42 protein-coding genes and 1 pseudogene (1 of these 43 only partly in view) are annotated in these 46,976 nt (G+C 66.7%); 14 read left to right on the top strand and 29 right to left on the bottom strand.

Features of this window, described 5'->3' with window-relative positions:
• On the top strand, positions 1-4,104 hold the 3' portion of the coding sequence (locus V7S63_RS06555; RefSeq protein ID WP_336529618.1) for an apolipoprotein A-IV repeat region-like domain-containing protein. Its footprint begins 2,346 nt before the window's first position; the window shows 4,104 of its 6,450 coding nt (coding positions 2,347-6,450); its start codon lies off the left edge, out of view; it ends in the stop codon at positions 4,102-4,104.
• Between the two features lie 389 nt (positions 4,105-4,493).
• Here the strand turns inward: V7S63_RS06555 and V7S63_RS06560 are convergent, their stop codons facing one another.
• The 5 genes from V7S63_RS06560 to V7S63_RS06580 form a co-directional block, all read right to left on the bottom strand.
• Positions 4,494-5,087, bottom strand: a complete 594-nt coding sequence (locus tag V7S63_RS06560) for an ABC-type transport auxiliary lipoprotein family protein (RefSeq protein WP_336529619.1) — start codon at positions 5,085-5,087, stop codon at positions 4,494-4,496.
• Positions 5,088-5,098: 11 nt separating this feature from the next.
• Positions 5,099-6,232, bottom strand: coding sequence for an MlaD family protein (locus V7S63_RS06565; RefSeq protein WP_336529620.1), 1,134 nt, complete (start codon positions 6,230-6,232; stop codon positions 5,099-5,101).
• A 9-nt stretch (positions 6,233-6,241) separates the two neighbouring features.
• Complete coding sequence (locus V7S63_RS06570) at positions 6,242-6,958, bottom strand: ABC transporter ATP-binding protein (protein WP_091832346.1); 717 nt, start codon at positions 6,956-6,958, stop codon at positions 6,242-6,244.
• A 129-nt stretch (positions 6,959-7,087) separates the two neighbouring features.
• On the bottom strand, positions 7,088-8,233 hold the full coding sequence (locus V7S63_RS06575) for an MlaE family lipid ABC transporter permease subunit (protein ID WP_336529621.1): 1,146 nt from the start codon (positions 8,231-8,233) through the stop codon (positions 7,088-7,090).
• A 22-nt stretch (positions 8,234-8,255) separates the two neighbouring features.
• Positions 8,256-9,410: an MFS transporter gene (locus V7S63_RS06580; protein WP_336529622.1), complete on the bottom strand. Its 1,155-nt coding sequence runs from the start codon at positions 9,408-9,410 to the stop codon at positions 8,256-8,258.
• Between the two features lie 135 nt (positions 9,411-9,545).
• Between V7S63_RS06580 and V7S63_RS06585 the strand changes: the two genes are divergently transcribed.
• Entirely contained in the window at positions 9,546-10,409 is an 864-nt protein-coding gene (locus V7S63_RS06585; protein ID WP_158673255.1) for a hypothetical protein, read from the top strand.
• A 12-nt stretch (positions 10,410-10,421) separates the two neighbouring features.
• Here the strand turns inward: V7S63_RS06585 and V7S63_RS06590 are convergent, their stop codons facing one another.
• From V7S63_RS06590 to V7S63_RS06600, 3 genes are all read right to left on the bottom strand, one after another.
• The gene (locus tag V7S63_RS06590) at positions 10,422-11,303 is read right to left on the bottom strand and encodes an ABC transporter permease (protein ID WP_100959396.1); all 882 of its coding nucleotides are present in this window, start codon (positions 11,301-11,303) and stop codon (positions 10,422-10,424) included.
• The gene (locus tag V7S63_RS06595) at positions 11,300-12,106 is read right to left on the bottom strand and encodes an ABC transporter ATP-binding protein (RefSeq protein WP_336529623.1); all 807 of its coding nucleotides are present in this window, start codon (positions 12,104-12,106) and stop codon (positions 11,300-11,302) included. The genes V7S63_RS06590 and V7S63_RS06595 overlap by 4 nt, the downstream gene beginning before the upstream one ends.
• A gap of 109 nt (positions 12,107-12,215) precedes the next feature.
• Positions 12,216-13,244: an ABC transporter substrate-binding protein gene (locus tag V7S63_RS06600; protein WP_336529624.1), complete on the bottom strand. Its 1,029-nt coding sequence runs from the start codon at positions 13,242-13,244 to the stop codon at positions 12,216-12,218.
• A 284-nt stretch (positions 13,245-13,528) separates the two neighbouring features.
• Between V7S63_RS06600 and V7S63_RS06605 the strand changes: the two genes are divergently transcribed.
• Positions 13,529-14,329, top strand: a complete 801-nt coding sequence (locus V7S63_RS06605) for a creatininase family protein (RefSeq protein WP_336529625.1) — start codon at positions 13,529-13,531, stop codon at positions 14,327-14,329.
• Between the two features lie 5 nt (positions 14,330-14,334).
• Here the strand turns inward: V7S63_RS06605 and soxR are convergent, their stop codons facing one another.
• A complete protein-coding gene (gene soxR / locus V7S63_RS06610) occupies positions 14,335-14,796 on the bottom strand; it encodes a redox-sensitive transcriptional activator SoxR (protein WP_091831181.1) in 462 nt (153 codons plus the stop codon).
• Positions 14,797-14,871: 75 nt separating this feature from the next.
• Here soxR and V7S63_RS06615 point away from each other — a divergent pair, with 75 nt between their 5' ends.
• Entirely contained in the window at positions 14,872-15,426 is a 555-nt protein-coding gene (locus V7S63_RS06615; protein WP_336529626.1) for an NADPH-dependent FMN reductase, read from the top strand.
• A gap of 228 nt (positions 15,427-15,654) precedes the next feature.
• On the top strand, positions 15,655-16,419 hold the full coding sequence (locus V7S63_RS06620) for an MBL fold metallo-hydrolase (RefSeq protein ID WP_336529627.1): 765 nt from the start codon (positions 15,655-15,657) through the stop codon (positions 16,417-16,419).
• A gap of 7 nt (positions 16,420-16,426) precedes the next feature.
• Here V7S63_RS06620 and V7S63_RS06625 read toward each other — a convergent pair whose 3' ends face one another.
• From V7S63_RS06625 to otnK, 5 genes are all read right to left on the bottom strand, one after another.
• Entirely contained in the window at positions 16,427-16,822 is a 396-nt protein-coding gene (locus tag V7S63_RS06625; protein ID WP_100959391.1) for a hypothetical protein, read from the bottom strand.
• An 88-nt stretch (positions 16,823-16,910) separates the two neighbouring features.
• On the bottom strand, positions 16,911-18,440 hold the full coding sequence (locus V7S63_RS06630) for a malonate--CoA ligase (RefSeq protein WP_336529628.1): 1,530 nt from the start codon (positions 18,438-18,440) through the stop codon (positions 16,911-16,913).
• Between the two features lie 37 nt (positions 18,441-18,477).
• The gene (locus V7S63_RS06635; RefSeq protein WP_336529629.1) at positions 18,478-19,806 is read right to left on the bottom strand and encodes a malonyl-CoA decarboxylase; all 1,329 of its coding nucleotides are present in this window, start codon (positions 19,804-19,806) and stop codon (positions 18,478-18,480) included.
• Between the two features lie 81 nt (positions 19,807-19,887).
• Positions 19,888-20,328 carry a DUF6196 family protein gene (locus V7S63_RS06640; RefSeq protein ID WP_336529630.1) on the bottom strand — a complete coding sequence of 147 codons (441 nt, stop codon included), beginning with the start codon at positions 20,326-20,328 and terminating at the stop codon, positions 19,888-19,890.
• Positions 20,329-20,359: 31 nt separating this feature from the next.
• A complete protein-coding gene (otnK, locus tag V7S63_RS06645; protein ID WP_336529631.1) occupies positions 20,360-21,625 on the bottom strand; it encodes a 3-oxo-tetronate kinase in 1,266 nt (421 codons plus the stop codon).
• 351 nt (positions 21,626-21,976) lie between these two features.
• Here otnK and V7S63_RS06650 point away from each other — a divergent pair, with 351 nt between their 5' ends.
• The 5 genes from V7S63_RS06650 (at position 21,977) to V7S63_RS06670 (ending at position 27,928) form a co-directional block, all read left to right on the top strand.
• Entirely contained in the window at positions 21,977-23,482 is a 1,506-nt protein-coding gene (locus V7S63_RS06650) for an ABC transporter substrate-binding protein (protein WP_091831197.1), read from the top strand.
• Positions 23,483-23,549: 67 nt separating this feature from the next.
• Positions 23,550-24,494: an ABC transporter permease gene (locus V7S63_RS06655; RefSeq protein WP_091831199.1), complete on the top strand. Its 945-nt coding sequence runs from the start codon at positions 23,550-23,552 to the stop codon at positions 24,492-24,494.
• Positions 24,494-25,363: an ABC transporter permease gene (locus tag V7S63_RS06660; RefSeq protein WP_091831201.1), complete on the top strand. Its 870-nt coding sequence runs from the start codon at positions 24,494-24,496 to the stop codon at positions 25,361-25,363. Before V7S63_RS06655 ends, V7S63_RS06660 begins: the two co-directional genes overlap by 1 nt.
• Positions 25,364-25,386: 23 nt before the next feature.
• On the top strand, positions 25,387-27,189 hold the full coding sequence (locus V7S63_RS06665; RefSeq protein WP_336529632.1) for a gamma-glutamyltransferase family protein: 1,803 nt from the start codon (positions 25,387-25,389) through the stop codon (positions 27,187-27,189).
• 13 nt (positions 27,190-27,202) lie between these two features.
• A complete protein-coding gene (locus tag V7S63_RS06670; protein WP_100959384.1) occupies positions 27,203-27,928 on the top strand; it encodes a DUF1028 domain-containing protein in 726 nt (241 codons plus the stop codon).
• A 118-nt stretch (positions 27,929-28,046) separates the two neighbouring features.
• On the opposite strand, the gene V7S63_RS06675 is transcribed toward V7S63_RS06670, so the two are convergent.
• The 4 genes from V7S63_RS06675 to V7S63_RS06690 all read right to left on the bottom strand — a co-directional run bounded on the left by V7S63_RS06675 (position 28,047) and on the right by V7S63_RS06690 (position 31,997).
• On the bottom strand, positions 28,047-29,003 hold the full coding sequence (locus V7S63_RS06675; protein ID WP_100959383.1) for a dihydrodipicolinate synthase family protein: 957 nt from the start codon (positions 29,001-29,003) through the stop codon (positions 28,047-28,049).
• Positions 29,004-29,076: 73 nt separating this feature from the next.
• Entirely contained in the window at positions 29,077-30,066 is a 990-nt protein-coding gene (locus V7S63_RS06680; protein ID WP_091831209.1) for a TRAP transporter substrate-binding protein, read from the bottom strand.
• Positions 30,067-30,099: 33 nt separating this feature from the next.
• Positions 30,100-31,368 carry a TRAP transporter large permease gene (locus tag V7S63_RS06685; RefSeq protein ID WP_100959381.1) on the bottom strand — a complete coding sequence of 423 codons (1,269 nt, stop codon included), beginning with the start codon at positions 31,366-31,368 and terminating at the stop codon, positions 30,100-30,102.
• Entirely contained in the window at positions 31,368-31,997 is a 630-nt protein-coding gene (locus tag V7S63_RS06690; protein ID WP_336529633.1) for a TRAP transporter small permease, read from the bottom strand. Before V7S63_RS06690 ends, V7S63_RS06685 begins: the two co-directional genes overlap by 1 nt.
• Before the next feature lie 86 nt (positions 31,998-32,083).
• Between V7S63_RS06690 and V7S63_RS06695 the strand changes: the two genes are divergently transcribed.
• Positions 32,084-32,749, top strand: a complete 666-nt coding sequence (locus V7S63_RS06695) for a GntR family transcriptional regulator (protein ID WP_336529634.1) — start codon at positions 32,084-32,086, stop codon at positions 32,747-32,749.
• Positions 32,750-32,950: 201 nt separating this feature from the next.
• Here V7S63_RS06695 and V7S63_RS06700 read toward each other — a convergent pair whose 3' ends face one another.
• The 5 genes from V7S63_RS06700 to V7S63_RS06720 form a co-directional block, all read right to left on the bottom strand.
• Positions 32,951-34,027 (bottom strand): alanine racemase, encoded by a 1,077-nt coding sequence (locus V7S63_RS06700; RefSeq protein ID WP_336529635.1) that lies wholly within the window; start codon positions 34,025-34,027, stop codon positions 32,951-32,953.
• Positions 34,024-34,482, bottom strand: coding sequence for a RidA family protein (locus V7S63_RS06705; RefSeq protein ID WP_091831219.1), 459 nt, complete (start codon positions 34,480-34,482; stop codon positions 34,024-34,026). Before V7S63_RS06705 ends, V7S63_RS06700 begins: the two co-directional genes overlap by 4 nt.
• Positions 34,479-35,006, bottom strand: coding sequence for a GNAT family N-acetyltransferase (locus V7S63_RS06710; protein WP_336529636.1), 528 nt, complete (start codon positions 35,004-35,006; stop codon positions 34,479-34,481). Before V7S63_RS06710 ends, V7S63_RS06705 begins: the two co-directional genes overlap by 4 nt.
• Positions 35,007-35,171: 165 nt before the next feature.
• Entirely contained in the window at positions 35,172-36,338 is a 1,167-nt protein-coding gene (locus V7S63_RS06715; RefSeq protein WP_091831223.1) for an amidohydrolase/deacetylase family metallohydrolase, read from the bottom strand.
• Between the two features lie 84 nt (positions 36,339-36,422).
• Complete coding sequence (locus V7S63_RS06720; protein ID WP_336529637.1) at positions 36,423-37,355, bottom strand: N-carbamoyl-D-amino-acid hydrolase; 933 nt, start codon at positions 37,353-37,355, stop codon at positions 36,423-36,425.
• Between the two features lie 179 nt (positions 37,356-37,534).
• Here V7S63_RS06720 and V7S63_RS06725 point away from each other — a divergent pair, with 179 nt between their 5' ends.
• A complete protein-coding gene (locus tag V7S63_RS06725; RefSeq protein WP_091831227.1) occupies positions 37,535-37,834 on the top strand; it encodes an antibiotic biosynthesis monooxygenase in 300 nt (99 codons plus the stop codon).
• A 138-nt stretch (positions 37,835-37,972) separates the two neighbouring features.
• On the opposite strand, the gene V7S63_RS06730 is transcribed toward V7S63_RS06725, so the two are convergent.
• The 5 genes from V7S63_RS06730 to V7S63_RS06750 form a co-directional block, all read right to left on the bottom strand.
• Positions 37,973-38,860, bottom strand: a complete 888-nt coding sequence (locus tag V7S63_RS06730) for an ABC transporter permease (RefSeq protein ID WP_100959377.1) — start codon at positions 38,858-38,860, stop codon at positions 37,973-37,975.
• Positions 38,857-39,798: an ABC transporter permease gene (locus tag V7S63_RS06735; RefSeq protein ID WP_091831231.1), complete on the bottom strand. Its 942-nt coding sequence runs from the start codon at positions 39,796-39,798 to the stop codon at positions 38,857-38,859. The genes V7S63_RS06730 and V7S63_RS06735 overlap by 4 nt, the downstream gene beginning before the upstream one ends.
• 118 nt (positions 39,799-39,916) lie before the next feature.
• Complete coding sequence (locus V7S63_RS06740) at positions 39,917-41,515, bottom strand: ABC transporter substrate-binding protein (protein ID WP_336529638.1); 1,599 nt, start codon at positions 41,513-41,515, stop codon at positions 39,917-39,919.
• A gap of 223 nt (positions 41,516-41,738) precedes the next feature.
• Positions 41,739-43,151, bottom strand: a complete 1,413-nt coding sequence (locus V7S63_RS06745) for an amidase (protein ID WP_336529639.1) — start codon at positions 43,149-43,151, stop codon at positions 41,739-41,741.
• A 13-nt stretch (positions 43,152-43,164) separates the two neighbouring features.
• Positions 43,165-44,394: a M20 family metallo-hydrolase gene (locus tag V7S63_RS06750; RefSeq protein ID WP_336529640.1), complete on the bottom strand. Its 1,230-nt coding sequence runs from the start codon at positions 44,392-44,394 to the stop codon at positions 43,165-43,167.
• Positions 44,395-44,574: 180 nt separating this feature from the next.
• Here V7S63_RS06750 and V7S63_RS06755 point away from each other — a divergent pair, with 180 nt between their 5' ends.
• Together V7S63_RS06755 and V7S63_RS06760 are read left to right on the top strand one after the other, a co-directional pair.
• A complete protein-coding gene (locus V7S63_RS06755; RefSeq protein WP_336529641.1) occupies positions 44,575-45,984 on the top strand; it encodes an MATE family efflux transporter in 1,410 nt (469 codons plus the stop codon).
• Between the two features lie 114 nt (positions 45,985-46,098).
• Positions 46,099-46,521: a globin domain-containing protein gene (locus V7S63_RS06760; protein ID WP_336529642.1), complete on the top strand. Its 423-nt coding sequence runs from the start codon at positions 46,099-46,101 to the stop codon at positions 46,519-46,521.
• 5 nt (positions 46,522-46,526) lie between these two features.
• Here the strand turns inward: V7S63_RS06760 and V7S63_RS06765 are convergent.
• A pseudogene (locus V7S63_RS06765) lies at positions 46,527-46,976 on the bottom strand (hypothetical protein); the annotation flags it as partial.

The raw sequence follows: 46,976 nt of genomic DNA on the forward strand, positions 1-46,976 counted from the left end.
GAGCGCGGCGACAGCCTCGTCGCCCGCCTGTCGGATGTCGGCACCGAGGTCCACACCGCGATCGGCAGCCAGCGCGAGACACTGGTGACCCAGCTCACCGATGCCGGCGCCAGCGTGCGCAACATTCTGATCGCCGAGGGCGAAGCGCTCAGCGGCCGCGTCATCGCGACCGGCCAGGACATGCAGGAGCTGCTCTCCGGCCAGAGCCAGGCCCTCGTCACCCGCGTCGCCGATGTCGGCCGCTCGGTGCATGGCCTGCTGGCGGAGCGCGGCAACGCCCTGATCGACCGGCTGGCCGAAGCGAGCGGGACCGCGCATCGCCAGCTCGACGAGACCGGCGAAGCGCTCGCCGCCAAGATCCTCGCCGCCAGCGAGACGGCGAAATCGGTCATCGACGACCAGCACAGCGGCTTCATTGCCCGCCTCGGCCAGGCCGGGGACGAGGTCGGCGCCCTGCTCGGCACGCAGCGCGATGCGATCATCGCCGGCCTCACCGCCACCGGCCGCGAGGTCCATAGCCTCATCGGCGAGCAGAGCCAGAGCCTGGCCAGCCGTCTCGACGAAGCGACCAAATCCCTCGCCGACGCGATCAATGTCGACGGGCGCGAGATCGCCGACCGCGTCACCGACGCGGCGACAGCCCTGCGCGGTACCTTCACGACCGAGGCCGAGCGTGCCAGCAGCCTGCTCGCCGCGACCGGCAAGGACGTGGTCATCGCCCTCACCCAGCAGGGCGGCCGGGTCAACCAGGCGCTCGCCGCCAATGCCGAATCGCTGCTGCGCTCGGTCGATGCCCGCTCGCAGGCGCTCAACGAGTCGCTCGCCACCAAGCATGACGCGCTGAACCGCCTCTTCGACGTCCAGGGTCGCGAGATCGAGGCGACGATCGGCGCTCGCCTCGGCGCCTTCGAGGAAATCATCGTCACCCGCGGCGGCACGCTGGCCGCCAAGCTCGGCCACGACGCCCGCTCCTTCACCGACCAGGTGACGCTGCGCCTCGGCCAGGTCGAGAAGCTGCTCGGCGAGGAAGGCCAGGCGCTGGCCGAGCGGATCGGCGAGCGCTCGCAGCACGCCGCCGAGACCATGATGGCGCGCACGCAGGAAGCGGCCGCCGCCATGGAGACGCAGATCAAGATCTTCGAGGAGCGTTCCAGCGCCAAGAGCGCCGAGATCGCGACTTCGCTCGACGGGCTCATCGCCCGCATCGACGGCAATCTCGGTTCGCGCGCCAGCGCGCTCAACGAGGCGTTGGTCGAGCGCACGGTCGACATCGCCAGGGTCATGGCCGAGGGTGGGCGCGAGGTCACCCGTGCCCTCACCGCCAAGGCCGACGAGATCGGCGAGATCGTCACCACGAAGAGCGAGGCGCTCACGCAGACGCTCGCCGAGAAGGCCGACAGCATCAACGCCACGCTGGGCGGGCGCGCTTTGCAGATCGCCGATACGCTCGACCAGAGCGTGGCGCGGTTCGAGGAGCGCGTCGTCAACCGGCTCGACACGGTCTCCGGCACGCTCGACGCGCGCGGCAGCCAGATCGCGCAGACCCTGCAGGGCACCGCAGATTCGATCGCCGGCTCGCTCGGCGACCGCACCGAGGAACTGCGCGCCCTGTTCGACGGCAAGGGCACCGGCCTGATCACCCTGCTCGACGAGCGCGGCAACCAGATCGTCCAGACGCTGCAAGGCACCGCGGATGCGGTCACCGGCTCGCTCAGTGCCCGCACCGACGAGCTGCGTGCCCTGTTCGAGGGCAAGGGCACCGGCCTGATCACCCTGCTCGATCAGCAGGGCAACAAGATCGTCCAGACCCTGGACGGCGCCGCGGCCTCGGTCGCGGACTCGTTCAGTGCGCGCACCGACGAGCTTCGTGCCCTGTTCGACGACAAGGGCACCGGCCTGGTCACCCTGCTCGACCAGCACGGCAACCAGATCGCGCAGACGCTGCAGGAGAAGTCGGACGGCATCGCGGCCGCGCTCTCCGACCGTTCGAACGAGCTGCGCGCCGTGTTCGACGAGCGCGGCGGCGGTATCCTCAATGCGCTCGGCCATCGCGGCAGCCAGATCGCCCAGATCCTGCAGGAGCGCTCGGAGGGCATCGCCACCGCCCTCTCCGGCCGCACCGAGGAATTGCGCGCCGTGTTCGACGAGCGTGGCGGCGACATGCTGAACACGCTCGACCAGCACAGCCGCAACCTGACCCGGACCCTGGCGGAGCAGTCGGACGGGATGAGCTCGGCGCTCATCACGCGCACCGAGGAACTCCGCGCCCTGTTCGACGAGCGCGGCAACGGTGTGGTCGATGCGATCGGCCGCAAGGGCGTGACGCTCGCCAACCAGTTCGCCAACCTCGGCGAGGCCCTGGTCAACAATATCGAGACGCGCGGCAACAGCATGGTCGCCGGCCTGCAGGAGCGCAGCGCCGAGATCAGCCAGGCGCTCGAGCTTGCTTCGGGCGCGCTGCGCGAGACGATCGAGAGCGGCACCAACCACTCCGTCGAAGCGCTGCTCAAGACCAACGAGCAGCTGCGCAGCGAGCTCGGCAGCATGCTGGGCCGCCTCGGCGAGGCCAACAAGCTGATGCAGCAGATCGTCACCGGCGCGAACAAGAATCTCGCGGCGGTCGAAGGCAGCCTGTCGGGCCGGGTCGAGGAGTTGCAGAACGTGCTCTCGACGGTGGTGCAGGAGACCAACCGGACCTCCGAGCAGGTCGCGAGCCAGATCGCGACGCTGAAGGGCTATTCGGAAGGAACGCTGCGCGACACCGCAGCACTGATCTCCCGGATCGACGCGCAGGGCTCGTCGATGACCGAGACGACGCAGGCCAACGCCGCGGCGCTCAACGCCGTCGCGCAGCGGCTGGAGCAGGTCGAGGCCCGCGTCGGCAACGTCCTGGCCGACCGCAAGGAGGCGCTGGAGCACCTGCACGAGCTGATCTCGACGCGCACCGACGATATCGAGCAGATCACTCGCTCCTTCTCGTCGGCGCTCGACGATTCGCTCAGCAACGCCGAGACGCGCACCCGCCAGCTCAGCACCGTGCTCGGCGACGCAGCCGAGTCCACCAGCAGCGCCATCGCCCAGCAATTCGACTCGATCCGCGCCGCCAGCGGCCGCGAGCGCGAAGCGACGGCGCTGGCCCTGCGCGCCGCCTATGAGGAGGTGGTCAACGAGATCTCCGGCGAGTTCGCCAAGGTCACCGAGCGCTTCCAGAGCGCCGCCGAGGACATGCGGGCCATGTCTGCGGAGATCCATCGCGAGCTCGAGTCCACCCGGACCGAGCTCAAGAAGGGCGTGCTCGAGCTGCCGCGCGAGACGCAGGAATCGACCGCCGCCATGCGCCGCGTCGTCGCCGACCAGATCAAGGCGCTCAACGAGCTGACCGAGATCGTCTCGCGCTCGGGCCGCAGCAGCGATGTCGCGCGCCCACAGGGCGAGCGGCGGCCGACGACGAGCTATCAGCAGCCGGTCCCGGTCGTCAGCGCCGCGTCCTCGATCGCGGTGCAGAGCGCGCCGGTGCTGACCGAGCCGCTGCGCGCCTCGATCGATCCGACGCCGGAGCCGGCCCGGGCCGAGACGCAGGCGGCGCCGGTGCGCCCGGCCCCTGCCCCCGAGCCGGTACGGCCTGAGGTTCAGCGTGCCGAGCCGGCTCGCCGCGCCGCCGTCGAGCAGCCTGCCCCCGCCAAGTCGGGTTGGCTCTCGGACCTGCTCAGCCGCGCCTCGCGCGACGACCGGGCGCCGGAAGCGGCCAAGCCGACGGCGCATAGCATCGAGAAGCTCGATTCGCTCTCGGTCGACATCGCCCGGATGATCGACCATGACGCGGCCGTCGAGCTCTGGGAGCGCTACAAGCGCGGCGAGCGCAACGTCTTCACCCGCCGGCTCTATACGCTGCAGGGCCAGCAGACCTTCGACGAGATCCGGCGCAAGTATCGCCGCGACACCGAGTTCAAGGAGACGGTCGACCGCTATATCGAGGAGTTCGAGCGCCTGCTCGGCGAAGCGGCCAAGGACGACCGCGACTCGATGGTGGCGAAGACCTACCTGACCTCGGAAACCGGCAAGGTCTACACCATGCTGGCCCATGCCAGCGGTCGCTTCGAGTAAGAACAGCCCTTGCGCGCAAACCAGAAGAGGCCGCCCGGGAGGCGGCCTCGTTTGCTTCTGCGTGCCCCCGCTCCGATGCGAGGTAATGTCTGATCGTGTGAGCGCTCATCCTGAGGAGCCATTTCGCCGGACATGGCGTCTCGAAGAATGCTTCACAGCAGGTCCCGGAGCCTCATGGGCCATCCTTCGGGACGCCGCCGACGCGGCTCCTCTGGATGGGGGCTTCCGGGCGAGATGCCATCGAGGAGACAGCAGCGCCCCATCGCGCCATCGCGCCATCGCGCCATCGCGCCATCGTCAGTTGCTGAGCCTGAAGATTGATGTCCAGCAGGGATCGGGTGGGCGAGGTCTGCGGACGCGCTGCGCCACGATGCCGTAGGCGCAGGCCTTCAGCGCGCCCAGCGGGCGATCTGGATCAGCACCTGCGACAGCGCCTGGTCGAGGGCCTGTGCCGCCCCTGCCCCCTCGGCGCCAGCCGGCACGCGGGCCGAGAACAGCCTGGCGCGCTGGACCTTGCCGGTGCGGTCGCCGATCAGCTTGGCGGTGATCTCGACCACGGCCTGGCCGCTGGCGGCGTCGATGTTAAAGGCGCGGATATCAGTGTTGAGCTGGAAATCGGGCACGATGCGTTCGCCCGGCCGTCCAACGGCAGCAATGCGGCTGCCGTTCTCGAAGGTCTGAATCAGGCGGGTCTGCACCAGATTGGGCACCCGGTCGGCCCATTGCGCCCCACCGAGGAAAGAGAGCGCGCCGCTCGAATCCTTGACGATCAGCCGGTCGGAATCGAGCGCCTGCACAGCCGTCGGCTGGGCGACGATCAACACGCCGCCACCGCCGCCGATGCGGCCGAAATCGCGTGGTGCCGAGAGGTCATAGGTCGTCGGCGCCGATCCGCCGCCGCAGCCGGCCAGCAGCAAAGAGCCTGCCGCCGCCAGAGACAGGGCGCGCAGACGACGACGAAGCAGCGAGGGCAGACTCGGCATAATCATATCGGCTAGCGCGATCCGCTGTATTGGGGAAGCGGCGGACGGCCGCCGAAGATGAACTGCTGGGGATTGCGCTCGACATTGCGCAGAACACGGTTGAGATCCCCGAGCGTACGCTTGCCGTCGGACGCCAGCGTTTCGAGATCGCGCAGGCCGGGGCCGGTGAAGCGGTTGATGCCGACGGTGATCTCCGCAGTGCGCTTGTCGAGATTATCGGCCAGCACCCGAATCGATTTCGCGGCATTGGCGACCTCGGCAAAGGCACCCTGCCCGTCCTGCGTGTTCAGGAAGGCCTGCGCCGCCTTGAGCACGCCCTCGACCTGATCGGCGGCGCGGTTGAGTTTGTCGGTGATCGAAGCGACGTCGCTGACCGCCTTCGACACATCCGCGCTCGATCCGCCGAGCGCAGCGGTGAATTTGTCGACGTTCTCGATGATACCGGTGATCTTCGCGCGATCGATCGAGCGGACCACCGAGGTCAGTTCCTCGCTCAACGTTCCCAGCTTCTGCGATAGCGGTGCGATCGTATCGGCGATCTGGCCGAAGCTCGACATCAGCCTGTCGATGTTGCCGGAATTGTCGCCGAGCGCCTGCGAGAATTTCTCGACATTGCGGACGGTGTTGGTGATCGAGCCGGCGTTTGTCTTGATCAGCCCGTCGAGATTGCCGAGCACCTCGTCGGCCTTTTTGGAAACATTGCGGACCGATTCGATGATGTCCTGCAGCTCGGAGCGCTCCGCGACGATAGTCGGCAGCGTCTCGCCGGGCTTGGCCTGCAGCACCGGGGCATCCGGCTCGCCGCCGATCAGCTGCAGCGCGACCACGCCGGCAAGCCCCTGCGCCTCGATGCGGGCGCGCGTGTCGACACGCAGCGGCGTGGTGTTGTCGACCTCGATCACACCGAAAATGCGGCGCGGATCGTCGGGCTGCAGGCCGATCTGCTTGACCTCGCCGACCCGCAGGCCGTTGAAGAGCACGCTGGAGCCGCGTCCCAGGCCTGTGACCGTCCCGGTGAAGATCACGCGAACGTCCTGCTTGCGGCCGCCGCCGCCGCTGCCGAACCAGTAGACGAAGCCGAACATCGCCGCGATCACCGCAAGGGTGAAGAGGCCGACTAGGGCGTAGTTGGCACGGGATTCCATCGCGAGCGGTCAGGTCCTCGTTTGATCCGCGGGCAACCGGGCGCGTGCCCGCTCGCCGCCGAAATACGCCTTGAGCCAGGGATGATCGGAAGCCAGCATGGTGGCGAGCGGACCGACCGCGATGACACGCTTGTCCGCCAAGGCGGCTATCCTGTCGCAAGCTACGTAAAGACTATCGAGATCATGGGTTACCATGAACACTGTCAGGCCCAAAGTCTGCTTGAGCGTCATAATCAGCTCATCGAACTCGGCGGCACCGATCGGATCGAGGCCGGAGGTCGGCTCGTCCAGGAAGACGATCTCGGGATCGAGCGCCAGCGCCCGGGCGAGCGCCGCACGCTTGATCATACCACCTGACAATTCGGAGGGCGTCTTGTCGGCCGCATCGGGCTTCAAGCCGACCATCTCGATCTTGAGCATGGCGAGCTCTTCCAGCAGGCCCGGCGAGAGTTGGAGATATTCGCGCATCGGCACCTGGATGTTCTGCTTGACGGTCAGCGCCGAGAACAGCGCGCCCTGCTGGAACATCACGCCGAAGCGACGCTCGAGCCGCCGCCTGCCGCGCGGATCGAGCTTGTCGACGTTCTCGCCGAAGACCTCGATCGAGCCACGCTGCTTGCGCACGAGACCGAGGATGGTGCGGGTCAGCACCGACTTGCCCTGGCCGGATCCTCCGACGAAGCCGAGAATTTCACCACGCATCACATCGAGATCGAGCCCGTCCATGATCACCTTGTCGCCGAAGGCGACCTTCAGATCACGAACGCGAATCACCGCCTCGGGTTCCTCACCGCCCGACGCTTGTGGTTCGCGCGGGCCGGCCTGAGAGGGTCTGTCGAGCACGTTCAGCTCCCCTCACATCCTGATCGAGGCGAAGAACATCGCGAACAGCCCGTCGACCACGATCACCATGAAGATCGCCTTCACCACCGAGGCCGTCACCTGATGGCCGAGCGATTCGGCCGAGCCCTTGACCGCCAATCCCTCGATCGAGGCGATCAATCCGATCACGAATGCCATGAACGGGGCTTTGATGAGGCCGACAGCGAAATGCTGCCAGGTGATCACGGATTTCAGGCGTTCGAGATAGGTGTCGAGGCCGATGCCGCCATAGAGCCAGCTCACCAGGCCAGCGCCGATAAGCCCGGACATCGCCGAGATGAAGGTCAGGATCGGCAGCGAGATGATCAGCGCCAGGATGCGCGGCACCACCAGCACCTCGATCGGGTCGAGCCCCATCACCCTCAGCGCGTCGATCTCCTCGCGCATCTTCATCGAGCCGATCTCGGCCGTGAAGGCGGAGCCGGAGCGGCCGGCGACCATGATCGAGGTCAGCAGCACCGAGAGCTCGCGCAAGACGAGGATACCGGTCAGGTTGACGACGAAGGCTGTGGCGCCGAAGCGCTGGAGCTGGAAGATGCCCTGCTGCGCGACGATGCAGCCGACGAGAAACGAGATCAGGATGATGATCGGCGCGCCGTTGAAGGCGATCAGCTCGACCTGGTTGACCAGCGAAGGCCCGCGGAAGCGCCGCGGTCCGAAGAGCGCGCTGACGCAGCCCGCCATCACCTCGCCGAGGAAGACGGCGCCACCGGCAAGGTCACGGCCGAAGCGGATGACGGCCTGGCCGATGTCGACGAGGATCGTGACGAGCCCGATCGGTCGGATCGGCGGCTCGTAGTCGGTGACATTGCGCTCGACCTCGCGCAGGAGCACCGCATGCTCCGGACGGCGGCTCACCAGCTCGATGGCTACGCCCTTCGCCTCGCCTGCCTGCTTCACCTGGTCGAGCAGATAGGCGCCGAGCGTGTCGAGGCGCTCGATCGCCGACAGGTCAAGGCGCGCCTGGCGGACGCCGCCGACGCGCTCGGACAATTCGCTGGTCAGGGCTTCCAGGCGCGGCGCACGCCCAACGCTCCAGCGACCGGCCAGAGATACGACGAGGACGCCGCCATCGTCGCGATAGACCGCCTGCGGCTCAACGTCGTCGACGACAGCCATGCCGGCTCGCCTGCTCCCGCGCTTAGATTCGGCCCCCGAGACCTGTATTGCCGCGGGAGTTGAGGAAGGCAAGGGCCGCCAAGACCAGCCCTAGCAGCGCGACCGGCACCATGGCGAGGAACACGCCCGGCCCGAACAGGCGATAGAGATAGCCGGACAGCACGGTGGCAAGCCCCATCACCAGCGCACTCACCGCAACGAGGCGCCCCTGCGCTGCCGCGCGGCGCGCCTCTGGGGACAGCGCCGACAGCGCCGCAAGCGTGCCCAGATGCATGCAGCCGAAGGTGATGCCGTGCAGCAGCTGCAGGACGGCGGTGACGGCAAGGCCGGGATCGGCGCTCATCGCCGCGAAGCGCAGCACGGCGGCGACCGCCGCGATCGCGATCCAGCGCAGGCCGATGAGACCGCTCGCGGCAATGCTGCCCCCGACGAGGAAGACGGCGATCTCGGCAAGGACTGCAACCGCCCAGAGCCAGCCAACCGCCTCGCCGCTGAAGCCGATGCTGCGCCAGTGCAGGGAGCTGAAGGCATAGACCGCTGCATGCGTGGCGTTGACGCAAGCAGCCGCCCCGACTGCGAGCCAGAACGACACCCCGAAGCCAGCCGCTGACGCTCCTCGCGGAGCGGCCGGCGAAATCCCCCCTGGCGGCGACGGGGCCTGCAGCGCGGCAAGCGCAGCGAGCGCACTGCTGCCGGCGAGGACGAAGGGGATCAGCCAGGCGCCGTGCTGCGCGATCAGGTAGCCGCCCGCGAGATTGGAGAGCACGAAGGTCACCGAGCCCCAGAGTCTGACCCGGCCATAATCCTTCAGTGCCCCGGCCTTGACCTGCGCGGTGGTCAGGACATCGGCAAGCGGCACCACACCCGACAGGGCGATGGCGCTGAGCGCCGTCAGGACGGCGATCGGCAGGAGGTCCGCCTGCTGCGCCAGGGCGAAATAAGCAAGTGCTGCCAACGCATTGAGCAGCGCCAGCAGGATATTCGGGCGCAGGCGGTCACCGAGCCCCGTCACCGACGATGCCACGAAGACGCGCACCAGGATCGGTATCGCCAGCACATAGCCGATGTCGACATCGCCCAGTCCCGTGGAGGCGAGCCAGACTGGAAAGAATGGCAGATAGAAGCCCACGCCGAGGAAGTTCAGCGCGTGCATGAGCGAGAGGCGCAGAGCCAACACGCGCGAGAATCCGGTCCGGAGCGGCGGTGACATGCCTTTGGCAGCGATTTCTTAAAGAATCAGCAGCAATTTTGCCGATGGGCATCTTCGGTCGGCGAAACACGATTCGACCAGCCCATGGAGTGCAGCCTGGCCATGAGCGACGCGCGTTCGCTATCTCCGCTGAGCGCGGCCGACTATGACGCGATTGCCGCCGCCGTGATGGAAACGGCGCGCGGCCGCTGGTTCCTGTCTGAATATGCCAGGCGCAACCGGCAGACCGACACCGAGATGGTGCTGTCGGCGATCGCGCGCCTCGAACGGCTCTGCACGGTGCCGGTTGCGCTGCCGGAGCTGGGGCCGGAATTCTCGGAAACCGCCCGCACCATCGCCGAACTGCGCGACGATCTCGACCGGGGCGGCGCCTCGGCCCGCCTGTCGGCCCGCATCCAGGAGACCACCGCCGGCATCATCGAGGCGGCAGAATCCATCCAGGAGATCGCCTGGACCCTGCGCGAGAGCGGCGTGGAGCCCGAGCTATGCGATCGGCTCGACCGGCGCGCGAGCGAGATCTATGGCGCGACCACCGTGATCGAGGCCGGCGCCAACCAGATCGAGAAGGTCTCGGACACAGTCGCCATGCTCGATGCGAGCTTGCGGGCCGCAGCCGAGGTCGCGGCCGAGGAATCCCAGCCGGCCGTGCCTCCCGCGCCAGCGCAACCGGCCATCATCGACCCGATGACCGATCTCGGTGACATCGATGTGGTCGATGCCGGAACGAAGCAGCGCGTGCCGCTGAACGAGACCGGGCTGCACCAGCAGACGCAGCCCTATCGCCGGCGCAGCAGCACCCAGGTGGCCGAGGACGATATCGCCTTCGCCGATGTCGGTGCACCGCCAGAATCGATCCTGCTGCCGGACACGGCCAGTTCGGCGCGGCTCGAGCTCAGCTATTCCGAGGCCGACCTGCGGGCGATCGCCTCGCTGCCGGTCGAGGACCGACTGCATTTCTTCGGCTGAATTCGTCCCGCCTCAGTTCTCGCGCCTCAGCGCGCTCTCATGCCAGCGCCGCAGCAGGAGATGCGAGATCAGGCTGGTCGCGAGGAAGATGGCGATGCCCGAGAGCGAGATCATCAGCAGCGCCGCAAAGACGCGCGGGATCTTGAGCTGATAGCCGGCCTCGAGGATGCGGTATGCCAGCCCCGATTCCGAACCGCCCGTCCCCGCCACGAACTCGGCGACGACGGCGCCGATCAGCGCGAGCCCGCCCGAGATCTTGAGACCTGCGAGGAAATAGGGCAGCGCCGCCGGCAGCTTGAGATAGCGCAGCGTCTGCCAGCGCGTCGCGCCATGCAGCTGAAAGAAATTGATCAGGTTGTGATCGGCCGAGTTCAGCCCGAGGATGGTGTTTGACAGGATCGGGAAGAAGGCGACGATCCAGGCGCAGATCAAGAGCGACAGGTTGATGTCGCCGGCCCAGATGATGATCAGCGGCGCGATCGCGACGATCGGCGTCACCTGCAGGATCACCGCATAGGGCAGCAGCGCCATCTCAAGCCATTTCGACTGAGTGAAGAGCACAGCGAGCGCGACGCCGACGATCACCGCCGCCGCCAGCGCCATGAAGGTGATGCGCAAGGTGATCCAGAGCGAGGCCGAGAGCGTGCCCCAATCGGCGATCAGGGTCTGGCCGACCAGAAGCGGCCCGGGCAGCACATAGGACGGCACCTCGTTCCAGCGCACGGCGAACTCCCAGAGCCCGAGCACCAGGATGCCGACGAAGATCGGGGCGAGGATGCGCGGCCAGAAGCTGACCGGCAGGCCGAGGATGCTGGGCTCGGCAAGCGCGAGCGGACGGGCTTCGGCATCGGTGCCGTCATGCGGCACGGCAGCCGCGGAGGACGGAGAGCTCATGCGCCGATCGCCTCCTTGAGCTTGCCGGAGGCCAGTCGGCAGAGATGGGCGTATTCGGCCGAGGTCCGGAACAGCTCGTCGCGCGGATAGGGCGCGGAGACGTCGAGATCGGCCATGACGCGGCCGGGGCGGGCTGCCATCACCACGATGCGCTGCGAGAGATAGACCGACTCGAACACAGAATGGGTGACGAAGACTGCGGTGAAGCGCTCGCGCCACCACAGGTTCAGGAGGTCGTCGTTGAGGCGATGGCGGGTGATCTCGTCGAGCGCGGCGAAAGGCTCGTCCATCAGGAGGATCTTCGGCCGCATCACCAGCGCGCGGGCAATCGAGACCCGCATCTTCATGCCGCCGGAGAGCTCGCGCGGATACGACTTTTCGAAACCCTTGAGACCAACCAGCGCCAGCATCTCGGCGGCGCGCGATTCGGCTTCGCGCTTCGGCACATGCTTCAGCGTCAGAGGCAGCATGACGTTGGACAGCGCATTGGCCCAGGGCATCAGCGTCGGGTCCTGGAAGACGAAGCCGAGGTCGCGCCCTGCCTTGTCCTCACTCGAGCCGGGCCAGTCGATCGTGCCGGTGGAGGGGCTGCCCAGCCCGGCGATCATGCGCAGCAGGGTCGACTTGCCGCAGCCGGAGGGGCCGAGCAGGCTGACGAACTCGCCGGTGCCGAGATCGAGATCGACATCGCGCACGGCGATGGTGCCATTGGCGAACTGCTTGGAGACCCGCCGGATCGAGACGAGCGGAGCCCCGCTCGCCTGCCCCCCCGCCGGATGTGTGCTCAGATAGGCTGTGTCCAAAGGCCTGACGATCCGTTGTGTGAAAGGCCGTCATTCTCGGGCGGAGCGGAGCGCTGACCCGAGAATCTCCGGCAAGAGATGCTCGGGACAAGCCCGAGCATGACGCATTTCAGGGCTTGCCGACGCCCTTGTTGATGAACTCCAGGCTGTAGGCCTTCTTCACGTCGACGCCCGCGGGGATGACGCCGGCCTCGGTCATGGTCTTGGCGAAGCTTTCCCAGCGCGCGTCGGTCATGGCGCCGATGCCGAGCGTCTTCGCATCCCCCGAGGCGACGATGCCGTTGTCGTTCATCACCTTGAGGGCGTAGTCGATCTTCTCCTGATCCATGTCGGGATTGTCCTTCAGGATCCGGGCATTGGCGGCGGCGATGTTCGGGCCACCCTTCATGTATTCGGCCCAGCCCTCGGCCGTCGCGTCGACGAAGCGCTGCACGATCTCCTTCTTCTCCTGCACCATCTTGCGGGAGATCGTGATCGTCGTGTTGTAGTTCTCGAAGCCGGCATCGGCGAGGAGGTGGACGACGGGCTCGACGCCAGCCTTGCGGATGACGAAGGGCTCGGAGGAGAGGAAGCCCTGCTGGGTCAGCTTCTTGTCGGCCAGGAACGGCGCCATGTTGAAGGTGTAGGGCCGGATCTGCTCGTCGCGATAACCGAATTTCAGCTTCAGAAACGGCCAGAAGCCGACGCGGGCCTGCGCGGCGATCAGGATCGGCTTGTCCTTGAGGGCGGCAAGCGTGTCGTTGCCCTGGCCGGGATGCGAGATCAGGACCTGCGGGTCCTTCTGGAAGATCGAGGCGATGACGAGGAAGGGCAGGTTCTCCTGCGCGAAGCTGAGCGCCTCCAGCGAATTGCCCATGATCATGTCGACGCGGCCGCCGAGCAGAAGCTGGGTCGGGTTCTGCTGCGGGCCACCGGGGCGGATGTCGACGTCGAGCCCGTACTTCTTGTAGATGCCGTTGGCGGCGGCGAGATAGAAGCCGCCATGCTCGGTCTGGGCGCGCCAGTTGGTCTGGTAGCTGACCTTGTCGAGGGTCTGCGCATTGACACGCGCGCCCGGCACCGGGATCAGCACCGAGGCGGCCGAGCCGCCGAGCAAGCCAAGCGCAGCGCGCCGGTCGAGGCGATATTTCATCGTCATGGCCTAACCCCCTCCATCATGTCGCGAACCTGTCGCCGGACCGCACAACCCTTGCATCCAGCAGATAGCCTGTATGCCACGGCCTGTGGGCCGCTGGAAATGCGCCGTCGCCGGCTTTCGCACAGACAGGCTTTGCCGGCGAGGCTCCGGCCCGCATGGCATGCGCATGCCACCAGCCCTTCCCTCGTCATTCGCGGCCACTATGCTGGGCAGTCCTGTCGCCCTGAGGCAGCAGGCGCGAATCGCGGGGCCTGCCCGCAGCTTGATCGACGAGACATCGAGACATGACCGCACGCTTCTGGGGCGACCTGAAGACCACCGACTTCGCCGGCCTCTCGCCCGAGGCGACCATCGCGGTGCTGCCGCTCGCCGCGATCGAGCAGCACGGCCCGCACCTGCCTTTGTCGGTCGACACCACCGTGATGAACGCGATGCTGGCGCTCGCCATGCCGCAGGTTCCTGCCGGGCTCGACGCGTTGGTGCTGCCGACGCAGGCGATCTGCAAGTCGAACGAGCACCTGCATTCGCCGGGCACATTGACGATCTCGTGGGAGAGCGCGATCCGCAGCTGGATCGAGATCGGCGAGAGCGTGAAGCGCGCCGGCCTGCGCAAGCTCGTGCTCGTCACCTCCCATGGCGGCAATGTCGACCCGATGAAGGTGGTGGCGCGCGAATTGCGCGTCAGCCAGGGCATGTTCGCGGTCTCGACCTCCTGGAGCAATTTCGGCCTGCCGCCGGAGCTCTATGGCGAGATGGACGCCAGGCACGGCATCCATGCCGGCGATATCGAGACCTCGCTGATGCTGCATTTCCGGCCCGACCTCGTCGACATGAGCCAGGCCGGCCGCTTCGTGCCGCGCACGGTCGAGATGGCGGATGAGAGCTATAGGTGGCTGCGGCCGACCGGCGCGCATCCCTTTGCCTGGATGGCGCAGGACGTTCACCCCTCCGGCGCGGCGGGCGATGCCAGCCTCGCCACCGCAGAGAAGGGCAAGGCGACGGCCGAGCTTCAGGCCAGAGGCTTCATCGAACTGCTGGCGGATGTGGCGCGGTTTCCGCTGGCGAAGCTGCACAAGGCGGGGTGAGCGCATCAATCCGGATCGAGCAGCCTCGGCCCCGCCCCCTGCTTGCCGAGCTCGTCCCAGGGATTGTGCAGCGGGCAGCTCTTCACCGAGAGGCAGCCGCAGCCGATGCAGTCGTTGAGGTGGTCGCGCAGGCGCGTCAGCCGGTCGATGCGGTGCTCCAGTTCCTCCTTCCAGGCGGCCGAGAGCCGGCTCCAGTCCTCCGCCGTCGGCGTGCGCTCCTGCGGCAGCGCCTTGAAGGCCTCGCGGATGGTCTTGAGCGGGATGCCGGTGCGCTGCGCCACCTTGATGATGGCGACACGGCGCAGCACCTCGCGCGGATAGCGGCGCTGGTTGCCGGCATTGCGGCGGCTGCGGATCAGCCCTTCGGCCTCGTAGAAGTGCAGCGCCGAGACCGCGATGCCGCTGCGGCTCGCGACCTGGCCGACGCTGAGATCGTCGGCAAAGGGATTGCGGGCTGGGTGCTTCATGGCGCTTGACCTTAACCTTACTTGAGGTCTTATAGAGATCGCTCCGCTGCACCGCCAGCCCTCCGGAGCCCTCCCATGCATCGCCCGCTCATCCCCCAGATCAAGGTCGCCGTGATCTATGGCAGCACGCGCCAGGGGCGCCTGTGCACCAAGGTCGCCGGCTGGACGATCGCGCAGATCGAGGGCGACGGCCCGTTCTGCGTCGAGAGCGTCGACCCCGGCGCGCACGACCTCGCCGAGCAGACAGAGCGGCTCGGCCGCGCCGACGCCTTCATCGTGGTCACGCCCGAATACAATCGCAGCTTCCCGGCCCCGCTGAAGGCGCTGATCGACGAGACCGGCGCACAATGGCGCGGCAAGCCGGTCGGCTTCGTCTCCTATGGCGGGGTCTCCGGCGGCTTGCGCGCCGTCGAGCAACTGCGGCTTGTTTTTGCCGAACTGCATGCCGCGACGATCCGCGACGGCGTCTGCTTCGCCAATGCCTGGGACCAGTTCGACGAGACTGGTCGCCTGCGGGACGCCGACCGTGCCGAGCGGGCGATGGCGACCATGCTCGGACAGCTCCATTGGTGGGCGAGCGCGCTCAGGACGGCCCGCAACACCGTGCCTTACGGCCAGTTCGCAGCCTGAGCAGCATCCGGCGGAACACAATATCGGTAGCTCGCTCGCAGAGATCTTCTCGCGCCGGCGGGTCGTAGGAGGCAAATTCCACGTCCCGATGACCGCGCGTGGAAAATCTCCCTGACAATGCAGGCATCCAACGCCGCGATGCAGTTTGCTTCACAAATTGGAACTGGTCGTGGCCGCGGCATCCGGCGAAGGATCGGGCAAACCGATCCCTCGCACTGCGGAGCCGCCATGCAGCTCAAACTCCTGCGCAACGCCCTGCTCAAGCTGAGCTATGCCGGCAAGACCCTGCTGATCGATCCCGATTTCGGCGAGAAGCTCAGCCGCCGCTCGATCGCCGGCAAGTCGCAGAACCCGATGGTCGACCTGCCCGAACCGATCGAGGAGATCCTCGCCGGTGTCGATCACGTCATCGTCTCTCATCTGCACGCCGACCATTTCGACGAGGTCGCCAAGGCGCGGATCCCCAAGGATATTCCGCTGATCTGCCAGCCCGGCAATGAAGAGGCGATCCGCGCGGCCGGCTTCAGCAATGTCGAACCGCTCGCATGCTTCGTCAGGATAGGGCCGATCGTGGTCAAGTCGCAGCCGGCCCAGCATGGCACCGGGCCGGTCGTCGAGGTGATGGGAAAGGTGATGGGCCTCACCCTGGAAGCGCCGGGCGAACCTTCAGTCTACTGGTGCGGCGACAGCGTGCTCTATCCGCCGCTGCAGGAGGCCGTCACCAAGGCCGAGCCCGACGTGATCATCACCCATTCCTGCGGCGCCCTCTGGGACGGCACGCTGATCGTCATGGATGCGCAGCAGACGCTCGACCTTGCCGAGCAGGCGCCGCAGGCGGTGATCGTCGCCGTCCACATGGAAGCGCTCGATCACGCAACGGTCAGCCGGCAGGCGTTGCGCGATGCGGCCGAAGCCCGCGGTATCGGCCGCGAGCGTCTGCTGATCCCCGCGGATGGCGAGACGATCGACTTGAAGGCGCCGATGGGCGCCTGAGCGGTGCTTACCTGACGCGCTTGGCGTCGACACCAAAGGAGCGGAATGTATTGCGGTCGACGACGGTTACGGTCGTCGACGAGCTGGAATTGCCGAACTCGCTCTTGCTGGACATCTCCAGCACGCACTCTCCGGCACCCGCGCCGGGTTTGGTGGTCCATTGGCCGGAGGTGACCTGCTCCTCCCACTTCCCTTCCTGATTGACGAAGCGGCGGACGGCCCTGAACGAGCCGTCGGCGTTGTAGGCGTCGAGATTGTCGACCTTGACCTTCATCGGCCCCATGGCGACGTCGCCCTTGGTGGCCCAGCGCCCGGTCAGCGCACTGCGGCAATCAGTAGCGGCCGAGGCGATCCCTGCCGAACAGAAGAGGGCTGCAAGGAGCGGCAGGAGGATGCGTCGCATGATAATCTCCGAAGGACGGTGCGGATATCGCTGCACCGATCCTTGCTCCGGAAACGCCTGATCGCGTCCTCCATTCGAAGGATAGCTCCTACTCCCCCGCCTTGAGCTGCTTGGCATAGATGTCCTTGTACTGCTCGCGCAGCAGGTTCTTCTGGACCTTGCCCATGGTGTTGCGCGGCAAGTCGGCAACGACGAAGACCTGCTTAGGCTGCTTGAACTTGGCGAGGCGCTGCTCCAGGGCCTTGGCGATGCCGGCGGCGCTGATATCGGCCCCGGGCTTGGCTACCACCACCGCGGTGACTCCCTCGCCGAAATCCGGATGCGGGCAGCCGATCACGGCGCTCTCGATCACGCCCGGCATCTCGTCGATCTCGGCCTCGACCTCCTTGGGGTAAACGTTGTAGCCGCCGGTGATGATCAGGTCCTTGCCGCGCCCGACGATGTGGACATAGCCGGCCGGATCGATCTTGCCGAGATCGCCGGTGATGAAGAAGCCATCGGCCCGGAACTCGGCCTTGGTCTTCTCGGGATTGCGCCAATAGCCCTTGAATACGTTGGGGCCCTTGACCTCGATCATGCCGATCTCGTCACGGGCGAGCTCCTTGCCGCTTTCCGGATCGGTGACGCGCGCGAGTACGCCGGGCAGCGGGAAGCCGACCGTGCCGGCCACCCTTTCCCCGTCATAGGGATTCGAGGTGTTCATGTTGGTCTCGGTCATGCCGTAGCGCTCGAGGATGGCGTGGCCGGTGCGCTCGCGCCATTCGCGATGCGTCTCGGCCAGCAGCGGCGCCGAGCCGGAGACGAAGAGGCGCATGTGCTTCGTCGTCTCCTTGCTTAGCCTCTGATCCTGCAGGAGCCGGACGTAGAAGGTCGGCACGCCCATCATGCTGGTGGCCTTGGGCAGGTATTTGAAGACCTGCTCCGGATCGAACTTCGGCAGCAGGATCATTGCGGCACCGGCGAACAGGATCACGTTGGTCGCGACGAAGAGGCCGTGAGTGTGGAAGATCGGCAAGGCGTGCAGCAGCACGTCGGCCTTGGTGAAGCGCCAGTAGTCGACCAGCGCCAGCGCATTCGAGGCAAGGTTGTCATGGCTGAGCATGGCGCCCTTGGAGCGCCCGGTCGTGCCGGAGGTGTAGAGGATGGCGGCAAGATCATCGGCGCCACGCGCGACATCGGCGAACTCGGCCGAGGCGGCATTGGCCTTTTCGAGCAGGCTGCCCGTGCCGACGCCGAGCGTCTCCAGCTTGGCCCCGGCCGTGTCGGCGAAGGGCTTCAGCGCCTCCGCCTTGGCGGGATCGCAAACGAAGACGGCCGGCTCGGCATCGCCGAGGAAGTATTCGATCTCGGCCGGGGTATAGGCGGTGTTAAGCGGCAGGAAGATCGCGCCGGCACGAACCGTGCCGAGATAGAGCATCAGTGCCTCGATGCTCTTCTCGACCTGGACGGCGACCCGGTCGCCCGGCTTCACGCCGAGCGCCATCAGCGCGTTGGCGAAGCGGGCGGAGACCGCGACCATGTCGGCGTAGGAATAAGTCCGGCCGTCATCCAGAAACGCGAAGGGCGCGGTCGGCGCCGGCATGCGGGCCTTGATCAGGTCGAACAGATGATTGCCCATGATTTCGGGTCCTTTCAGGCGTTTCCGTTGTCTATGTTCACTTGGTCGCGGGCCGAAGCTGCTTCTTCACCGAGGAGGAGGCGACCACGGTGTTACGGCTGGCGAAGGCCTCGTGATTGGCCTCAATGTCGTCGAGCTCATAGCGGTAGTTGACCATCACGCCATGCGACTCGCGCAGGCCCCGGTCGGAGAGATTGCCGCCGACATTGATGCGCTCCAGCCGCGCGCCATTGCCGAGATGGAAACGGGCGACCGGATCGATCACGCGCCCTGACGATGTCCTCGCCCGCAGCATGTACTGCGCCATCATCTGGCCGAGCAGCTTGTCGCGACGGGCGCGGGTGACCTCGTCCTGCGCCGCGATCTCGGCCGGCGCCTGCATCAGCAGCGCCGCCTCCTCATTGGTCAGGCCAAGTTCTGCCGGCTCGGCCAGCGCCTGACCCAGCCAGCGGGCGAAGCCCGGCACCGGCGAGAGCGTGACGAAGACGTCTAGCCCCGGTAGTTCCCGCTTCAGGTCCTCGGCGACCTGCTTGATCAGGAAGTTGCCGAAGGAGATGCCGCGCAGGCCCTCCTGGCAGTTCGAGATCGAGTAGAACACCGCTGTGGTGGCCGAGGAGGCCGACAGGACCTCGCGATCCTCGCTCAGAACGTCGACGATGCGGCTTGGGCTCTCGCGGGTCAGCGCCACCTCGACGAAGATCAGCGGCTCGTCGATCAGCTGCGGATGGAAGAAGGCGAAGCAGCGCCGGTCGGCCGGCTCGAGCCGGCGGCGCAGATCGTCCCAGTCCTTAATGGCGTGGACCGCTTCGTAGCGGATGATCTTCTCCAGCACATTGGCCGGCGTGGTCCAGTCGATCCGGCGCAGCACCAGGAAGCCGCGGTTGAACCAGGAGCCGAACAGATGCCGGAAATCGGCATCGACCGCCTTGAGCTCCGGCTCCTGCTTCATCGCCTCGAACAGGCTCTCGCGCATGCGCACCAGCACATGCGTACCGCCGGGAGCGAGGTTGAGCCGGCGGAACAGCTCCTGCCGACGGGGTTCGGAGGCGAGATGGAGCTGCCCGATCGCCTCGGCGTCGGGATTGTCGCGATAATGCTGCAGCGCGGTGTCAAGCCGTTCGCGATCGGGGCCGAAGCGCTCCTGAAGCAGGCGGAAGAAGGCGAGCCGGCCAGCCTCGTCGAGCTGCTGCCAATCCTCCAGCACGGCCTGGGCCAGCGCCATGCCCGTGGCCTCGCCGCGGCCCGAGAGCAGGTCCTCGCAGAGCTTGTCGAGCGGCCGGCGGCGGTTCGAGGCGAAGCGCTCGAAATTGATCAGCGCCCGGCCGCGATCGGCGACGCTGGTCAGGAGATCGCCAAGAAACGCCATTTGCACCTCCGAATGCCTCGCTTGCTCCGCCTATCCTATATGAGTTCGCTGCAGCGCAAACGTACGGCCCTGCGGCGAATATCAGCCGGCGGTTCCTTCCACCAATGCGTTGACCTCGGCGATGACCGTGGCAGCGAGGGCGACTGGCACACCCCAATAGTCGAAAATGCCCCCGTCAAGGCGATTCTGTCCGCAGGTGACAAAGACCCCTGTGCCGAAGCGCTGCTTGAAGCGGCTGGCCAGCCAGCCGACAAAGCCGCTGTTGTCGGCGCCGGCCGGGAAGTGAAACCGAAACAGGCCGAACAATTCCTCGTTCGCATCGTCGCAGGGGACGAGTTGGCTCCAGACTTGATCATCGCGGACCAGAGCCAGCGCGTCGGGCCGCACCGCGCCCGGAAAGGCCGACAGCGGAAACTCCAGGAATGCGTACGTGTCGCTATAGACCTGAAGCCGTGCCTGCGTCGTTACCTGCAGCAGTCGGCGCTCGGTCGCCTCGGGTGTCTCATGCGATATGTTGACCATCGGATCTGCCTCCCGGCCTCGGCAAATGGTCCTATCGGAGCAAGTCCCACGCCTTGAGGAAAAAATCAGGCGCACCGAAATTCCCCGACTTCAGTGCGACCACCATCTCCGGCCCGTCGACGACGCGGGCCCAGGGCACGCCCGGATCGATCTCCGGGCCGATCTCCAGGGTGCGGATGGCAAGCCCCTGCACGACCGCGCCGGAAGTCTCGCCGCCGGCGACGAGCAGGCGGGTCACACCACCAGCGTTCAGCAGCCGCGCGACCTCGGCGAAAGCATGCTCGACGATCTCGCCGGCCCTGTCGCGGCCGAGCTTGTCCTGCACCGACGCGACCTCGGCCGGATCGTCGCTGGAATAGACGAGGAAGGGCCTGTCGACGGGCTGAGCCAGAGCCCAGTCCGCCAGTTCCTTCGCCGTCTGCTTGCCGCTGGCCAACGCCAGCGGATCGACCTTCAGCGCGGGAATGCCAGCCGCGAGCGCCGCCTTGATCTGGCCACGCGTCGCGGTCGAGCAGCTGCCGGAAATGATGCCGGCGCGGCCAGCCGGCGCGGCGAGATGCGTCGCGGTCTCGCGCCAGGGCAAGTGGCCCGCCTTGCGAAAATTCTCGGGCAGGCCCATCGCGATGCCGGAGCCGCCAGTAAGCAGGACATGATCGGAAATGGCCTCGCCGAGCACCATCAGATGGCCATTGTCGAGCGCATCGGTGACGACATAGCGCACGCCATCGGCCGCCAGCTCGGCCAGGCGCTTGCGCACGGCGGCGGCGCCCTGGTTGACCGCGGCATAGGAGGCGAGCCCGACCTTGTGCGCGGTCTGCGCGCCCATCAGCCGCATCAGGTTCGAGTCCCGCATCGGCGTCAGCGGATGATCCTTCATCGAGCTCTCGTGCAGCGGCACCTCGCCGACGAAGAGGTAGCCCTGGAAGATCGAGCGGCCATTAGCCGGGAAGGCCGGGCAGACGATCGCCTGATGGGCATTGAGACGCTGCATCAGCGCGTCGGCGACCGGGCCGATATTCCCTTGCGCGGTCGAGTCGAAGGTCGAGCAGTATTTGAACAGGATCTGCCGTGCGCCGGCCGCGAGCAGCGCCTCGCAGGCAGCGAGCGAATCCGCGACGGCCTCGGCGACGGGATTGGTGCGCGACTTCATCGCGACGACGACGGCATCCGCTTCAGGCAGCTTGGCGCCGGCTGCGGGAGCACCGATGACCTGGACCGTACGCATCCCGGCGCGGTTCAGCATCAGGGCGACGTCGGTCGCGCCCGTCATGTCGTCGGCAATCACACCCAGCAGCATCACTAGACCTTTCCTGTGCCCCGCGCCTCGAATTCGCGCATCATTGGCGGAATCTTGCATACCAGAATTCGTGCGAGCGGCGACAGACCTTGGTCGCCCTGCCGTCATGCGGGCACCGGCGGTAGCCGATCGTCACACTGTATCCATTGCACCAATCGCGGTGGCGTGGAATGTTCGCGGCAACGCCCGGCCGGAGCAAGCCGAGCCTATCGACGATCACCGAAAAATGCGCCAGCTTGGTACCGAATGGGACCAACTCAGAATGACCCGTGGAACTCCCGCAAGCGCCGAAGAGCGAGGGAGCGCCATTCAGCGGGCCAGGATCAACACAAAACAATCAGGGGAACAGCCATGAAGCGTATCGTTCTGCTGGCGTCGGCGGCCTTGCTGGGCCTCGCCGCATGTCCAGCCCAAGCCCAATCGCCATCGACCTTGCGGATCGGGCTCCAGGAGGACCCCGACATGCTCGACCCGCACAAGGCCCGCACCTTCGTCGGCCGCATCGTCTTCATGGGGCTGTGCGACAGGCTCGTCGATATCGATCCCGAGCTGAAGATCATCCCGCGGCTGGCGACCGAATGGTCTTTCTCAGGCGATGGCCTGACACTGACGATGAAGCTGCGCACCGACGCCAAGTTCCATGACGGCGAAACGTTCAACGCAGAGGCGGCCAAGGCCAATCTCGAACGGGCGATGACGCTGCCGGATTCGCTGCGCAAGTCCGAGCTCGCCTCGGTCGAGAGCGTCAGCGCGCCCGATCCGGCGACGCTGGTCCTCAAGCTGAAGCGCCCCGATGCGACACTGCTCGCCCAGCTCACCGACCGCGCCGGGATGATGCTGTCGCCGAAGAGCCTCGGCCCCGACATCACCGCCAAGCCGATCTGCTCCGGCCCCTACCAGTTCGTCGAGCGCGTCCAGAACGACCGGATCGTGCTGGAGAAGTTCAAGGGGCACTGGGAGGCCGACAAGTACCAGTTCGACCGGATCGTCTACCGCGCCATCCCCGATACCACCGTCCGCCTCGCTAACCTGCGCGCCGGCGAACTCGACATGCTTGAACGGCTGGCCCCGACCGATGTGAAATCGGCCCAGGGCGACAAAAGCCTGAAGGTCCAGAGCACGGCGAACCTCGGCTATCAGGGCATCACCATCAACACCAATCATGGCGACGCTGCCAACCAGCCGATGGGCAAGGACAAGCGCGTCCGGCAGGCGCTGTCGCTGTCGATCGACCGGAAGGTGCTGAGCCAGGTGGTGTTCGAGGGGCTCTATGCGCCGATGAACCAGCCCTTCAATCCGGGCAACCAATACCTTTCCGCCGCCCTGCCCGTGCCGGAGCGCGATGTCGCCAAGGCCAAGGCGCTGCTGAAGGAAGCCGGCCAGAGCAAGGTATCGGTCGAACTCTTCGTCACCAACAACCCCGTCGACGCCCAGCTCGGCCAGGTGATCCAGGCGATGGCGCAGGAGGCCGGCATCGACATCCAGATCCGCTCCAGCGAGTTCGCCAGCCAATTGCGCGACCAGCAGCAGGGCAAGTTCCAGATGAGCCGCATCGGCTGGTCCGGCCGCATCGACCCGGATGGCAACATCCACCAGTTCGTCACCACCAAGGGCAACCAGAACGACGGCAAGTATTCCAACGCCGAGGTCGACAGGCTGCTCGACGAAGCCCGCACCATCTACGACGTCGCCGAGCGCAAGAAGCGCTACGACGCGGCACAGAAGATCCTGCAGGACGAACTGCCGATCGTCTATCTCTACAACCAGACCGTCTTCTTCGCGCTGCGTTCGAACATCCAGGGCTTCGTCATCAATCCCGACGGGATGATCCGGCTTTCGGGGCTGAAGCGGTCGTGACACGTTCATCCGAGACGAGGGAGCGCAGCCGCGCTCCCTCCCCGGCCTGCAACGGCGACCGGCAGCCATGCTCGCCCTGATCGGCCGGCGCCTCCTGATCGCGATCCCGACGCTGTTCCTGGTGTCGCTGTTCGTCTTCGCCCTGCAACGGGCGCTGCCGGGCGACCCGTTCCTGGTCATCGCCGGCGAGGAGCGCGACCCCGAGGTGATCGCGCGCCTGCGCCAGATCTACCGGATGGACGATCCGATCGTGGTGCAGTTCTTCGCCTGGCTCGGCCAGGTGATCCAGGGCGATTTCGGCCGCTCGCTGCGGACCGGCGAGCCTGTGCTGGGGCTCATCATCCAGAAGCTCGGCGTCACCTTCCAGCTCGCCGTCGCCTCGATGCTGGTCGCGGTGGGCATCGGCATCCCCGCCGGCATCATCGCTGCCAGGCGCAAGGATACCATCGCCGACTATTCCGCCAGCGCGGTGGCGCTGTTCGGCCTCTCGGTCCCGCATTTCTGGCTCGGGATCATGCTGATCCTTTTGGTCTCGGTCGAATTGCGCTGGCTGCCGGCCTCGGGCTTCGAATCGATCTTCAGCGATCCGCGCGCCGCGATCGAGCGGTTGATCATGCCGGCCTTCGTGCTCGGCGGCGGGCTCGCCGCATCGCTGATGCGTCATACCCGCTCGGCCATGCTCGAAGTGCTGCAATCGGACTACGTCCGGACTGCGCGCGCGAAGGGATTGGCCGAGGACGCCGTGATCAACCGGCACGCGCTGCGCAACGCGCTGGTGCCGATCATCACCCTGTCGACGATCCTGTTCGGCGAACTGCTCGCCGGCGCAGTGCTGACCGAGCAGGTCTTCACCATCCCCGGCTTCGGCAAGCTGATCGTCGATGCCGTCTTCAACCGCGATTACGGCGTCGTCCAGGGTGTCGTGCTCTGTACCGCGATCGGCTTCATCATCATGAACCTCCTCGCCGATGTCCTCTACATCCTCGTCAATCCGCGCCTGAGGGACGGCTGATGGGCGCCATGACCGTCCGTGCCACCGGCGCGACCTTTCAGGGCCGCGGCTCCCTCCGCAAGCTGATGCGCAGCCGCTCGGCCCGGATCGGCGGCCTGATCGTGCTCATCTTCGTCGCGATGGCGCTGCTGGCGCCGCTGCTGCCGCTCGCCGACCCGCTGAAATCGAATTTCCTCGCCATCCGCAAGCCGCCCTCCGAGCTCTACTGGTTCGGTACCGACGAGCTCGGCCGCGACCAGGTCTCGCGGCTGATCTTCGGAGCGCAGGCCTCGCTGCTCGCCGGCATCGTCTCGGTCGCGATCGCGCTCGCGGTCGGCGTCCCGATCGGCCTTATCGCCGGCTGGTATGGCGGCTGGATCGATGCGGTTATTTCGCGGGTCACCGAGGCCCTACTCGCCTGCCCGTTCCTGATCCTGGCGATCGCGCTCGCGGCCGTGCTCGGCCCGTCGCTGACCAATGCGATGATCGCGATCGGTCTCTCCTTCGCGCCGATCCTGATCCGGCTGGTGCGCGGCCAGGTGCTGGCGATCAAGAACGAGGAGTTCGTCGACGGCGCCCGCGCCATCGGCGGCGGCAAGCTCTACATCCTGTTCCGCCATGTCGCGCCGAACACACTTTCGCCGATCATCGTGCAGTCCACGCTGTTCATGGCGCAGGCGATCGTGCTGGAGGCCGCTCTCTCCTTCCTCGGCCTCGGCCAGCAGCCGCCCTCCCCGTCCTGGGGTCAGATGCTCAACGTCGCCAAGAATTTCATGGAGCAGGCGCCGTGGATGTCGGTGGCGCCCGGCGTCGCCATCTTCCTGGCGGTCCTGGGCTTCAATCTGCTCGGCGACGGCCTGCGCGACGCGCTCGATCCCAAAGAATCCTGACCTCACCGCCTAAGGAACCGACCATGTTCACCACCCGCCCCGAGATCCTCGGCACCTTCGGCGTCGTCACCTCGACGCATTGGCTCGCGACCGCTTCGGGCATGGCGATGCTGGAGAAGGGCGGCAACGCCTTCGATGCCTGCGCCGCCGCCGCCTTCGTGCTGCAGGTGGTCGAGCCGCACCTCGTCGGCCCGGCGGGAGACATGCCGGCGGTGTTCTATTCGGCTGAGACGAAAAAGGTCGAAGTGCTCTGCGCCCAGGGGCCCGCGCCGGCAGCGGCGACGATCAAGGCCTACAAGGACCTCGGCATCGACATCATCCCCGGCGACGGCCTGCTCTCGACCGTGATCCCCGGGGCCTTCGGCGGCTGGATGACGATGCTGCGCGACCATGGCCGCCTGCCGCTGCGCGAGGTGCTGGAGCCGGCGATCGGCTATTTCGAGAACGGCCATCCGATGCTGCCGCGCGTCTCCGACACGATCGCGGGCCTGAGCGACCTCTTCACCAAGGAATGGCCGACCTCGGGCGCAGTCTACCTGCCCGGCGGCAATGTCCCGAAGGGCCGCGAGCTCTTCCGCAATCCGGCCGCCGCCAACACCTACAAGCGCATTCTCGCCGAGGCGGAGGCCGTCGGCGGCGACCGGCAGAAGCAGATCCAGGCCGCCTACGATGGCTGGTACAAGGGCTTCGTCGCCGAAGCGATGGACGCCTTCTGCCGCACGGAAGCGCCGATGGATTCGACCGGCCGCCGGCACAAGGGCCTGCTCACCGCGCAGGACCTGGCCGGCTGGACGCCGCACTACGAGGCGCCGGCGAGCGTGACCTACCATGATTGGGAGGTCTTCAAGATCGGCCCCTGGGGCCAGGGTCCGGTGTTCCTGCAGACGCTGAAGATCCTCGAAGGCTTCGATCTTTCCGCCATGGGTCCGGCGAGCCCGGAGTTCATCCATCACGTCGCGGAAGCGATGAAGCTCGCCTTCGCCGATCGCGAGGCCTATTACGGCGATCCCGGTTTCGTGAAGGTGCCGCTGGCGACGCTGCTGTCGGACGACTATGCCCGCGGCCGGCGCGAGCTGATCGGCAACGAGGCCTCGCTCGAAATCCGTCCAGGCGCAGTCGCCGGCTTCGAGGCGCAGGTCGCGCAGGCTCTCGCCAATATCCGGATCGCCGGCCAGCATGGTGCCAAGGGCGGCGCGACCGTCGGCGAGCCGACATTGGCCTCGATGGTCGCCTCGTCGCGGCGCGGCGACACCGTGCATATCGACGTCATCGACCGCTGGGGCAACATGGTCGCGGCGACGCCCTCGGGCGGCTGGCTGCAATCCTCGCCGGTGATCCCGGAGCTCGGCTTCCCGCTGAACTCGCGTGCCCAGGCCTTCTTCCTCGAAGAGGGCCTGCCGTCCTCGCTGGCGCCCGGCAAGCGCCCGCGCACGACGCTGACCCCGACCATCGCCTTCGAGAACGGACAGCCGCGCCTCGCCTTCGGCACGCCGGGCGGCGACCAGCAGGAGCAGTGGCAGCTCGGCATGTTCCTGCGCCGGGTGCATCACGGCCTCAATCTGCAGGAGGCGATCGACCTGCCGCTGTTCCACACCCAGCACTTCCCTTCGACCTTCTATCCGCGCGAGGCGCGGCCGGGCCATCTCACTGTCGAGGAGAGCGTCGGCGAGGCGACATTGGCCGAGCTCACCCGGCGCGGCCACAGGCTGGAGAAGGCGCCGGCCTGGACGGTGGGGCGGCTGACCGCAGCCGAGAAGAGCGCCGACGGGCTCTTGCGCGCCGCCGCGACGCCGCGTCTGATGCAGGCCTACGCCGCCGGGCGGTAGGAGGCCTTCTTCCATGACATGGTCCATCGTCGCTCGCGACGCCGCGACCGGCGCCTATGGCGTCGCCGTCTCCACTTGCGCCTTCGCCGTCGGCGCGCGCGTACCCTATGGCTGCGGCCGGGTCGGCGCGATCGCGACCCAGGCCTTCGTCAACCCGCTCTACGGCGTGGACGGCCTGAGATTGCTTCAGGAGGGGCGATCCTCGGTCGAGATCATCGCCAACCTGACCGCGGCCGATGAAGGCCGCGCGCACCGGCAATTCCATCTGATCGACCGTGACGGCCGCACGGCGTCCTATACCGGCAATGCCTGCATCGACTGGTGCGGGGCGGTGAACGGGCCGCAGGTCTCGGTCGCCGGCAACATGCTGGCGGGGCCGGAGGTCGTCCAGGAGACGCTGAAGGCCTATGTCGAGAATTCGGGGCTCGACTTCGACGAGCGGCTGCTGGTCGCGCTCGAAGCCGGCGAGAAGGCCGGCGGCGACAAGCGCGGCCGGCAATCCTGCGCGATCAGGATCTGGGCAGGCGAGCCGGTGCCGAGCTTCGACATTCGGGTCGACGACCATGCCGAGCCGCTCACCGAATTGCGCCGGATCTGGCGGGTGGCGCATCAGCGCTCCGTGCCGTTCCAGCAGGCCTCGCCTTCGCGGGCGCGGCCGGCCGGCGTCACCGACCGGGCCGAGCTCGACCGGCTGTGTGCGGAATATGCCGAGGCGTGGAACGCGCGGCATCCGGAATAACGATCGCGGCAGTCGATCGTCATGCTCGGGCTTGACCCGAGCATCTCGGAAACCAGTGTTCTCTCGTCATGAGATTCTCGGGTCGGCGCTGCGCGCCGCCCGAGAATGACGACCTTGCTCAAGCCGCCTTGGCAGCGCGCCCTTCGGCCGCCCATTTGGCGTACCAGCTCTTGAAGCGGCGCCATTCGGTCTCGACATAATTGCGCTGGGCGTCGGAAAGCCTGTCAGCGTCGTTGAAATGGCGCTCATAGGCCTTGTGGCCTTCCAGCACCATCAGGTGCTTGTAGTAGAGTACGAGGTCGACGCCCTCGTCGAAGGACGACAGCACATACAGCGCCCGCTCCAGTTCGAGCGCATCACGCTCGGCCTGCGGGTCGCCGGCGGCGGCCTTCTGCGAGAGCGCGACGAGGTGCAGCACCTCCTTGGGCAGGGCATTGCCGATGCCGGTGATCGCGCCCCTGGCGCCGCAGCGGATGAAGCCGTGCGTCACCTGCGTGTCGACGCCGACCATCAGGGTCAGCTTGGGATCACGGTTGGTGATATGCTCGGCCGCATAGGTCAGCGCCGCGCCGCCGCCGAACTCCTTGAAGCCGACGAGATGCGGGAAGCGCTGATTGAGCGCGAAGAACAGGTCGGCCTTGGTCTCGTAGCCGTAATAGGGGCTGTTGTAGATCACCGAGGGCAGGTCGACCGCGGCTTCCAGGATGCCTTCGAAATGAGCGCGCTGCGCCTGGAGCGAAGAGCCGCGCGAAAGCACGCGCGGAATCACCATCAGGCCCTGCGCCCCCGCTTTCTTGGCATGGGCCGCGAGCGCTGCGGCGCGCTTGGGGTTCTGCGCGCCGGTGCCGACGATCAGTGGGATGCCGCCCTTCACCAGGGCTTCGACGCCCTCCATGCGCTGCTCGTCGGTGAGCAGCGGCCAGTCGCCCATCGAGCCGCAATAGACGACCGCCGACATGCCGGCGTCGATCAGATGGCGGCCGGTGCGCACCAGCTCGGCGTAGTCGACGTCGCCCGCGGCGGTGCAGGGGCTCATCAGGGCGGGAATCGTACCGCTGAAGATGTTCTTGGTCATGGCAGGTATCCGCTCGCGGGAGGAAATGCGGCTGCGGGCGGAGCGCCCGCAACCGGGATGATAGCTGAAAAAATCAGGCCGTGATCGCCTTGCCGGCCTTGCGCAGGTCGGCGAGCACCGGCGCCTTGGGCAGCCAGATCTTGTCGAACTCGGCGACGACGGCCTCGGCATCCTTCGGATTGGCGAGCTTGAAGTTGGCGCCGGCCGCCTTGAACTGCTCGACCAGCTTGGGCTCGTTGACCGCGAGTGCGTCGATCTGCTCGTCGAGCGCGGCACGGACCGTCTTCTGGATCAGCTCGCGGTCGGCCGCCGGCATGCCTTGCCAGACACGGCCCGAGGCGAGCGCGATCACCGGCATGAAGATCGCGTTCATCTGCAGGATGGTCTTCGAGACCTTGTCGAAGCGCTGGTTCCAGGAGAACTCCAGATCCGCCTCGAGCCCGTCGACCTGGCCGTTGGTCATCGCGTCGAAGACCTGCGGCGTCGGAATCGGGGTCGGGGCGGCGCCGAGCAGCTGGTAGAAGTCGCGATAGACCGGGGTCGGGTTGATGCGCAGCTTCATGCCCTTGATCCCGGCGACACCGTCGATCTCCTTGGCGGAGAAGACGGCGCGCATGCCGGTGATGCCCCAGGCCATGCCGACGCAACCGGTCTCGCGCGGCAGGACATCGAACAGCTTCATCGCGACGGGATCGCGCACCAGCTTGGCGATCTTGGCAGTGGAGTCGACGATATAGGGCGCGGTGATCGCGCCGATCGCCGGAACGCGCGAACCAAGCTCTGCGGCCATGATCCAGCCGAGGTCGAGCGCGCCGGACTGCATCTGCTGCAGCATCGCCGCTTCGTTGCCGAGCTGGCCGGAATGGAAGACCGTCAGGTTCAGCCGGCCATTGGTCTCGGCCTTCAGGCGCTCGCCGACCTTGACGGCCGCGACGTTCCAGGGATGGCCGTTCGGGGTGAGGATGCCGAGGCGCAGCTCCTTGCTCTGGGCGAGCAGCAGCGCCGGCTTGGCGATCGGCAGGGTCGCAGCGGCTGCGATGAGATGACGGCGTGAAATGGTCATGACGGAACTCCCCTTATTGGTTGGCAGGCAGGTTCACTTCACCAGGGCCAGCGAGAGCCATGGGTAGATCGAAAGCAGGACCAGGAGGACGCAGGAGATGATGAAGAAGGGCAGCGTCACCATGAACATCCTGCCGGGCTTGGCCCCCGTCACCGCGGCGGCGACGAAGAAGCACAGGCCCACCGGCGGCGAGAGCAGGCCGAGCACGAGGTTGATCACCACGACCACGCCGAAATGGCGGGGGTCGATGTTGTAGACCTCGGTCGCGATCGGCAGCAGGATCGGCACCGTCATGATCAGACCGGGAATGCCGTCGATCACCGTGCCGATGACCAACAGGATGACGTTGACCAGCAGCATGAATGTCACCGGATCCTTGGCGATCGCCTGGATCGAGGCGGCGACAGCCTGCGGGACCTTGCCGTAGACCAGCACCCAGGAGAACACGGCGGCAGCGGCGACGAGGAAGAGCACGATCGCCGAGTAGACGCCGGCGCGCAGCATCATCTGCGGCATCTGCTTGAATTTGAGTTCCTTGGTCCAGTAGCAACCGATCAGCGCCGCCGCGACCGAGCCGACCGCGGCCGCTTCCGTCGCATTGGCGAAGCCGCCGAGGATCGAGCCGACGATCACGATCGGGATCAGCAGCGTCGGCGCGGCGCCCAGCACGATCTTGACCCGCTCGCGCAGGGAGAGCTTGTCGCCGGCCGGATAGTTGTAGACGAAGCCCATGCCGGCGATGACGAGGAAGAACAGCAGCGTCAGCAGCACGCCCGGCACGATGCCGGACATCAGCATGTCGCTGACCGAGACCTGCGCCAGCACGGCATAGACGACGAACATGACAGAAGGCGGGATGATCGGGCCCAGCATGCCGCCATAGGCGGTGAGGCCGGCGGCGAAATCCTTGTCGTAGCCCTTGCGCTCCATCTCGGGGACCATGACCTGCGCCATGATCGCGACCTGGGCCGTCGCCGAGCCGAGGATCGAGGAGACGAACATGTTGGCGAGGATGTTGACATAGGCCAGCCCGCCCTTGAGCGAGCCGACGAAGGCCATGGCGAGGTCGACGATGCGGCGGGTGATGCCACCGCCATTCATGATCTCGCCGATCAGGATGAAAAGCGGGATCGCGATCAGCCCGTAGCTGTCGACACCACCGAACATCTGCAGCGGATAGTTCGGCAGCAACTGCATATTGCCGGCCGCCGCCATGTAGATGAGGGCGCCCAGGCACAGGCATAGCGCGATCGGCACGCCGGCCAGCATGATGCCGAAGAAGGCTCCAACCGTGAGTGCCATCAGTTCACCACCCCGTCGGCATTGGCGGCAGCGAAGCCGGGCAGCTCCTGCTTCGCGACCAGGCCGAGATCCTCGAACAGGTTCGCCAGCGCATGCAGCGTCATGGTGAAGGCGAAGAGCGGCATGATCAGGTAGATCACCCAGGTCGGCCAGTTCAGCGTCTGGGTCCGCTCGGTGTAGATGAAGTTGAACGACTGGCCGGCATAGTCCCTGGCGTCGAAGCCGGCCTGGGCGATGCCGACCGGATCGAGCCAGAGCCAGCACATCACCCCCAGGGCGACGCCGAACAGGACCACGCCGAGCGTTGCGATCACCCGGAAGATCGCGGCGCCACGCGCCGAGAAGCGCTCGGTCAGCATGGTCACTGCGAAATCGAGCCGCATGCGCGTCATGGCGGAAGCGCCGATGAAGGTCAGCCAGACGACGCTGTAAACCGCGGATTCGTCGATCCAGTAGATCGGGTAGCCCGTGTAGCGCGTGACGACGTTGAGCAGGATCAGCGCCGAGAGCAGGAACATCAGCGCCTGGATAGCGCGATGCTCGACCCTGAGCAGGCCTCCGGACACGGCGACGATCGCCTCCGGCACGGCCATGGAGCGGCGTTTCGCCACGACAGCTTCGTTGTTCATACTTGCCTTCCCCTTGCCACTTTGTAGATTGTATAAAATCTACGTGTCAATGGTTTTTCGTGCGGCGATCCACTACGGTGCAGTCGATGTCACCTCCCCTGAAACACCGCACCCTTGCCTCGGCGATCGTCGATCGCCTGCGACAGGAGATCCTCGCCGGCAGCTATCCGGCCGGCTCGCAATTGCGGCAGGACGCGCTGGCGCAGGCCTATGAGGTCAGCCGCATCCCCGTGCGCGAGGCGCTGTTCCAGCTCGAGGCGGAGGGTTTCGTCAGGATCGTCCCGCACAAGGGCGCAATTGTCTCAGGGCTGTCGCTGGACGAGATCAACGACGTCTTCGAGCTGCGAAAGCTCCTGGAGCCGCGGCTGCTGGCGAGCTCGGTGCCGGTGCTGACGGCTGAAGACTTCGCCGCCGTAGCCGGAATGGAAGCCGCCTTCGAGGAGGCGATGACGGCGCGCGACATCAGCCGCTGGGGGCTGCTCAACGCCGATTTCCACATGGCGCTCTATGCCCGCGCGACGCAGCCGCGCACGCTCGCGATCGTCGCGGGGCTATTGCAGACCAGCGATCGCTATACGCGGTTGCAATTGCAGCACAGGTCATCGATCGAGCGGGCGCGGACCGAGCACAACGAGCTGATCCGACTCAGCCGTGCCGGAGCGATGAAGGAGGCGTGCCGCCTCCTCGTCGACCATATCGAGCTGGTGCGGCGAGACCTGGTCGCCTTCCTGGAGGAGCGCGGGAAGGGGTAGCAAGGATCGCGTCGCAAACGTGAGGCGCGGGATCCCCTCTCCCGGATGGAAGAGGGGTAGGGGTGAGGGCCCGCCGCTGACCACTCAAACGCAACGGCGCCGCTGCGACCTCTCCGGATAGGGCAGGCCCTCATCCCTGCCCTTCTCCCACACGGGGGAAGGGTTCCCCGCGCCCTTCAGAGCCGTCTCGCCACGTAATCCTCAGGTCAGCTTCCCCCTCGCCGCTACCGGCAGTTCGCCGATGAGCTTGTCGCCGCGCACTGTCACCAGCCGGTCCACCATGTTGACGACGACGCAGACATGGTTCGGCACCACGCGCACGACCTCGCCGACATTGGGCCGCTCATTGCTGCCGGAGAGGTCGAGGAAGCCGTGCTCCTCGGCGAATTGGGCGATCCTGGCCAGCGGGTATTCGAGGATGTAGCCGTGGCCGTCGAGCCCGCCCTTGTCGCTGGTCAGCGTCTTCGAGCCGGAATCGAGGATGCCGCGCTCCGGTCCGGCCCGGCTGACCACGGTCGCGTAGACGGTCAGTGCGCAGTCCTCAAGCGCCGCCACCCCCGCCGCGATCTGCATGCGATCGTTGAAGATCGAGGTGCCCGAGCGATGCTCGGTCGAGCCCTTGAGCTTACCGATATTCGGGATATTGGGTGAGCCTCCGGTCGAGACGATGCCTGCCTCCAGTCCCGCCTCGCGCAGGCCGGCATTGGCGGTGTCGAGGAAATCCTGCGTCGCCGGCCAGCCCGTCTCGGGCGGATACATCAGGAAGCCGGCGAAGGTCAGGCCCTTCGAGGCCGCGATCTGCTTGGCGAGTTCGACCGCCTCGCCCGGCGTCTCGACGCCGGCGCGCTTGCGGCCGGTATCGCACTCGACCACGACCTCGAGATTGCGCCCGGCGATCTCTGCGGCCTTCGGCAGGCCGGCGATGGTGACGGGATTATCGGCCGCGACGATCATGCGGACGCGGCGTTGCAAGGCACCGAGACGCCCCAGCTTTTCCTCACCCAGAATGTTGTAGCTGATCAGGATGTCGTCGATGCCGCCATCGGCCATGACCTCCGCCTCGCCGAGCTTCTGGCAGGTGATGCCGCGCGCGCCGGCGGCGACCTGGAGCCGGGCCAGCTCAGGCGACTTATGCGTCTTGATATGCGGGCGGTTGGCGACGCCGGCAGCGTCGCAGGCGGCCTGGAGCCGGGCGATATTGGCCTCGACCTTGTCGAGGTCGATGACCACCGCCGGCGTGCCATAGACGCGGGCGATCTCCTCTGCGAGCGCGGTCACGGCAGCACCCGGACGATGACTTCGATCTCGACGGTCATGTTGTTGGGCAGCGAGCCCATGCCGACGGCGGAGCGGGCATGGCGGCCGTTCTCGCCGAGCACGGCGACGAACAGATCCGAACAGCCATTGATGACCTTGGGATGCTGGGCGAAATCGGGCGCGGCATTGACCATGCCGAGCAGCTTCACCACCTCGATCTTGTCGAGCGAGCCGGCGGCCTTCTTCATCGCCGCGAGCAGGCCGAGGCCGGTCTGCTTGGCGTGCTCATAGGCGTCCTCGATCGAGACATCGGCGCCGACCTTGCCGGTCGGATAGGTGCCGTCGGCGCGCTTGGGGCCCTGCCCGGAGAGGTAGATGAAGTCGCCGACGCGCTTGAAGCTGACATAGGTCGCGACCGGAGTCGGGACGTCGGGCAGGGTCAGGCCCAATTCCCTGAGCTTGTCATCGGCACTCATGCGTTTCTCCAATCGTCTTTCAAATCGCGGACCAGATAGCGGGCCGCATCGTCATAGCTCGCAAGCTTGCGGGCAAGGGCTTCGTCATGCGCCTCGCGAAAGCCCTGGCGACGCCAGAAGCCGGCCGAGTTGCCGACCGCGATCAGGGCCATGCGGACAAAGCCTGAAGCGCGGGCATGCGCTGCCAGCCGATCGACGCATGCCGAGGCGGCGCCACCGCCCCGTGCGCAGGGCAGCAAAGCGAGGTCATGGATGTAATAGGCATCGGCATCGCCCGGCAAAGCGCCGAGCAGGCTGTCGAGCGCCGGCACCTGGCCGAGCCGCCAGGGATGGCTCAGCACATAGCCGCCGAGCGCTTCCCCGCCCGCCAGCACGAGGCAGCCGGCCGGATGAAGCGCGAGCCGCTCGGCGAAGACGGCCTCGCCTTCCGGATAGTCCGGATGCACCTGTCCCGCGACCGCCATGATGGCCGGCAGGTCGGCGGCTGCCATGGGGCGCCAGGAGGGTGAGCTCTTCTCGGGCATGACTTTCGCGCAGCATCCCAACCGCGTCGTCCCGGGCGACCGCAGGGAGACCCGGGACCCATGCCTGAAGCCTTGTCGGAAAGGCTCCGGAATGGATCCCGGATCTGCGCCACGTCGTGGCTTGTCCGGGATGACTTGCGTTTGGGTATGCGGTTTACAGAACCGCTACGCCGCCTCGACCTTCCTGAACTTGTTGCTGCGCTTGGGGTGCCACCAGGCGCCCTTCAGCACCACGCCCTCGGAGACGATCTTGCGGTCGCCGATCAGGTGCTCGCCGACGACGTCGACATAGTCGAACTTGCCTTCCTTGACGGTGAGCACGGTCGCATCGCCGAGCGAGCCGACCTTGAGCGAGCCGTATTCCGTCCGCTTCAGCGCCATCGCCGCATTCACGGTCGAGGCGGCGATCACATTGTTCAGGCTCATGCCCATGCACAGGAACTTCGACATGGTCGTGACCTGGTCATAGGCCGGGCCGTCGATGCAGAGCTTGTGCACGTCTGAGGAGATCACGTCCGGCTCGAAGCCGTTGGCGAGCATGGCGCGCGTCGTCTTGAACGAGAACGAGCCCTTGCCGTGGCCGATGTCGAAGATGACGCCGCGCTTGCGGGCGGCGACCACCTCGGGCTTCACCGTGCCCTGTGCCGTCGCAGGCGCATTCGGGAAGGGGCGGAAGGCGTGGGTCAGCACGTCGCCGGGGCGCAGCATGGCGAGCACCTCCTCATAGGACGGCGGCGGATGGTCGATATGGCACATCAGCGGCATGCCGACCTCGTTGGCGACCTGCAGCGCGATGTTGAGCGGCACCGTGCCGGACGTGCCGGAGGCGTGTAGGCCGACGCGGACCTTGATGCCGACGATTAGGTCGCGATTCTTGTCGGCGACCTCGACGCAATCGATCGGATTCATCAGGCGAAGATCGCCGCTCTCGCCGACCATGACGCGGTGGTCGAAGCCATAGATGCCGGCATGCGAGACGTGGAGATAAGCGAGGATGCGCGCCTGGCTCTTCTCGATCACATGCTTGCGGAAGCCCGGCCAGTTGCCGGGCCCGGCCGAGCCGGTATCGACCGAGGTGGTGACGCCGGAGGCGCGGCAGAACTCGTCGGCGTCGATGCCGAGCGAAGTGCCGCCCCAGTAGACATGAGTGTGCAGGTCGATCAGGCCCGGCGTGACGATGTAGCCCGAGACGTCGCGGACTTCCTTGGCTCCCTTCAGGTCCTTGCCGAAACCCGAGACCTTCCCGCCGGTGAAGGCGACGTCGAGGACGCCGTCATGCTTCTGCGACGGGTCGATCACCCGTCCGCCCTTGAGGATGAGATCGTGGGTCATGACTGCTCCTTGGGGAAACCAGGCGGACGGACGCTTCGCGTTCAGGCGAAGCTGGCCGTATCGAACTTCTGAATGACGGTAAACTTAAGCGATCACCGCGCCCTTGCGCTCGACGATCATGCCGTAGGTTTGCGGCTCGCGATGCTTGGCGAAATTGAACGTCGAGTTCTTGTAGCTGTTGCCGAGGTCGAGATCGCAGCGGGCGACGACGAGTTCGTCATCCTCGGTCACCGCCTGCGCCACCACCTCGCCTGTCGGGGCGATGATGCAGGAGCCGCCGATCTGGTCGACGCCGGCCTCCAATCCCGCCTTGGCGACGCCGACCACCCAGGTCGCGTTCTGATAGGCGCCGGCCTGCATCACCAGCTGGTTGTGGAAATTGCCGAGCCGGTCGTGATCGGGCGCCGGCGGGTTGTGCTTGGGCGTGTTGTAGCCGAGCACAATCATCTCGACGCCCTGCAGCCCCATGACGCGATAGCTCTCGGGCCAGCGCCGGTCGTTGCAGATCATCATGCCGAGCCGGCCACCCATTGTTTCCCAGACCGGCCAGCCGAGATTGCCGGTCTCGAAATAGCGCTTCTCGAGATTCTGGAAGACGGCGTCCGGCCGATGCTCGGGGTGCCCCGGCAGATGGATCTTGCGGTATTTTCCGACGATCCGGCCCGATTTGTCGACCATGATCGCGGTATTGAAGCGGCGCTTGCGGCCGTCCTCGAAAGCCAGTTCCGGATAGCCGAGATGGAAGCCGATGCCGAGCCGCTCGGCTTCGGCGAAGAGCGGCGCCGTCTGGTTCGATGGCATGGCGCTCTCGAAATAGGAGTCGATCTCGGCCTCGTCATCGATCCACCAATGCGGGAAGAAGGCGGTCAGCGCCGCCTCGGGATAGACGACGAGGTCGCAGCCATTCGCCTTTGCCTGGCGCATCAGCTCGATCATGCGGGCGACGGCAGAGCTGCGGCTCTCCTCGCGCTGGATCGGCCCGAGCTGGGCTGCGCCGACGGTCAGGATACGAGGCATCGGAAGGCTCCTGCTGTGCTTGGTCGTTGCTCGAGGATGCTGCGCGAGGCGGACGCCGCTATCCATATGCGCCATTGCGCAGTTGCCGTTACGGCAATAGCGTCGAGCGTTCCCTCTGGGCTCGGTCCGGAAGCGCCGGCCGCGGCTGCCGGGGCAGCATCGAGCTGCGGATCAAAGTCATGGCCACGTTCAATGTCGTCCGCTTCCGCATCAAGCCCGGACGTGAGGCCGAATTCCTCGACGCCCACCGCCAAGGCAAAGCCAATTGGCCCGGCCTTGCGCGAGGCCACATCATCAAGACCGGCGACCACGCCTATTGCCTGATCGGCGAATGGGAGGACCTCGCCGCCTTGAAGGGCGCCCGCGATCAGATGATCGCGACGCTCGGCAGCTTCCGCGACACGCTCGAGGACCTCGGCAATGGCCTCGGCGTCACCGACGCGGTGTCCGGGGAAGTCGTCCTGGACCTGCGCGCCTGACGCGCGCTCGACGATGCCATCACCGAGAGCGACGGCATCGCCAGGAAAATGAATGGGCCCATAGGCGGGCCAATTCGCTAAGCGGGTCGGGCTTCGACCAGGCCCGACGACAGCGCAGGACATGACGTCGAACCGCCTTCAGATGCTCTTGGCCAGGCGCGGGTCGAGCGAGTCGCGCAATCCGTCGCCAAGCAGGTTGACGGCCAGCACGGTGATCGAGAGGAACAGCGCCGGGAAGAAGACGATGTGCGGCCTGACCTGCCAGAGCGCCCTGCCCTCGGCCATGATGTTGCCCCAGGACGGGGTCGCCGGCGGCACGCCCGCGCCGATGAAGGACAGGATCGCCTCGATGATCATGGCACTGGCGCAGATATACGTTGCCTGCACCGTCATCGGCGCGATCGTGTTGGGCAGGATGTGCTTGACGATGATGCGCGGCACGCGTGCGCCGTTCGAAATCGCCGCCTCGACATAGGGCTGTTCGCGCAGGGAGAGCACGACGCTTCGAACAAGACGGGCGACGCGCGGAATCTCGGCGATGGTGATGGCGAGAATGACGTTGCCGACCGAACCGCGCGTCAGCGCCATCAGAGCGATGGCGAGCAGGATCGGCGGGATCGACATCATGCCGTCGATGACGCGCATGACGATGCCGTCGGCCCAGCGCACGAAGCCGGAGAACAGCCCGATCGCCAGACCGGCGATCGAGGCCAGGATCGCGACCGAGAAGCCGACGATCAGCGAGACGCGGGCGCCGTAGACGACGCGCGAATAGATGTCGCGCCCGAGCATGTCGGTGCCGAACCAGTAGAGCTCGGACGGCACGCGCGTACGCCGCGCCGTCGAGATCGCCGTCGGATCGACCGTAAAGAGCAGTGGCGCGAAGACCGCGATGAAGATCATCGCCAGCAGCAGGAAGCCGCCGATCGCGACCGAAGGGTGCTTGCGCAGATAAGAGCGCTTGGGCGGCTTGACGCCCGCGCCGATTTCATCCGCCAGAGGCAGTGGGGCAGCTGGAGCGGTCAATAGCGTATCCTCGGATCGACGAGGGTGTAGATCAGGTCGACGGCCAGGTTCACCAGCACGTAGACGAACGAGAAGATCAGCACGACGCCCTGGATGACCGGATAGTCGCGCCGCAGGATCGCATCGAGCGTCAGCCGGCCGAGGCCAGGAATGGCGAAGACGCTCTCGGTGACGACGGCGCCGCCGATCAGCAGCGCGACGCCGATGCCGATGATCGTGACGACCGGCACCGCCGCGTTCTTCAGCGAATGCAGGAAGAGCACGTCACGGTTGCCGACGCCCTTGGCCTGAGCGGTGCGGACATAGTCCTGCTGCAGCACCTCGAGCATGGTCGCGCGGGTGATGCGCGCGATCAGCGCAATATACACCGTGCCCAGCGTGATCGAGGGCAGGATCAGGTTCTTGAACCAAGGCCAGATACCCTGCGAGATCGGCGTGTAGCCCTGCACCGGCACCCAGTCGAGCTTGAGCGCGAAGACATAGGCGAGCAGGTAGCCGATCACGAAGACCGGCACGGAGAAGCCGAAGACCGCAAAGCCGACCACGGCGCGGTCGACCCAGGTGCCGGCCTTCCAGGCGGCGATGACGCCAAGCGGCACGGCGATCGAAACCGCCAGGATCAGCGTCAGCACCATCAGCGACAAGGTCGGCTCGATGCGCTGGGCGATCAGCTGCGTCACCGGCAGCGAGGTGAAGATCGAGGTGCCGAGATCGCCCTGCAGCACCCGGAAGAACCATTCGCCGAAGCGGACCAGATAGGGCCGGTCGAGGCCCAGGCTGGCGCGGATGCGCTCGACGTCTGCGGGTGAAGCTTGGTCGCCGGCGATCACGGCCGCCGGATCGCCCGGCGCGATGTAGAGAAGCGAGAAGACGAACAGCGCCACGAAAGCCATGACGGGAATCGTCGAGATAATGCGTCTGACGATGAAAGCGAGCATCGAACCCCTGAGTTGCCGCTGCTGGCGCCGGAGTTGTCGGAATGGCGACCCCGACAAATCCGGCGGCTTGATTGGAGCCTGCCGCCCGGGATCAACCAGGCCGCAGGCTTGCTCGGTCTCAGGCCTTCGACACGCCCCAGAAGAAGGGGAGCGGGCCGCTGGTCACGCCGGTGACGTTCTTCCGCCAGGCCTGGTAGCCGAGATAGAAGCCGGTCGGCGCATAGACGACGTTCTCGACGGCGGCCTTGTTGAGGCGGTCCATCGCCGCCTTCTCCTCAGCCTGATCCTTGGCGTTGAACCAATTGGTGACCTCGGTCTCGACCGCCGGCACGTCCGGCCAGCCGAACCAGGCCTTGTCGCCATTCGCCCGGATCGCCGTGTAGGAGGACGGGTTGATGCAGTCGGCGCCGGCATGCCAGGTGTGGAACATGCTCCAGCCGCCCTGGCTCGGCGGGGTCTTCTGGGCGCGCCGTGCGCCGACCGTGCCCCAGTCGGTGGCGACGAAATCGACCTTCAGGCCGATGCTCTTGAGCAGCTCGGCCGTGACGTCGCCCATCGCCTTGGTCGCCGACATGTCCTGCGCCACGACGCAGATCACCGGCTCGCCATTGTAGCCGGACTCGGCGATGAGCTTCTTGGCGGCCGCGACGTTCTTCATCTTCAGCATGTCGCCGCCCGCCTCGGTATAAAGCGGGGTGCCCGGCGTGAAGAAGCCGGGCAGCGGCTTCCAGAGCTTGTCGTCGTCGCCGACGATCGAGCGCATGAAGTCTTCCTGGTTCATCGCCGTCAGCACCGCTTGGCGCACCTTCAGATTGTTGAAGGGCGGATGCAGGTGGTTCATGCGGAAGGCGCCGATATTGCCGAGCGGATCGCCGATATCGACGCTGATGTCCTTGTGAGCCTTGAGCACCGGCACGAGGTCGGAGAGCGGGGTCTCCCACCAGTCGACCTCGCCGCTCTGCAGCGCGGCTGCCGCGGTCGCGGCATCGGGGATGATCACCCACTCGATCCGGTCGACCAGCATGTTCTTGCCGCCGGCGAGCCAATCTGCCTTCTCGGAGCGCGGCACATAGTCGGCGAACTTCTCGAAGACCGCCTTGGCGCCCGGCACCCATTCACTGCGGGCGAACTTCATCGGCCCGGAGCCGACATACTCGGTGATCTGCGTGAACGGATCGGTCTTGGCGATGCGCTCGGGCATGATGAAGGAGCACGGCGCGTTGTTCTTGGCGAGCGCCAGCAGCATCTTCGGGAAGGGCTGCTTGAGCTTCCAGGTCCAGGTTCGGTCGTCGACGGCGGCGAGCTCGTTCTCGATCGCCTTGATCATCAGGCCCATCGGGTCGCGGGCCTGCCAGCGCTTCAGGCTCTGCACCACGTCCTTGGCGAGCACCGGCGTGCCGTCATGGAATTTGAGGCCGGAACGCAGCTTGAAGGTCCAGGTCAGGCCGTCGGAGGAGACCTCCTCGCCCTCGACCATCTGGCGCTGCGGCTGGAACTTCGAATCGATGCCGTAGAGCGTGTCCCAGACCAGGGCTGCGGCATTGCGGACGACGTATTGCGTCCCCCAGATCGGGTCGAAATTGGCGAGGTTGGCCTGCGGCACGAAGCGCAGCGTCTTGGCCGCCGCGCCTTGCGAGAGCGCTGGCATGGCGATGCCGCCGGTTGCTGCCAGAACGCCGGTGCCGGCGGCGGTCTTCAGAAAATTCCTGCGGTCCATCTTGTACTCTCCCCTGAAGCGGCGGCGGCCTCTGATCGGGCGACCTTGCCTAGAGTGTGGGCAGAAAAATCTGCGCCTGACAACACGCTTGACGGGTCGCTACGACAAGAATTGGCCCTGCACGGTTCGTGCCAGACGGAACCGGTTTGCGGCTCACGACATCGTTTGCAAGCAAACGACACGCGAAGCCGGGGGACAGGCGCAGAAAATTGCGCCGACCAGCCTAAATCGATTTGATCGGCGCATCGATGCGCGCGAACGGACGCGCGGATTCAAACGATGCAGCCGCCTGCATGACGAGCGCATCATTGCCGAATGCCCCCACGATCTGCAGACTCGCCGGCAATCCGGCCGAGGTCAGCCCACAGGGCACTGCGGCGGCCGGCTGCTGGGTGATGTTGAAGGGGTAGGTCAGCGGCGTCCAGCGTGTCCAGTCCTCGCCATAGCTGCCATGCTCGGGCGTGTTCCTGCCGACTGCGAAGGCCGGCAGCGGCAGCGTCGGCGTCAGCAGGAGATCGAAGCGCTCATGGAACTGCGCCATCTGATAGGCAAGCGTATTGCGCTGATAGAGCAGGGCATCGACGTAAGCAGCGCCCTCAATCCGCTCGCCCATCTCGGCGACGGCTACGAGGCCGGGATCCATCTGCGCGCGCCCCGCCGCATCGGTGCTGCGCAGGGCCAGCGCGGCGCCGGCCGACCAAAGCGTCATCAGCGTTTCGATCGGATCGTCGAAGCCGGGATCGACCTCCTCGACGGTCGCCCCCAGTTCGCGGAAGGTCAGCGCCGCCGCATGCGTCAGAGCCGCGATCTCGGGGTCGACCAGCGCATCGCCGCCAAGCCGTGGTGACCAGGCGATGCGCAGGCCGCGCACGCCGCGATCGAGCCCGGCCGTGAAATCGGGCGGGGGATGTTTGAAAGCGGTCATGTCGCGCGCATCGGGCTGGCCGATCGCGTTCATCGCAAGGGCCGAGTCGCGCACGGTGCGGGTCAGCGGCCCGAGATGGGCGAGGAAGCCCATGACCGAGGCGGGCCAGGCCGGCACGCGGCCATAGGTCGGCTTGAGACCGAAGACGCCACAAAAGGCGGCAGGGATGCGCACCGAGCCGGCGCCGTCGGTTCCGAGATGGATGCAGCCGAGATTGAGCGCTGCGGCCACGGCTGCACCCGATGAGGAGCCTCCCGGACCGGTCGAGACATCCCAGGGATTGCGGGTGATGCCGGAGAAAGGCGAATCGCCGACGCCCTTCCAGCCATACTCCGGCATGGTGGTCTTGCCGAGGAAGACGCAGCCGGCTTCGCGCAGCCGGGCCGTCGCCGGCGCGTCCTCCTGGAACGGCGCATCGGAAGCCAGCGCCGAACCACGCCGCATCGGCCAGCCGGCGACGCCGAGATTGTCCTTGATCGTCACCGGCACGCCGTCGAGCGGGCCAAGCGCCTCGCCCTTCAGCCAGCGGCTCTCCGCAGCCTGCGCCATGGCGAGCGTCACGGGCTCGTCGCGGACGACGAAGGCGTTCACCTCCGGCTCGAAGCGCTCGATGCGGGCGAGCGCGTCCCTGGCGACCTCGACCGGCGAGAGTTCGCGCGCGGCGTAGAGATCGCCGAGCTCGGCGGCGGACAGCAAAGCGATGGTGGTCATAGGAAAATCCCCCTCAGGCGTTGGCGGCGCGCCAGGCGGCGCTGAGCAGGACATTGGCGCCGGCAACCATGTCGTCGTCGCTGCTGAGCTCCGCCGGGTTGTGCGAGAGTCCGCCGATCGAGGGGATGAAGACCATCGCGGTCGGGCAGAGCCGCGACATCATCTGCGCATCATGACCGGCCCCCGAGATCATCCGGCGGATGGGTAAGCCGAACTCGGCGGCGCTCGCCTCGACACTGGCGATCAGCTCCTCGGCAAAGGGCGTCGCCGGGAAGCGGGCGAGATCGCGGAAGCTGATCGAAATATCGTCGCGCGCCGACAATTCGGCGCAGAACTTGCGGACGGCGGCCTCGGCCTCTGCCAGCGGCGCATCGAGCGGATTGCGCAAATCGAGCGTCATCACGACGGTCTCGGGCACGACGTTGACGTTGCCGGGCCAGGTGCGGATCACGCCCGAATTGGCGAGCTGGCCTGGAATCGTCTTGGTCAGTTCGTTGGCGAAGATGTTGATGCGGGCAGCGGCGAGGCCGGGATCCTTGCGGTAGCGCATCGGCGTGGTGCCGGCATGGCTCGGTCGGCCAGTAAGCATCAGTTCGAGCCAGCAGATCGCCTGGATGCCGGTGACGGCGCCGAGGCCGCCGCCCTCGCTCTCGAGCACCGGCCCCTGCTCGATATGCAGCTCGAGATAGGCATGCGCCGGCAGGAAGCCGGGCTGCTCGGCACCGTGATAGCCGATGCGCTTCAACTCGCTGCCGAGCCCGGCGCCGTCGGAATCCTTCTCGGCATGGGCAGCCTCGACGCTCATCCCGCCGGCCCAGACATAGGAGCCGAGCATGTCGGGATGGAAGCGAGCGCCCTCCTCATTGGTGAAGGCGATCACGGCCATGTCGCGCTTCGGCGTCACACCGGCATCGCGCAAGGCCGCCAGCACCTCGACGCCGCCGATCACGCCGAGCGCGCCGTCGAAGCGCCCGCCGGTGCCGACCGTATCGATATGCGAGCCCATGATCACTGCCGGCCCGTCCTCCTGCCCCTTGAGAATGCCGACGATGTTGCCGATCGCATCGACGCGGACATCGAGGCCGAGCGCCTTCAGTTCGCCGACCAGCCAATCCCGCCCCTGCTTGTCTTCATCCGTCAACGCAAGGCGCCGGCAGCCGCCTTCCGGCGTCGCCCCGATCCTCGACAGGGCTGCAAGCCGCGAGAGCAGGCGCTCCCCATCGATCCGCAGATTGGTGCTCATCGCGTCGGCTCTCCATAGGCGCTCTGGTCTTTGCCCAGCAGGCCGGAACGGGCGCCCGCGCGCAAGAGGCAGATTGGGTGACACGACGCGTGCCGGCAGCGCGCCACGCGCAGGGCGCGGCCCGCCCCGGCGCGGCGAGGACTTTGAAGGAGCAATCTGCCCAGATAAAAGGCAGTCATCATGTCGCAGATCGCCCTGCCCTATCGCTCGGGGAGCCCCTGGCTCACCGAGGTCAAAGCCATGCTGGCGCTGAGCTGGCCGATGGTGCTGACCAATGTCGCCCAGACGGCGATGACGGCGACCGACGTGATCATGATGGGCCATCTGGGCCCCGACTCGCTGGCTGCCGGCGCGCTCGCCTCCAACCTCTACATGGCCTTCCTGATCTTCGGCATCGGTGTGATGGCCGCCGTCGCACCGATGGTCGCGATCGAGCTCGGGCGGAATCGGCATTCGGTCCGCGACGTGCGCCGCACGGTGCGACAGGGCTTCTGGGTAGCGGCGACGATGGCCGGCCCGATGTGGCTCTGCCTCTGGCAAGCCGAGGCGATCCTGACGGCGATGGGCCAGAATCCGGCGCTGGCGAAAGCTGCCGCTTCCTACCTGCACACGCTGCAGTGGGGGCTCCTGCCCTTCTACCTCTATCTCACCTTGCGCGGTTTCCTCGCAGCGCTGCAGCGGCCGTTCTGGGTCTTCGTGACTGTGCTCTTTGCGGTCGGCTTCAACGCCTTCGCCAACTGGGTGCTGATGTTCGGGCGGCTCGGCTTCCCGGCGCTCGGCCTGCCCGGCTCCGGGATGGCGACGGCGCTGGCCTCGACCCTGATGTTCGCCGGCCTCGCGCTGGTGGTCTCGCTCGACCGACGCTTCCGGCGCTATCATCTGTTCGGCCGGTTCTGGCGGGCGGACTGGAGCCGTTATCGCGCCTTCTGGCGGATGGGCCTGCCGATCGGCACCACCGTCGGCTTCGAGGTCTGGATCTTCAACGGTGCCGCCTTCCTGATGGGCCTGCTCGGCCCGACCTCGCTCGCCGCCCATGCGATCGCGATCCAGATCGCCTCGCTCTGCTTCATGGTGCCGATGGGCATCGGCCAGGCCGGAACCGTCAGAGTGGGGCGCGCCTTCGGCGCCGGCGATGGAGAGGGCGTCGCCCGGGCCGGCGCGACGGCGCTCGCGCTCGCGACCGCCTTCATGTGCTTCACCGCCCTGCTGATGTTGCTGATCCCGCACTGGCTCGTCGTTCCGTTCCTCGACGCCGGCAAGCCGCGCGCCGCCGAAGTGGCAGAGCTCGCTATCGTGTTCCTGTTCTATGCGGCGATCTTCCAGATCGTCGACGGCATCCAGGTGGTCGGGGTCTCGATCCTGCGCGGCTTGCGCGACACGCGCGTGCCGATGCTGTTCGCCGGCCTCGGCTATTGGGGCATCGGCCTGCCGCTCTCGGCGGCGCTCGGCTTCCTGACACCGCTCGCCGGCGTCGGCATCTGGATCGGGCTCGCGACCGGCCTCGCGATTGTCGCCGCCTTGATGCTGGCCCGCTGGTTCGCCCGCGAGCGGCTCGGCCTGACCAGGTCGGCCGGTCTGCCCGCCTCGTAGCGACGCTGCGACTGCAGCGTAGCGATCCGTTAACTCCAGGTTGCATTTTCGCGCATCTTGGCGGACACTTCCTGCGACGATCCCTCGTGCCGCCGCGCTGAAAAGGGACGAGTCGTGACGCCGCAGGATATCGCGCTGATCCGGTCGAGCTTTGCGCAGCTGCATCGGCGCAAGATCGAGACAGCGTGCCTGTTCTATGAGCGGCTGTTCACCACGACGCCCGGCGCACGTGCCCTCTTCAAGACCGATATCGAGACCCAGGCGGCCAAGCTGATGGAGACGCTGATGGTCGCGCTCGCCACGCTGAACGATCCCGGCGGTCTCAAGGTCCTGCTCAACCGTCTCGGCGAGCGTCATCAAGGCTACGGCGTTCAGCCCGAGCATTATGACGCCGTCGGCAGAGCGCTGCTTTGGACCCTAGAGACCTCACTCGGGCCCGACTTTACACCCCAGACCCGGGCAGCCTGGACCGAGCTCTACGATCTGATGGCCAAGACCATGCTTTCGGCCGCCACACCGAGCCTGCGCTCGGCTTAAGCCCCTCAGAATTCCTCCCATCCCGCATCGCTGGCGCGTCCGTTCGCGGCCTTCCGGGGCTGGGGCGCAGCGGCCTTGCTCTGGGCGAAGGCGGCTTCGGCGAGCTGGCGCAAACGCTCCGGCTCGGGCGCCAGGCCGCTCCCCCGATCCGCCGGGCCGGCGGCATGCGGCGTGGCGCCGGCAGGGCGTGCGTGCGCGCGCATCGCCGGCCGGGCAGCCGGACGCGTTCCCGGGCCGGCGAAGGCCGGTGCAGGCGCCATGGTGCCGTGGGCGGCGTTCCCGGTGCGGAAGCTCGCCACCAGCGTATTGAGCTCGCCGATCCGGCCCGACAGCGCCCCCGCCGAGGCGGCGCTCTGTTCGGCCAGCGCCGCATTGGCTTGCGTCATCTCGTCGAGATGGGCGACCGCCTGGCTCATCTCCTCGATGCCGTTGGCCTGCTCGCCCGCCGCCGCCGA

The organism is Allobosea sp. CCNWLY174, assembly GCF_037120455.1.
In the GTDB taxonomy this organism is placed as follows: Bacteria; Pseudomonadota; Alphaproteobacteria; order Rhizobiales; family Beijerinckiaceae; genus Allobosea; species Allobosea lupini.

What these genes read in the sequence shown, in the direction of transcription:
- V7S63_RS06600 (WP_336529624.1), bottom strand. Translation starts at nt 13,244, where the DNA reads ATGACGATGAAATATCGCCTCGACCGGCGCGCTGCGCTTGGCTTGCTC.
- V7S63_RS06565 (WP_336529620.1), bottom strand. Translation starts at nt 6,232, where the DNA reads ATGGAATCCCGTGCCAACTACGCCCTAGTCGGCCTCTTCACCCTTGCG.
- V7S63_RS06575 (WP_336529621.1), bottom strand. Translation starts at nt 8,233, where the DNA reads ATGGCTGTCGTCGACGACGTTGAGCCGCAGGCGGTCTATCGCGACGAT.
- V7S63_RS06720 (WP_336529637.1), bottom strand. Translation starts at nt 37,355, where the DNA reads ATGCCTCGTATCCTGACCGTCGGCGCAGCCCAGCTCGGGCCGATCCAG.
- V7S63_RS06560 (WP_336529619.1), bottom strand. Translation starts at nt 5,087, where the DNA reads ATGCCGAGTCTGCCCTCGCTGCTTCGTCGTCGTCTGCGCGCCCTGTCT.
- V7S63_RS06680 (WP_091831209.1), bottom strand. Translation starts at nt 30,066, where the DNA reads ATGACCATTTCACGCCGTCATCTCATCGCAGCCGCTGCGACCCTGCCG.
- V7S63_RS06690 (WP_336529633.1), bottom strand. Translation starts at nt 31,997, where the DNA reads ATGAACAACGAAGCTGTCGTGGCGAAACGCCGCTCCATGGCCGTGCCG.
- V7S63_RS06620 (WP_336529627.1), top strand. Translation starts at nt 15,655, where the DNA reads ATGCAGCTCAAACTCCTGCGCAACGCCCTGCTCAAGCTGAGCTATGCC.
- V7S63_RS06570 (WP_091832346.1), bottom strand. Translation starts at nt 6,958, where the DNA reads ATGGACGGGCTCGATCTCGATGTGATGCGTGGTGAAATTCTCGGCTTC.
- V7S63_RS06625 (WP_100959391.1), bottom strand. Translation starts at nt 16,822, where the DNA reads ATGCGACGCATCCTCCTGCCGCTCCTTGCAGCCCTCTTCTGTTCGGCA.
- V7S63_RS06655 (WP_091831199.1), top strand. Translation starts at nt 23,550, where the DNA reads ATGCTCGCCCTGATCGGCCGGCGCCTCCTGATCGCGATCCCGACGCTG.
- soxR (WP_091831181.1), bottom strand. Translation starts at nt 14,796, where the DNA reads ATGAAGCACCCAGCCCGCAATCCCTTTGCCGACGATCTCAGCGTCGGC.
- V7S63_RS06615 (WP_336529626.1), top strand. Translation starts at nt 14,872, where the DNA reads ATGCATCGCCCGCTCATCCCCCAGATCAAGGTCGCCGTGATCTATGGC.
- V7S63_RS06630 (WP_336529628.1), bottom strand. Translation starts at nt 18,440, where the DNA reads ATGGGCAATCATCTGTTCGACCTGATCAAGGCCCGCATGCCGGCGCCG.
- V7S63_RS06635 (WP_336529629.1), bottom strand. Translation starts at nt 19,806, where the DNA reads ATGGCGTTTCTTGGCGATCTCCTGACCAGCGTCGCCGATCGCGGCCGG.
- V7S63_RS06695 (WP_336529634.1), top strand. Translation starts at nt 32,084, where the DNA reads ATGTCACCTCCCCTGAAACACCGCACCCTTGCCTCGGCGATCGTCGAT.
- V7S63_RS06670 (WP_100959384.1), top strand. Translation starts at nt 27,203, where the DNA reads ATGACATGGTCCATCGTCGCTCGCGACGCCGCGACCGGCGCCTATGGC.
- V7S63_RS06740 (WP_336529638.1), bottom strand. Translation starts at nt 41,515, where the DNA reads ATGGACCGCAGGAATTTTCTGAAGACCGCCGCCGGCACCGGCGTTCTG.
- V7S63_RS06605 (WP_336529625.1), top strand. Translation starts at nt 13,529, where the DNA reads ATGACCGCACGCTTCTGGGGCGACCTGAAGACCACCGACTTCGCCGGC.
- V7S63_RS06590 (WP_100959396.1), bottom strand. Translation starts at nt 11,303, where the DNA reads ATGAGCTCTCCGTCCTCCGCGGCTGCCGTGCCGCATGACGGCACCGAT.
- V7S63_RS06675 (WP_100959383.1), bottom strand. Translation starts at nt 29,003, where the DNA reads ATGACCAAGAACATCTTCAGCGGTACGATTCCCGCCCTGATGAGCCCC.
- V7S63_RS06685 (WP_100959381.1), bottom strand. Translation starts at nt 31,368, where the DNA reads ATGGCACTCACGGTTGGAGCCTTCTTCGGCATCATGCTGGCCGGCGTG.
- V7S63_RS06650 (WP_091831197.1), top strand. Translation starts at nt 21,977, where the DNA reads ATGAAGCGTATCGTTCTGCTGGCGTCGGCGGCCTTGCTGGGCCTCGCC.
- V7S63_RS06745 (WP_336529639.1), bottom strand. Translation starts at nt 43,151, where the DNA reads ATGACCACCATCGCTTTGCTGTCCGCCGCCGAGCTCGGCGATCTCTAC.
- V7S63_RS06585 (WP_158673255.1), top strand. Translation starts at nt 9,546, where the DNA reads ATGAGCGACGCGCGTTCGCTATCTCCGCTGAGCGCGGCCGACTATGAC.
- V7S63_RS06665 (WP_336529632.1), top strand. Translation starts at nt 25,387, where the DNA reads ATGTTCACCACCCGCCCCGAGATCCTCGGCACCTTCGGCGTCGTCACC.
- V7S63_RS06725 (WP_091831227.1), top strand. Translation starts at nt 37,535, where the DNA reads ATGGCCACGTTCAATGTCGTCCGCTTCCGCATCAAGCCCGGACGTGAG.
- V7S63_RS06710 (WP_336529636.1), bottom strand. Translation starts at nt 35,006, where the DNA reads ATGCCCGAGAAGAGCTCACCCTCCTGGCGCCCCATGGCAGCCGCCGAC.
- V7S63_RS06705 (WP_091831219.1), bottom strand. Translation starts at nt 34,482, where the DNA reads ATGAGTGCCGATGACAAGCTCAGGGAATTGGGCCTGACCCTGCCCGAC.
- otnK (WP_336529631.1), bottom strand. Translation starts at nt 21,625, where the DNA reads ATGCTGCTGGGTGTGATTGCCGACGACATGACGGGCGCGACCGACGTC.
- V7S63_RS06755 (WP_336529641.1), top strand. Translation starts at nt 44,575, where the DNA reads ATGTCGCAGATCGCCCTGCCCTATCGCTCGGGGAGCCCCTGGCTCACC.
- V7S63_RS06640 (WP_336529630.1), bottom strand. Translation starts at nt 20,328, where the DNA reads ATGGTCAACATATCGCATGAGACACCCGAGGCGACCGAGCGCCGACTG.
- V7S63_RS06660 (WP_091831201.1), top strand. Translation starts at nt 24,494, where the DNA reads ATGGGCGCCATGACCGTCCGTGCCACCGGCGCGACCTTTCAGGGCCGC.
- V7S63_RS06715 (WP_091831223.1), bottom strand. Translation starts at nt 36,338, where the DNA reads ATGACCCACGATCTCATCCTCAAGGGCGGACGGGTGATCGACCCGTCG.
- V7S63_RS06735 (WP_091831231.1), bottom strand. Translation starts at nt 39,798, where the DNA reads ATGCTCGCTTTCATCGTCAGACGCATTATCTCGACGATTCCCGTCATG.
- V7S63_RS06750 (WP_336529640.1), bottom strand. Translation starts at nt 44,394, where the DNA reads ATGAGCACCAATCTGCGGATCGATGGGGAGCGCCTGCTCTCGCGGCTT.